This is a genomic window from Jeotgalibacillus sp. JSM ZJ347 (assembly GCF_044383825.1).
Taxonomy (GTDB): Bacteria; Bacillota; Bacilli; order Bacillales; family Jeotgalibacillaceae; genus Jeotgalibacillus.
The window spans coordinates 576715-632711 of sequence record NZ_JBISEN010000001.1; the positions used below are offsets into that span (position 1 = coordinate 576715).

Genomic DNA, 55997 nt, shown 5'->3' on the forward strand with positions numbered 1-55997 from the left:
ACAGACATGATTGGATCTGACCTTAAGATCATCGCAAGTCCAAAGGGAGATGAATAAATGTTTACTGGTTTAATTGAAGAGGTTGGGACAGTTCACAACCTTCAAAGAGGCAGGAATTCAATGATCCTGACGATTGAATCCCATAAAATTCTTGATGACGCTAAGATCGGAGACAGCATTTCGATTAACGGCGTATGTCTGACCGTTACTGACCTGGCATCTCATCAGTTTTCAGTGGATGTCATGCCGGAAACGATGAAATCTACAACATTACACGAATTAAAGAAAGGATCGAAGGTTAACCTTGAACGCGCGATGGCTGCCGGGGGACGATTTGGCGGGCACTTTGTCAGTGGACACGTAGACGGTACAGGAGTCATCCAATCCATGAAAAAGGAAGAAAACGCAATTTATATTTATATTCAGGTACCCGATGAACTGATTAAATACTTTATGATGAAAGGATCTGTTGCAGTAGATGGGACATCATTAACAGTATTTGATGTTAAAAAAGATGCATTTATGATCTCTCTGATCCCACAGACAGCGGATGACACAATTATCGCTTCGAAGTCTCCTGGCAGTAAAGTGAATATTGAATGCGATATGATTGCAAAATACGTTCAGAATTTAATGCAGCCGCAATCGAATGGAATCGATGAATCATATTTAAGAGAAAATGGTTTTATGTAATGACACGGGAGGCATGATGAAATGTTTAATAAAATTGAAGAGGCATTAGAAGATCTCAGAAACGGTAAGCCGGTGATCGTTGTTGATGATGAGGATCGTGAAAACGAAGGCGACTTTATCGGATTATCTGAAAAAGCAACTCCTGAGATGATCAACTTTATGATTACTGAAGGCCGCGGACTGGTCTGTACACCAATTACAGAAGAGCGAGCTGAAGAGCTGCAGCTGAAACCGATGACTGATACAAACACAGACTCACACGGTACTGCTTTTACAGTCAGTGTGGATCATAAAGACACTACAACCGGCATCAGTGCCCCGGAAAGAGCTTTAACAGTAAGGGCTTTAATTGATGATGAGGCAAAAGCAGTTGACTTCAAGCGTCCTGGTCATATCTTTCCACTTGTTGCAAAAAAGGGCGGCGTCCTGAAGAGAGCGGGGCATACTGAAGCAGCTGTTGATCTCGCTGTATTAAGCGGCTCAAAGCCCTCTGGGGTGATATGTGAAATTATTAATGAAGACGGTACAATGGCAAGAGTTCCTGAGTTACAGGAAATCGCTAAAAAGTTTGATCTAAAGCTGATTACCATTGAAGATTTAATCGCATTCAGAAGAAACAAAGAACAGTTAGTAAAAAGAGAAGTTGAAACATTTATGCCCACTGAATTTGGTGAATTTCAGGCAGTTGCTTATACTGAAATTCTGACCGGTCAGGAGCATGTAGCATTAGTAAAAGGCGATATTAAAGCGGGTGAACCAGTCCTTGTCAGAGTTCATTCTGAATGTCTGACTGGTGATGTATTCGGTTCAAACCGCTGTGACTGCGGTCCTCAGCTATATGCAGCGCTGTCACAAATTGAGCGTGAAGGTAACGGGATACTTCTTTATATGCGTCAGGAAGGCCGGGGCATTGGTCTTGTAAATAAGCTGAAGGCATATAAACTTCAGGAAGAAGGGCTGGACACAGTTGAGGCAAACCACAAACTTGGATTTGCAGCTGACCTGAGAGACTATGGAATCGGTGCGCAGATCTTAAAGGATCTTGGTGTAACAAAAATGAGACTGTTAACCAATAACCCAAGAAAGATTGCAGGTGTTAGAGGCTATGGTCTTGAAGTAACAGACCGTGTAGCCATTCAGATGCCGACAAAAGAACAGAATGCAAAATATCTTGAAACAAAAAAATCCAAGCTTGGACACATGCTGAATCTTTAGGAGGAATTAATCATGAAAAAAGTATATGAAGGTCATTTATCGGGATCAGGGTTAAAGGTAGCGATTGTAGTAAGCAGATTTAATGAATTTATCACAGGCAAACTATTAAGTGGTGCAGAGGATGCGCTTAAAAGACACGGCGTGGAAGAGGCTGATGTATCTGTTGCATGGGTACCGGGCGTGTTTGAAATTCCAGTCGTTACACAACGGCTTGCAAAATCCGGAAAATATGATGCAGTCATTACGCTAGGCACCGTCATTCGTGGTGCGACTCCACACTTTGAATATGTAAGTAATGAAGTATCAAAAGGTGTAGCTAAAGTTGCACTTGATGAAGGAATGCCCGTCATTTTCGGTGTTCTGACAACCGATACAATTGAGCAGGCAATTGAGCGTGCAGGAACGAAAGCCGGAAACAAAGGCTGGGAAGCTGCTACTGCTGCAATTGAAATGGCTAGCCTGTTCAAGCGTATGGATGTTTAATTGAAAGTTAACTGAGTAAAAGAATCAATCAGCTGAATGTTAAAGCCCGGGACCTGGTTGTCCCGGGCTATTATTTAAATCTAAAGGATGACATCTGCCTGAATACATCGTATAATATACTCTTGTGGCTCGCCGTGTGACGGTTTGAGCGGGTAGGGAGAGGGCGCTTGCAAAGGCAGGCTATATAATGAAATCAGGAGGATTTTTTGAGTTAGAACAACATGGCACTTCAGTAAAAAAAGAAGTGACCGCAGGTGTAATCGGATTTTTTACGATCGTGTATATCGTTGCTGTAAATGCACTGATATTATCTGAATCCGGCATGCCATTTGAAGGTGCTGTAATCGCAACAATTGCAGTAAGTGCATTAGGGTGTATCCTGATGGCATTCATTGGTAAGGCACCGATTATTTTAGTTCCGGGTATGGGAATCAACGCAATGTTTACCTATACGCTGGTTCAGTCTATGGGATTCACGTGGCAGGAAGCGTTAACGATCGTGACATTCTCAGGACTATTATTTGTCATTGTCGCATTCACAAAATTATCAGGTGTGTTGAGTGAAGCGATCCCTCAATCTTTGAAGGATGCAATTACAGTTGGACTGGGGTTCTTTTTACTTTTGATCGGACTTGAAAAAGGATCATTAGTCATTCAGGGTGAAAATTCAATTCTGGCAATTGGACATTTTAATGAACCGCAGGCACTTGCAACAATCATCACATTATTAGTTGCACTTGTACTTTTTATTAAAAATGTTCCCGGTCATTTTCTCTGGACGATTTTGTTTGGAACCGCTCTTGCATTTATAATGAATATTACCCCTGAAACGGCGGGGAGTTCAGCACTGACTGCAAGTTCTGTTGTCTGGTTCCAGCTTTCATTTGACAGCTGGCTGCAGGTTCCTTTCTGGATTGCTGTATTCTCTATGACAATGGTTTTGGTGTTTGAGAATATTGGTCTTGTACATGGCCACACAGCATTTATTAAAAGACCTGAAAAGTATTCAGGCGCATTAAAAGCGAATGCACTATCAGCATTCAGCTCAGGGATTTTAGGTTCAAGTCCGACTGTATCAACAGTAGAATCGACTGCATCAATGGCAGCCGGCGGGCGCACAGGCTTAACTTCACTGACAGTCGGTGTATTATTTATCGCATCTGCAGCGTTCATCCCGTTTATGGGGTATATACCTGACCATGCAATTGCACCTATTTTAATGATTATCGGAATATTGATGATTCAGCAGATGAGACATATGAATATGGAGGATTTCACGGAATCCATCCCATCGATTATGTTAATTGTCATGATTCCATTCACTTACAGTATTGCTGATGGAATCGCAATCGGCTTCATCCTTTATCCATTATTAAAATTTGTGACAGGAAGATGGAAGGAAGTCAAAGCCCCTTTATTAATTATCTCAATTCTTTTCCTGGTGTATTTTATTCTTCATTTTCTACCGGGAATTTAATCATATAAGAGTGAAAACAGGGATCCATTTGCGGATCCCTGTTTTTAATTAGCAAGCTCTGGTATGAATTTCTTTTGTATTTTAATGTAACGTTTCAGTTCTGCACCAAGTTTTCCACGGACGCCTTTATACGGCGATGCTTTTGCAAGATCTGCAGGTGAAGGAAAAATGCCGATAGGATTCATAACCACATTTACCTGTCCTTCATAGACTTTTTCTTTAAGCCATCTTATTTGAACATTCACACTGATTTGATAGCCGTTTTCTATTTCTGACACTTCGACTACTTCAAAGCGAAATTTTACATCTTCCTGATTCAAGAAATCCCTCCTATGAAAGTTGCATAATTGCACGTTTTCATTATTTGTGGCATTGTATTTAAAAACAAAGTTTATTTTAAGGAGCTGTACCGGATGTTATCAGCAATTCAGTCACATGGATCTAAAAATAATTTTATCATAATTGATGAAAATGATATTCAATTCAAGCCTTCTGATGAAGCAAGAACAGCCTGGACAAAAAAATTGTGCGGGGAAACGAACACAGACGGCATTTTATTTATAACAAAGAGTGATTCTGCTCAGGCTAAAATGAGAGTCTTTAACTCTGATGGATCAGAAGCTTCAATGTGTGGGAACGGCTTAAGATGCGCAGCAAGATATATTGCTGAGCGGGACCAGGTTGAGTCGTTTGAGGTGGAAACGATGAAAGCCGTATTGCACGTTGAGAAAGTTGATGAATTGTATGGTGATATTCCAACTTATTCCGTTGAAATCTCCCCTGTCCTGTTTGATTTAAAATCGTTACCACTTGAACTCGCAGATAAAAAACAGCTCATATTACATCCCGTGCCTGAATGGGAAAGTAATTGTTTGTATACTGCATTGGCTGTACCAAACCCCCATATCATAACGAATGTAACGGTTGATTTAATTAATTCAGATAGTCAGGAAAAACTTGCAGCCTCATTCAACACAGAAAATGAATGGTTCCCTGATGGAGTAAATGTCAGTTATGTTGTAGAGCTGGCTGAAGGAGAGTTTTTTGTAAGAACCTTTGAACGTGGAGTAGGGTTTACAAATGCCTGTGGAACTGCAATGTCATCTTCGAGTCTGGTACAGGTATTAGCAGGTAAATGGCAAACGGGTGAACCGATTAATATTTTTAATGACGGCGGAAGAGTAAAATGTGTCGTCCATGGTAAGGACGGTCAGTATGATCATATAGATTTGATCGGAAATGCGACATTTACTCATCAACTGGCGTTAACGCTTAAAAAAGACGGCGGAGCCGATATCCAGAAGGTAAATGAAACAGGTGAAGAGCAGGCATACGAAAAGATGGCAGAAGCTTCTAAAGAATATTTGAGTAAAATGCTTCCCGATCTGAAACTTCGACAAAACTGATTGTATCAGAATAATGTAATAATTAAGCCTGAAGTGTTGACTTTCTGATCAATCCGTTTTATGATCATATACAATATTAATTTAACGCAATGAAGGAGAGTAGTAGCACCTATTACTTTTTTAGAGAGCTGGTGGTTGCTGTAAACCAGTAAAGTATAAGTGTGAATGGACTCTGGAGCACCTGTCTGAATAATAAAGTAGGAACAGGCGGTTCGTCACTGATAAAAGACGGCGGAGACATTTTGTCCCGCAACGAGTGGGTTTCTTAATGAAATCAATGAAGGTGGTACCACGGGCTTCCCGTCCTTTTTTACAGGACAGGAAGCTTTTTTATATCCAAAAACGATGATCAGGAAGAGTATGCAGAGAGCACAGTTAAGAGAGCCTGCGGCTGGTGGAAGCAGGACTGTAGCGCTGACAGAATGGACCTGTGAGTGAATCCGGTTAATGCCCGTTACAGCATGTTGAGAGGGAGCAACTGCTCCAATAGAGGTGGCACCGCGGTAAAAAACCGTCCTCCGTACAGGATATTCCTGTGCGGAGTTTTTTAATTTTTAAAGAGGTGAGAGAGTTGAGAAAAGACGAGAAGAGATATGTTGTTAAAAAGGTGGTCGGGGATTCGCTGACACCCATTTCAATTTTTCAAAGTATAAAAGGCAGGAAAAAATGTCTGCTGGAAAGCTCATTAAAGCATGAAGAATCAGGAAGATACTCATTTATTGCTGCTGACCCTTTTGCAGAGCTAAAAGGGATTGACGGGGAAGCCGTTGTCTCATCAACCCTTAGTGAATTGAATACGGAAACTTTAAAGCCGATTTCATTTTTAAAGAAAGCCCTTGACTATTACCAGGTGGAAACAGATGAAAGTCCGGTGGCTGGAGGGGCTATTGGTTATATCGGATATGATGAAGCTGCTTCATATGAAAAGATCGGTCTGACTCCGGATGATGAACTGAAAATGCCGGATACGCACTTGATGTTTTACAGTACAATCATCAGCTACGATCATAAAAGGCACGAGGTCACCGTTTTTACATTCGACCCGCAGGAGCAAACGTCTTCAGCAGATCTGGAATCGAAAATTGATCAGCTGGTCAATCAGATGTTTGACTTCAGCGGTGTTCATCCACAGCCTGAGAAAACTGAAGTATTGCGTTATACGTCCAATATGGAAAAAGAAATGTACGAAAAACATGTGGAAGAAGCAAAAGAGTATATCCGTTCAGGTGATATTTTTCAGGTCGTGCTTTCTCAAAGGCTGAGCGCACCATTTAACGGATCGCCATTTTCCTTTTACAGAAACTTAAGAAAAGATAACCCATCACCATATATGTTCTATATAGATTTCGAAGATTACATTGTACTCGGTGCTTCTCCTGAAAGCCTGATTAAAGTCAATGGCAGACAGGTCACAACAAATCCGATTGCAGGAACGAGAAAACGAGGAAAGACAGAAATTCAGGATCAGCAACTTGCCAAAGAGCTGTTAAATGACGAGAAGGAATGTGCTGAACATAAGATGCTTGTAGACCTTGGCAGAAATGATCTGGGCAGAGTATGCGAGACAGGCTCAATTTCGTTATCTAAGTTTATGGTGATTGAAAGATACCAGCATGTGATGCACATTGTCTCGGAAGTTAAAGGCATATTGGAACCTGACATTGACGGTCTCGATGCACTGATTGCAGCGCTGCCTGCCGGGACAGTATCAGGCGCGCCAAAGATTCGCGCGATGCAGCTGATTAATCATTTTGAACCGGTGAAACGGGGCGTGTATGCAGGGGCTGTTGGTTATGCAGGATTCAATGGCGCACTTGATTTTGCGCTTGCAATTAGAACAATGGTGATAAAAGATCAGGTCGCACACGTACAGGCAGGGGCTGGAATTGTATATGATTCTGTTCCTGAAAGCGAGTATGAGGAAACTTTAAATAAAGCGAAATCTTTACTGGAGGTGGGACGATGATTCTGTTAATTGATAACTATGATTCGTTTACCTACAACCTCTATCAATATTTAAGTGAACAAGATGAAGTGAAAGTCATCAGAAATGATGCTTTTACAATAGACGAGTTGAGAAATTCAGCGCCGGATTTAATTGTATTATCCCCTGGTCCCGGTCACCCTGATGAAGCCGGAATGTGTATTGAAACGATTCGGCAATTTGGACCGACTATTCCAATCATCGGGATCTGTCTCGGTCACCAGGCCATTGGTGCTGCATATGGTGCTGAAGTCATCAGAGCAAAGAATATTATGCATGCTAAAGAGTCAGTGATAAAGCAGAGCAGACCGGATATTTTCGGTGAAGGCCCCAAGAATGTAATGAGGTATCATTCACTGGTTATTGATCAGAATAGTCTTCCGGATTGTCTGGAGCCAATTGCTTATTCAACAGATGATTCAGAGATTATGGCTGTACTTCATAAGACACACCCGGTTCTTGGACTGCAATTCCACCCTGAATCGATCGGCACTGATGAAGGAAAGGAAATACTAAAGCAGTGTACTGAGTTTATCAGAGCAAAGGAGAGAGTATAGATGAGAAAGTATATTGAGCTAGCTGAGCAGAGAATTCACTTGACAGAAAGTGAAATGACAGATGCAGGAAGACAGATGTTTAACCCGGAAACGCCGCAGAAGGACATTCAGCGTTTCCTTCTCGCATTGAAAGAAAAAGGAGAGACATCGGATGAGATCAGCGGTCTTGTCGTAGCAGTAAAAGAAATTGCCGGCACGTATGAGACGACTGCAGAAAACATTATTGATAATTGCGGAACAGGCGGAGACGGATCCCAGAGCTTTAATATCAGTACGTGCGCAGCATTTGTGATAGCAGGTGCAGGGGTACCCGTTGCTAAGCACGGCAATAGAAGCATTTCAAGTAAAACCGGCAGCGCAGATGTCCTTGAGCACCTTGGTGTAAGACTGGACTTTAATAAAAATGAAATGAAAGAAATGCTTGAAAAGCATCAAATCACATTTTTATTCGCCCCTCACGTTCACAGCGGCATTAAAAATGTTATGAAAGCGAGAAAAGAACTTGGGGTGCCAACGATTTTTAATCTGATCGGACCGTTAACAAACCCGGTAAACCTTTCATCGCAGCTGATTGGTATTTACCGTCGCGATATGATTCATACGATGGCGCTTGCGATGAAAAAGTCAGGCAGACAAAGAGGCGTCGTGCTAAATGGCGCAGGACATATGGATGAAGCATCATTAGCCGGAACCAACTACCTTGCGCTTCTTAATGGCGATGAGATTAAAGAATTCACGCTCCATCCTGAAGAAATTGGTCTGAAAGTTGTTCCAAACGAAAAGATCAAAGGTGGAGATTCTAAACAAAACGCTAAAATTCTTCTATCTGTTCTTTCAGGAGAAGAATCAGTATACCGTCAGACAGTTGTACTGAACGCAGGTATTGCATTATTTGCTGCCGGACAGGTTTCATCTATTAAAGCAGGCGTTGAAAAAGCCGAAAATAGCATAGATTCCAAGTCAGCTTTAGCAAAGCTTAATCAGCTGATCGATTTCAGTAAAAAGAAAGCGGTGGTCTAATTGACAATTCTTGATAAAATCATTGAAAAGAAAAAAGAGGAACTGGCATCCTACGATAAGGCATATTCGACAGACCAGATCAAGCCGCTCCCATTTAACATTCAAAGAAATAAGCACATGAGTGTCATTGCTGAAATTAAAAGAGCATCTCCTTCAAAAGGTTTAATAAACCCTGATATGGATCCTGTTAAGCAGGCAAAGCTTTATGAACAAAACGGTGCATCAGCGATTTCTGTGCTGACGGATGAATCATTTTTCCAAGGATCCTTTAAAGATCTGAAGGCAGTGGCAAAGGCGGTTAACATTCCTGTTCTATGTAAAGACTTTATGATTCATAAAAAGCAGATTGACAGAGCAGCTAATGCCGGAGCATCTATTATTCTATTAATTGTCGCGGCATTATCAGATGAACAGCTCACAGAACTGAATCAGCATGCAAAAAAACTGGGCCTTTCTGTTTTGACAGAAGTTCATAATGAAGAAGAACTGCAACGTGCTCTTAAGGCGGAGGCAGACATCATTGGCGTTAATAACCGCAACCTGAAGACATTTGAAGTAGATCTTAAAGTCAGTGAGGAACTAGGAAAGATTATTACTGCAAAAGGTTTACCGTTCATAAGTGAAAGCGGCATTTTCCAGGCGTCAGACGCTGAGGCTGCAGCAAGAACGGGGGCATCTGCTGTGCTTGTAGGTGAATCATTAATGAAAGCTGCAGATACAGGACAATTGTTAAGGTCACTGCAGGTCCCATTAACGAGTGATTCATATGCTCGTTAAAATCTGTGGATTAATGAAAAAAGAAGATGTGACAACTGCTGTAGAGAGTGGTGCTGATTATATCGGTTTTGTATTTGCAGACAGTAAAAGAAGAATTTCGTACAGCCATGCTGCAAACATCAGCAGCCACATTCCGGATTATGTGAAGAAAGTTGGCGTTTTTGTCAACCCTTCAATAGATGAAGTGAATGAAGCAGTTGCAGTTGCAAAACTGGATTTCATTCAGCTTCACGGAGACGAATCACCAGAATTCTGCAGCAAGATGCCAAAGCCGGTCATTAAAGCGTTCAGTATCTCAGAACAGACAGATATTGAAAATATGAAGCAGTATCAGGTAGCGCATATCCTTGCAGACGCACCAGGTGCAGACTACCGGGGTGGAAGCGGTCATACATTTGACTGGTCAATGATCAAAAACAGCCCACAAGAAGTCATACTGGCGGGCGGGTTAACACCTGAAAATGTCAGTGAAGCAATTAGAGAAACCGCTCCACTAGGTGTCGATGTATCATCAGGTGTAGAAACAAACGGTCAAAAAGATGATAAAAAAATCACTGCTTTTATAAGACAAGCAAAAGGGAGCTGTTAGCATGACAACTTATACTCAACCTGATTTAAACGGTCAGTTCGGACAATTCGGCGGACGTTTTGTCCCTGAGACGCTGATGCAGTCAGTCATTGACCTTGAAAAAGCATATAAAGAAACGAAAGAAGATCCTGAATTTCAAAAGGAATTAAATCATTATCTCAGCGACTATGTCGGACGTGAAACCCCGCTATATTACGCTGGAAACTTAACGAAAAAAATCGGCGGATCCAAGATATATCTTAAAAGAGAAGATTTGAATCATACAGGCGCACACAAAATTAATAATACGATCGGTCAGGCGCTGCTTGCTGTCAAGATGGGTAAGCGTAAAATTGTTGCAGAAACCGGAGCAGGTCAGCATGGTGTAGCTACTGCAACTGTCTGTGCATTACTCAATTTAGACTGCGTGATTTTCATGGGAGAAGAGGATATCAGAAGACAGGAACTGAATGTTTTCAGAATGGAGCTTCTTGGCGCAAGGGTTGAATCTGTATCCCAAGGGAGCGGCACGCTGAAAGATGCAGTCAATGAAGCGATGAGATACTGGGTCGCAAATGTAGAGGATACTCATTATATTATCGGGTCAGTACTCGGACCTCATCCATTCCCTGAAATGGTACGTGATTTCCAAAGTGTCATTGGAAAAGAAACAAAAAAACAGATGCTTGAAAAAGAAGGACGTCTGCCGGATGAAATTATTGCATGTATCGGTGGAGGCAGTAACGCGATTGGCATGTTTTATCCTTTTATCGATGAATCAGCAGTTAAGCTTACAGGTGTGGAAGCAGCAGGGTCAGGTATCAATACAAATAAACACGCTGCCACACTGACTGCCGGAGAAGTCGGTATTCTACACGGATCCCTTATGTACCTTCTCCAAAATGAAGATGGACAAATTCAGGAAGCGCACTCTATTTCTGCAGGGCTTGATTACCCAGGAGTTGGACCGGAACACAGTTACCTACATGAAATTAAAAGAGTAGATTATCAGTCCATTACTGATAAAGAAGCGCTGGATGCGCTACAGCTCCTGTCGAAAACGGAAGGAATTATTCCGGCACTAGAAAGTGCTCATGCGGTTGCAGAAGCAGTAAAACGGGCAGAAAAGGGAAACCCTGAAGACATTATTGTTATTTGTCTGTCAGGACGTGGAGATAAAGATGTTAATACGGTTAAAGCGGCGCTGGAGGATGAGAAATAATGGGGAAACTAGCAATTAAACAGGCGATAGAACGTGTAAATCAAGAAGGAGCGAAAGCATTTGTTCCTTATATCATGGCTGGAGATCCTTCAATAGATGAATTAAAGCAGCAGCTATTTTTCCTTCAGGAAAGTGGAGCAACTGTCATTGAGCTTGGCATTCCATTCTCTGACCCGGCTGCTGATGGTCCAGTGATTCAGGAAGCAGGAAAGCGCGCACTGAAAAGCGGCGCCTCATTGTCGAAAATTCTGGATGCTTTAACATCCATTAAAGATCAACTGACAGTTCCGATCGTGCTGATGACTTATATTAATCCACTTTATAAATACGGACTATCAAAGGTTTTTTATGAAATTGAAGATGCAGGCGTATCCGGATTAATTATTCCTGATCTGCCTTATGAACAGAACGCATTAGTTCAGCCGTTTATATCTAAAACGGATCTGGCTTTAATCCAGCTTGTCACATTAACGAGTCCTGAAGAGCGAATTAAAACGCTTGCAGAAGTATCTGAAGGTTTTTTATATGCCGTTTCAGTTACTGGCATTACAGGAGAGCGTGCAAATATCAGCGAGAAGCTTGAAAGCTTTATCAGCAGACTGAAGAGTTACAGCTCAGTGCCGGTTCTTGCGGGGTTTGGAATTTCAACACCTGAACAGGTGAAGGAAGTATCATCTTATGGTGATGGTGTCATTGTCGGCAGTAAAATCGTCGATCTGCAGTTTAAAAATCAGCAGTCAGATATTAAAAATCTGATTCATGCTGCAGTAAAATGATGAAAACAGCCGGTTTCCTGTGAGGAAGCCGGTTTTTGTTATAGAATGGAATAGATCAATTTGCTAAAGGTGGCTGACTGATGGGTAGTCGAATATTAGTTATAGAAGACGAAAAAAATCTTGCGAGATTTATTGAACTTGAGTTGAAATATGAAGGGTATGAAGTTGTAGCTGAATATGATGGAAGAGATGGATTGAACCGTGCACTGAGTGAACCTTTTGACCTCATTTTACTTGACTTAATGCTTCCATCACTCAGCGGAATGGAGATCTGCAGAAGAATTCGTCAGACTAAAGAGTTACCAATTATTATGATTACAGCAAAAGATGGCGTGATGGACCGCGTGTCAGGTCTCGACAGTGGTGCAGATGATTATATCGTCAAGCCATTTGCGATTGAAGAACTCCTTGCCAGGATGCGTGCACTGTTGAGAAGAACAGGTAAGGATTCACAGGATACGCTCACTCATAAAGACCTGACTTTAAAAACCAAATCTTATAGAGTTGAAAAAAATGAAACTGAAATTCAACTGACAAAAAAGGAATTTGATTTACTTAAAATGCTGCTTGAAAACAAAGATATTGTTCTGACCCGTGACCGTATCATTGAAAAAGTCTGGGGCTATGATTCAGAGGCTGAGACAAATGTTGTCGACGTATATATCAGACATTTACGAAATAAAATTGATCCGCAAAATCCATCAGCCTATATCGAAACAGTGCGCGGAACGGGGTATGTGATCAGATCATGAATACATTAAAAAATAAATGGCATGCATTGTCAATCAGGTGGAAGTGGATGCTGTCAGCTTCTGCTACGATTTTTCTTGCTTTTACCGCTTTCAGTATGATTCTGATTATTGCAATGAGCCAGTGGATGATGCAGGAGGAGAGAAATACACTGTCTGACGTGTTATCAGATCTCGAAGATTTTTATGAAAACCGAAATCCTCTCGTGACGATCAATGATATTAACGAAGGCAGAGAACTGGCAGAACAGATTTATGAAAGAGGACAGATCATTCATTTTTATAATGAAGACGGTTATGAGATTTATCAGATTCAGCGCTCAGGGGAAAGTTTTTCTGTCCCCTTTAAAAGTGTTGAAGAAACTGACATTGAGAGAACACGGATTAACGGTACTTCAGTTCTTGTAGGCAGAACACCCGTTAATTCAAATGGATTTAACGGGTTTATAGAGATTATTCACCCTCTTAATGCCTATACTGCCCAGCTGAATTATATGATCTTTCTGTCACTGCTGCTATTACTCGCAGCACTATTATTCAGCTCATTTGCCGCTTATTTCTTATCCGGTACATTTATTAAGCCGGTGATTCAGCTCGGGCAGACAATGAAAAAGACGCAGCAGGAAGGTTTTCAGCATCAGCTGCCGGAACCTGAGTACCAGGATGAAGTGGGTGGTTTAATTGATATTTTCAATGAGATGATGGCTGAACTTGAGAGAAATTTCACTAAGCAAAAGCAGTTTACTGAAGATGCTTCCCATGAAATGAGAACGCCGCTGCAAATCATTGAAGGTCACCTGAATCTGATTCAAAGGTGGGGAAAAAAAGATCCTGAAGTATTAGAAGAATCACTGGATATATCCATGCAGGAAATCAATCGGATGAAAAAATTAGTTTCCGACCTGCTTATGCTTTCGAGAGCAGACCGCGAAATGCGCCCGGGAGACTTTCAGCCTGCTGACTGTTCAAAAATAATCGTGGAAACAGTCAGGAAAATTCAATCTATCCATCATAATCGGTCATTAGAGGTGAATGCTGATGATGGACTGGTTCAAATGGATGCTGAACATCTTGAGCAGGTTCTCATTATTTTTATTGAAAATGCAATAAAATATTCTCTGGAGGATCAACGAGTGATCATTACAGGACACAGCCGAGATTCAATATACGAGATTAGAATTGAAGATTTTGGTGAAGGGATACCTGAAGAAAATCTGCCGTATATTTTTGATCGGTTTTATAGAGTTGAAAAATCCAGAAGCCGTGATCTCGGTGGAAATGGACTTGGTCTATCTATTGCCAAAAGACTGCTTGACTTGTATGAATCAAAGATCGAGATTGAAAGTGAGCCCGGGCATACAACCATTATTATCCAAATAACTGTGTTAAATTAGAGATGAAGGCGTATCGATACTGAATTTCTATTCAGTTTTAATCATATAAAATTTTGAAAAAATCGATCGAAACGCTTTATCTCATTCCTTTACAGTGATAAAATTGCTCTGTAAGCGTTTTAGCTCTTTATTATTACTATATTTACATAGCAAATCCCTTACGACAATTAAGGTGGTTTGTCCAATACGTTGGAGGTTTTCAAAATGAGAAAACAGTCGGAGCAGCAGGATCCATCATCATTAACTTTTTCGGGTCCTAATCTGGGCTATATGATGGAGATGTATGATCTATATCAGGAAGATCCATCTCTGGTTGATGAAGAATTACAGCAATTTTTCAAAGAAAATGGCTCTCCGTACAAAGAGAAGTCAAAGCAGACAGAAGTAGCGATTGAAGGGACTGACTACAGCAAAGTGATTGCTGCAGTTCAGCTGGCTGAAGGAATCCGTTCATACGGGCACCTTGCAGCTGATATCAATCCGCTTCATGACAAGAACAAAGATTCTGAACGAATTGAACTGGAAACCTATAATCTGACAAAAGAAGATTTAGAGAAAATTCCAGTGGATGTTCTGATTGAAAACTCAACTGATGAAGTAACAAATGGATATGAAGCCATTGAATATTTGAGAAAAATGTATACGCAGACGATTGCATTTGAATATTCACATGTCCATGACAGAAAAGAAAAGAAATGGCTGAAAAATTACATTGAATCCGGTTCACTAGATGCCAAGATTGAAGATGAAAAGAAAAAGAATGTGTTAAAGAGACTTATACAGGTTGAAGGTTTTGAAAATTTTGTGCATAAAACATTTGTCGGTCAGAAACGCTTCTCAATTGAAGGTCTTGACACAATGGTTCCGCTGTTAGATGAGATTATTCAGTCAACAGTGGAAAAAGGTGCCTCATCGATTAATATCGGCATGGCGCACAGAGGACGTCTGAATGTATTGGCACACGTGCTTGAAAAGCCATATGAAATGATTTTTGCTGAGTTCCAGCATGCGCCTAGTAAAGATTTAATTCCTTCTGAAGGTTCAACAGGTATTACATATGGATGGACCGGAGATGTGAAATATCATCTGGGAGCTGATCGAAACGTCAGTAAAGATAAAGCTAAAACGCGTGTCACACTGGCTAACAACCCAAGTCACCTTGAAGTTGTCAGTCCGATTGTAGCCGGTTATACGAGAGCTGCACAGGAAACGAGAACAAGTGCAGGCATTCCTGAACTTGAAAAAGAGGCATCACTGGCAATTATGATCCACGGTGATGCAGCATTCCCGGGTCAGGGTGTAGTCGCTGAAACACTGAATATGAGCCAGCTGAGAGGCTATCATACAGGTGGATCGATTCATATCATTGCAAACAATATGATCGGGTTCACAACAGAATCTTTTGATTCCCGCTCTACAAAGTATGCTTCAGATACTGCTAAAGGGTTTGAAGTACCAATCCTTCATGTAAATGCAGATGATCCGGAAGCATGTATGGCAGCCGCTATCATGGCGAGCGAATACAGAGCAGAATTCGGAAAAGACTTTGTAATTGATCTGATCGGTTACAGACGTTTTGGCCATAATGAAATGGATGAACCAATGGTCACAAACCCTGATTTATACCAGTATATTAAAAAGCACGATAACGTCCGTAAGTTGTACCAGGATCGACTGGTTTCAAATAAAACGCTTTCAGAAGAAGAGGCTGAAAAACTCATTGAAGAAAACACTTCAAAGCTTCAAAAAGCGTATGACACTGTACCAAAATCTGAAAAAGATCCAGATACAGATATGAATCCACCAGAAGATGTACAATCTTTACTTTATGATATTTCTACTGCCGTTGAATACGACAGACTGAAAAAATTAAATGATGATTTACTTAATTTCCCTGAAGGGTTTAATGTTTTTAAAAAGCTTGAAAAAATTCTTCAGAGAAGAAACGATCCTTTTGAAAAGGATGGCAAGGTTGACTGGGCGCACGCAGAGACGCTGGCTTTCGGCAGTATTATCCAGGACGGTACGCCAATCCGTTTAACTGGGCAGGATTCACAGCGTGGTACTTTTGCACACAGACATCTCGTGCTGCATGATGAGAAAACAGGTGAAGAACATACACCACTTCATCATATTTCAGATGCCAACGCCTCATTCTGCGTATATAACAGTCCACTAACTGAAGCAGCGGTTGTTGGTTTTGAATATGGTTATAACGTATTCTCTAAGGAAACGCTTGTATTATGGGAAGCTCAGTATGGAGACTTCGCTAATATGGCACAGGTGATGTTTGATCAGTTTGTATCATCAAGCCGTGCGAAGTGGGGGCAGAAGTCAGGGCTTGTCATGCTACTTCCACACGGTTACGAAGGTCAGGGACCTGAACACTCGTCCGGAAGAATGGAAAGGTTTCTAACGCTTGCAGCTGAAAATAACTGGACAGTTGCGAACCTGACAAGCTCTGCACAGTATTTCCATATTTTAAGAAGACAGGCTGCAATCCTGAAAAAAGAAGAGGTTCGTCCGCTCGTCATCATGACACCTAAGAGTCTATTAAGACATCCTGTTGTATCACGCAGTGTGGATGAACTGACAGAAGGCGGATTCTCTCCGATCATTGAGCATCCTTCACTCGGTAAAAATGAAGATGCTGTTGAAAGAGTTGTTCTGTCATCAGGTAAAGTTGGTATTGACCTGATTGAAAGAGCTGAAAAAGAAGAAAATAATGACTGGCTACATCTGGTTCGTGTTGAAGAACTCTATCCATTCCCAATGGAACAGCTAAAAGAAGTCTTCAGCCGTTATAAGAACTTAAAAGAAATCATCTGGGTACAGGAAGAGCCAAAAAATATGGGTGCCTGGACGTTTGTAGAGCCTCGCTTAAAAGAGCTTTCACCAGAAGGATCTGAAGTATCTTATATTGGCAGACGACGCCGAAGCAGTCCTGCTGAAGGCGATCCAACAGTACACAAAAAAGAACAGCAGCGCATTTTAGAAAAATCAGTAGTTAAAGGGTAAGAATAGAGGAGGAAGACACAGTGGCAGAAATTAAAGTTCCGGAATTAGCAGAATCAATTACAGAAGGTACCATTGCACAATGGTTAAAGCAGCCAGGTGATGAAGTAGAAAAAGGCGAATATATTGTTGAACTTGAAACAGATAAAGTTAACGTTGAAGTCATCTCAGAAGAAGCTGGCGTAATTAAAGAATTGAAAGCTGATGAAGGCGATACTGTAGAAGTTGGACAGGTAATCGCAATTGTGGAAGCTGGTGAAGGCGGCGGAAGCAGTTCTTCTGAAGAAGAGTCTGAAGAGGAAGCACCTCAGGCTGAAGAAAAAGAAGAGAAATCTGAAAAAACATCTGATGAGCAGCCTGAAAAGCAGGAAGCTTCAGAGAAAAAAGAGCGGACGATTGCTTCACCTGCAGCACGTAAGCTTGCTAGAGAAAAAGGAATTGATCTGTCTGAGATTGCTACACAGGATCCAATGGGTCGCGTGAGAAAGCAGGATGTAGAAGCACACGGATCTGGCAAGCAGGAGAAGAAGCAGGAATCTGCGCCTCAGAAGCAGGAAAAGCCTGCAGCGAAAAAAGATGATGGCAAGCCGGTAACACGAGAAAAAATGTCACGCCGCCGTCAGACGATCGCTAACCGCCTGGTTGAAGTACAACAGACTGCAGCAATGCTGACAACATTCAATGAAATTGATATGACGCATGTGATGGACCTTAGAAAGCGTAAGAAAGATAAGTTCCACGAAACACATGACGTTCGACTTGGCTTCATGTCATTCTTTACAAAAGCAGTTGTAGCAGCACTTAAGAAGTATCCATATGTAAATGCTGAAATTGATGGTGACGAAGTAATCCTGAAGCATTACTATGACGTAGGTGTAGCAGTATCAACTGATGACGGACTTGTGGTTCCGATCGTGAGAGACTGTGATCGTAAAAACTTTGCTGAAATCGAACAGGAAATTGTGAATCTTGCTGAAAAAGCAAAAAACAAGAAGCTTCAGCTGAGCGACCTTCAGGGCGGATCATTTACAATCACAAATGGTGGTGTATTTGGTTCACTTTTATCAACACCGATCCTGAACGGGCCACAGGTTGGAATTTTGGGTATGCACACAATCCAGCTTCGTCCTGTAGCCATTGATGCTGAAAGAAGCGAAAACCGTCCGATGATGTATATCGCGATGTCTTACGACCACCGTATCATTGACGGTAAAGAAGCAGTTGGATTCCTGAAGATGGTCAAAGAACTTCTGGAAAACCCTGAAGACCTTTTACTCGAAGGATAATGAAAAATACGCCTGTTGCATTTCGCACAGGCGTATTTTCATTATATATCCAAAAAGAACACGCAGCCTCTGCTGCGTGTTCTTTATCATTATTTTCGATGTCGTCCGGCATGTATGCCTCTCTTTTGAATTTCTTTTTTTAAAATCACTTGTGTATCGTGTTCTCCATGTTTCTCAGCATCCCTGTAAGCAGATAATAACTGTTCATTACTTAAGATTTTCAATGGATAGAACCTCCTTTGTGATTATGTTAATGGAATATTCTAAACTTTCCATTAACGTCATTATACGATGACCATTTTTGATCTTCAACACCTTCCGGGAGATGTTATCTAATTGTTATATTTGTGTATTCAAACTGGAAAGACAAACTGTAGTGTTTCATAATGAGACTAAAAGGATATGGTCAGATGCAACGATTTCACATTGATGTTATTAAAGGGAAAGGCTCCTATTATCAGCTTGGTCAACAGGCAGGTGCTTTATTTCGTGATTCACCGCTTTATGATACCCATTTAAAAAGAAGAGAAAAATCAAAGAAAGCCTACCGTATGGATGTAAAAAAAGCTGAATCTCATATAAAATGTTTTGCGCCAGGTTTATGGGACGAGCTCCATGGTTTAAGTGAGAATTTAAATTGGGGCTTTGAAGAAGTGGTTCACGAATATTCCGGCTGGCAGCAGGACTGGATCAAATCAGGTTGTTCAGTTCTAATGAAAAACGGCTATTTTGCCAGAAATTATGATTATCATCCTAAAACCTATGAAGGCAGGCTGATGATCTGGCAGCCGGTAAATGGTTATGCATCAATTGGGGTTGCAGGGAGAATGATCGGCCGGATTGATGGCATGAATGAAAAGGGACTGTGCGTCGGCTTTCATTTTGTTAACAGAAAAAATCCCGGTGAAGGATTTACCTGCTCCGTGATTGCGAGGTTTTTACTGGATCGATGTGCAACAACTGCTGAAGCGGTTGAAATGTTAAAAGAGATTCCACACCGCCATGCATTTAACTATACGCTTTATGATGTCGCCGGCAACCGTGCAGTTGTGGAAGCTTCAGCGCTTGGAGTGTCAGTCAGAGAAGATGCCAATGATTTTGCGTGTACAAACCACTTTGAAACACCGGAAAAACTGAGAGAAAACCGTTATCAGCTGACAGAATCCAAAGAGCGCCTTCAGCATATTTTTGAGCAGTCAGCGTCAGCAGGTGGTCCGCTGGAAGCATTTTACCGTTTCAATGACCCTTCATTTGGTATCTTTAAAAAGAATTACGGGAGCTGGTCGGGCACCATTCATACAGCAGTGTATGACCCTGTAAATATGAAAGTATATTTTGGTGCAGGAGAAAATGCCGTACCACTGGAGATTAACTTTAAAGAATGGCTTGCAGGTGAAAGGTATCCGGTGACTAAAATATTCGGAGAAGTTGATACAAAAGAACGATTCAGTCACGTTAACAGTATCTCTTAACAATCCGTCATTTTAGCGATATACTAACTGTAGATAAGATAGAAAGGGGTTTGATCTATGCTTCATCTAGATTGGGAAAACCGGGAAACCATCAAACAGGTTAAGTGTGTACATGACAATGCTGCTAAATATGTTGTAAAAAACGTATTAACAGTTGGCAAGACTTATGATGTTAAAAATGAAACTGAAGAGTTTATTTTTATCATTGATAATACTGGCAAAGTAGGCGGGTTTTATAAAGACTACTTTGAAGAGGTTTAAGGAGAACTGACACATGTTCGATGAGAGAGCTGCGTTAAAAATCCGTCTTGAACAACTGGCAGATTCAGAAATTAGAATTATGCAGGAGTTCAGAATTGAACGCGAAAAAATTATGCAGAGGCTGAGAGAGCTGGATCAATCAGTATCTGAAGCGCCAAGCCAAAACGCTTCAATAAAATCTTCAAAGCCGATTAATGTCGGTAAATCCAAAAAAATGCATACTGCCGCGCTAAAAATTCTTCAAAAGAAACTGGAGCCTGTAAAAGGTACGGATATTCAGGCTTTTGTTGAAGAGGAAACAGGCTATAAAGTAGCAAACATCACGACATTTATGAATACAATCCAGCGTAAATTTTCAGGTGTCAGAAAGCTTGATAGAGGGTTGTATATATACGAAAAAGAGTAAGGGGATCCCCTTACTCTTTTTGTTCCTTCAGTAAAGCTTTAATCTCTTCAAACTCTTTTTGAACCTGAGCTAATTTTACTTCCTCAGGAGAAGGCCTGTTTTCTTTATCAGCTTCTTCAACGTTATTGACTACTGCACCTATAAAAAGAATGAATATCACAAATGTGCGGATTAAGACAAAAGTGACAAAATACCACCAGGATGTCGGGTCTTACCCCAGGAGTTGAATATTGCCTTAAAAGAACGGTACAATAAATCATTGACGCACTAGTAAAGGATGATTGAAATGGAATTATACAATTTACCTGACAAAATAAAAGAGTTAGTTGAAAACACTTCTAAAGGTGAGGCTGATCCGAGAGGAAGAATCGGGTCGGGTGGATACACTGCTGAAGAACCGGCAGTTTTTCATGATGTATTGATCGGATTATCATTGCAGAAAAATATATTGTTAAAAGGACCTACGGGTTCAGGAAAAACAAAGCTTGCTGAAAGTGTGAGTCATACTTTTCAGCAGCCGATGTTCAGCATCAATTGCTCAGTTGATCTTGATGCCGAAGCAATGCTTGGATTTAAAACGATTGAACAGGTTGATGGACAGTCTGTCATCACGTTTGTTGAAGGGCCTGTGATTCAGGCGATGAAAAAGGGGCATATCCTATATATTGATGAAATAAATATGGCTAAACCTGAAACACTGCCAATCTTAAATGGCGTGCTCGATTACCGTCGCACCATTACAAACCCGTTTACCAATGAAGTGATTACTGCTGCTGATGGCTTTAAAGTGGTGGCTGCCATTAACGAAGGATATATTGGCACAGTCCCATTAAATGAAGCGTTGAAAAACAGATTTATCGTGGTAGATGTGCCTTATATTAAAGGTGATACGTTAAAGTCAGTATTACTTGATCAAAGTGCATTGAAAGATGAGCGTATGATTGATCAGTTTGTCACGCTTTCAGCTGATCTGTTCACACAGGTACAAAATGGACAGGTATCAGAAGAAGCGGCTTCAATCAGAGCTTTGCTTGATACATGTGATCTGTCTATCTATATGCCGCCTAAAAGAGCGATCCAGAGGGGCATTATTGACAAACTTGAGGATGACAGGGAAAAAGCAGCAGTTAAAAATATCGCTGACACGATCTTTGAGTGAGGTGATTAGATGCAGCGGTTTATTCAATTTAATGATGAACAGATTAACTCCTACAGGTTAATGCAGTTAATTGACCTTGCGAAGACGCTGACGCAGGAAAAAGAGATGAACGTTGAATACAGCCCGATGAATTACATTGACGTTGCAAATCAGACGCTGTTTGTCAGCCATTTTTGGGATCACAGGTCAGAAACTGAAGAATGGCATGGGCTTATTACAGACGTATTTTTGAGAGCTGAAGGTGCATTTAAGCATTCAGATCCAAAACTTATTCAGAAGTTTATCAAGTACACACACTCGCTCGAGCATCCTTCTTTTGCAAAACAATTATTTATGCTGATTGAAGATGCAAGGCTCGAGGAAATCACTAAAAAGAACAGACCGGGTACGAAAAAAGCGTTTGCTACCAGGCGGTCTGTATATGCAAAATATTTCGAATCACAACTGAATGTTCATCAGGTTAAAGGAGTTACAACAGATGCTTTTTACAACCTGATCTATCTTCTGATTTTTGCCGATGCGCCGATTGATGAATGGCCGCACATACATCCCGACCTTAATCGCGCAAAGCCCTTTATCACACAGCAGATCGAAAAAACCCATGAAACAAAATCTACAGCTGATTCTGTTAAAATTTGCACAGCTCTGTGTGAAGTGGTAGATGAGCTTTTAAGAAAAGATATGCTGAATGAGTACTTTCACCTTCCTGAAAAGACAATTGATCACTGGGCTGAGGGTTTAACGTTTGACGATCTGAAAAGAAAAGATGAACTGATTAATGATGATACAGAGGAAAAAGGACCGAGCGGGGATGAAGAAGTAGAAGATGAAGAGTTCAAAGCCTGGCACAGAGAGTCTGAAGAAAAAGGTGAATCCTTTTTACAATTCGAATTGGAATCAGGTACGAAAACTTCTATCGATACTGAGGCTGCCAGAGAAGGTGATGATCAGGAGCAGGCACTTGCAAGCGTTCAGGGAAGCTCACAAAAATCCCGCCGTCAGGACTTTGATCAGCAGGAAGTCGACCGGAAATCCGAGAATAACGAGGAATTAGGAAGTTCTAAGTATGGGAAAGAAAATGAACACGCCTTTCCTATTTTTGAATTAACCAATCCGGTTAAAGAAGAAGAAAAAGCGCTTTATGTACAATATAAAAAAGAGATATTACTTTATCAGAAAAAGTTAAAAAAAGTGATTGAAAAAACGCTGGATTATAAAAAAACAAGCCCGCGTACTCACCTGGTAAAAGGAAGACTCAGCAAAAATCTAATGCCATATTTTACAGATGAGAAACCAAGGGTGTTTTATAAAAAAGATGAAGAGTCACCTAAGGTAGATGCTGTGTTTGAACTGCTTCTCGATTGCTCGGCTTCAATGTTTGATAAAATGAATGAAACAAAAAAAGGCCTGGTATTGTTTCATGAAGCGTTAAAATCTGTACAGGTACCACATGAGATTACTGGATTTTGGGAAAATGCACCTAAAGCAGGGCAAAAAGGTCAGCCAAATCATTTTAAAACCGTGATTTCTTTTGATGATAGTCTGTACCAGAAGGATGGTGCTGCAATCATGCAGCTCGAACCTGAAGAGGATAACCGTGATGGATATGCCATCAGACATATGACTGAAAGACTTGAGAAGAGAACAGAGAAACAAAAGTTTCTGCTCGTTTTTTCTGATGGAGAGCCGGCTGCTGCAGATTATGAGCAAAATGGCATTGTAGATACACATGATGCAGTACTTGAAGCCAGAAAGCGTGGCATTGAGGTCATGAATGTATTCCTGTCAACTTCAGAAATACCGGAAAGCCAGAAAGAAGTCATTCAGAATATTTACGGGCGCTTCAGTTTATTTGTACAAAATATAGATGAACTCCCGGATGTATTATTTCCTTTATTGAAGAGACTGCTTCATAAAAGTATATAGGGCTGAGTCGGATTTCATCCCCGGGACGGAGTTAAAATCATGCTGTGTATCCGTTTCCTGAACACTTTTTTTGACTACAATAAGAGTATCAAAAAAAGAGGAGATGAACCCAGAATGAATACAACCCATCTGGCACGACTTGAAGAGTACAGCCGTCACAATGAAAAAGTAAACAGAAACCAATGGAAAAATGCGAAACGCAAATCAACTGACTGGTTGAGAAAAATGTAAAACCGCTGTGTATCACTGACACAGCGGTTTTTCTTATGAACGATTATTTTTTAATTGTAATAGCTGCTGCTTGAGTTCAGCTTCCATTGCCTGAATTTCCCCTTCGGCCTGACGACGCTTCTGACGTCCTTCTTCCTGAATGCGCAGTGTTTCCTCCAGGGTAGTAACAAGGTTAGACTGCGTTGTTTTCAGCGTCTCAATATCGACAATCCCTCTTTCATTTTCTTTAGCAGTTTCAATACTGTTTGTTTTCAGCATCTCAGAATTCTTAAGTAATAAGTCATTTGTTGTTTTCGTTACCTGCTTTTGCGCTTCAACAGCCCGCTGCTGTCTGAATAGCGTAAGCGCAATAGCAATCTGATTTTTCCAGAGTGGAATCGCAGTCAGGATCGATGCCTGAATTTTTTCAGCTAATGCCTGATTAATATTTTGAATCATTCTAATCTGCGGCGCACTCTGTATTGTAATTTGTCTGCTTAACTGCAGATCGTGAATACGCTTATCAAGCCTGTCTAAGAATTGCATCATATCATTGACTTCCTGATACGCCATCTGATCACTGCTTTTTTTTGCTTTACTGCGCAGGGCAGGGATCACATGATGTTCAAGGTCATCACGCTTCATTTCAGCTGCTGCAATATAAATATTTAATGCCTGAAAATATTCTTTATTTTCATTGTATAGCTGATCGAGCATATGGATGTCATCTAACAGTGACTTTTTGGAATGATCGAGTCTCACGCTTATTCTGTCTACCTGGGCACCAACCTTTTGATACTTTGAAAGAATTTCATTTACTGACCGGTTTACACGGCTGAACAATTTAGAAATCACGTTTTTCTTCTGATCAGACAGTTCGTCAGGGTCAATCTGTTCAAGACGGTTCATCAATTCCTTTAAGATATCACCAATTGGACCGACATCTTTTCTCTGAACATGATCAAGCATCGCGTGTGAGAAATTAGAAAGCTTCGATTGTGCAGCGGTTCCATACTGAAGGATTGACTGATGATCTGAAGGATCAATTTGTTTTGATAAGGCTTCGGCCTGTTTTCGGTCTTCTTCAGACAAAACATCTGCCATTTTATTAGACGTTACCTGGCTTGTCCCGCTTTCTGCTTTTGTCAGTTCATTTTCACCAAAAGGATTTGCCAGAAGATCATCAAGTTTTGACGATCTTTCTTCTACTTTGACCTGCTGTTTCTCTTCCATCAATACAACCTCCCGTTATTTTTGCTCTAGTGTATTTTTTGCCATATCAAGCTCTATTCTCAGCGTATCAAGATCATTTGATAAAACCTTCATCAGATCCTCTTCAAGAGAACGGTTTAATTCATGCAATGTTTGTCTTGTATCCTCCAGTGATACCAGTATTTCCTTATCTTTCACCGGCTGAGTCACAAGCATGGTATATTTTTCTGTCAGTTCCACAGCGCTATCCAAATGATAAAAGAAAAATCTTTCGGATGTGTAAAAACGCTTTGGATCTTTTTTCACGATGGTAAAGATACGTCTTGAAAACTTAATCATATCATTTAACTGTCTCATTGCTGAGATTGAACGGATTTGCAGTTGTTTTCCCTGCAGGCGTGAAATCTTCTTCTGAGCTTCTTTCAAGTTTGATTGAATATACTCATATTCTCTTTTTGTTAAGCCGTATGACTTCAACAGAGAACGCTTTTGAAACCATTTGATTGTATAAAATGGAATGACTCCTCCGGCAACACCGGCAAGCAGTGAAGGCCAGAATGAAACATTCATTATAAAGATGGCTGTGATCCAGGTGATTGTTCCAATCGGAAGTGATATACCAAGACGGGTTATAAAATTCAATACTTGTTTCATATCCATCTTCTCCTTATCAGGACTTATATTATTTATTACGATTGTAAGCAGTAATAAGTTTCAAATATCCTTTTTTATATTGTCTATCATTCAGGAAAAGGAAGCAAGCAATGCAATTATTGAAATTTTTTTTAGACTTAAAGACTATTTAAAACGAAATAAATTCCAAAGAGAGTAGTATTTTTTATTTGTTGGAGGTATAATATAATCCGAACGTACTATATATGAGCCATTTGGTTTATTTTTTTGGAAGCGAGGGGCAGACAATGAGTCAACACGATGATTACTCACATGAGTTAGCTGATATTTATCGCTTGTTTGGGGATCGCACAAGGTTAATTATGGCGCAGAAGATGGCTGAAGAAGAGTGGACGGTGTCAGAATTTGTTCAATTATTTGGTATCAGCCAGCCTCTTGTCAGCCAGCACATTAAAAAACTTAAAACTGCGAAATTAATTACGGAGCAGAGGCACGGCAAACGAATCCTTTATAAGCTGAATCAGGAAGCTGAACACTATTCTTTAGTGTTAAAAATTATCGATCCTTTAACGCAGGAAGAATCTGAACAGGGAACAGATATTGAAATGGTAAATGTGTAAAAGAGTGAGCAGATCCGTTTCATTTCCAGACAAGGTTCAGTACACTTAAAAGCAGCACATGAAAGAAAGGTGGTGCTGCTTTTGTGGCGGATCGTACAGTTGAAAAGCGATGCAGAACCATGGTGGTTCCTAGAAGGTTGGGAATCTGACATTGTGGATGAGTGGACATTTGATTCAAAACAAAAAGCATTTGATTTTTACAGAGATAAAATGGATGAAAACCTGATGAGGTATAAACATGTTCGTGTAAAGAGGGGCAATCAGGCAGCGTTCTGGAATGAAGATGAATATTTTTTCTGTGATGACTGCGATGAGGACTTACAGGTCTATCACGGCTTTATTTTATTTTCACCGGATGCGCCTTATACAAAAGAGGATATGACAGAAAAAGAAAAGCAGTTTTTTGAAAAAATCTTTGCAACAGAAAAAGAGGCCTGACATGCAGGCCTCTTTTTTATACCATTTTACTTTTTTTCATCCGCTGGTCATCATAGCGCTTCCGGATTGTGATAAATCTATATGCATTCACAATAATCGCTTTGCCGACAGCGTAAGTTGGTACAGCCATGATTAGACCTAATAAACCACCAAAGCTTCCGGCTACTAACAATAAGAATATAATTGTCAGCGGGTGTACCTGAAGTTTTTTCCCCATTACCTGAGGTGAGATCAGGTTACTTTCAATCTGCTGTGCAGCGATCACAACAAGAATGACAAAAAGTGCAGTAAGGGGTGAATCAATGAATCCAACAACTACTGCAGGGATTGTGCCAATAAAAGGACCTACAAAAGGAATGACATTCGTAAGCATTGCAACTAATGCGAGAACAATCGTATACTCAAGACCGATAATCAGGTATCCGATATAAAGAAGCACGCCCACACAAAAGCTGACAATCAGCTGGCCCTGAATATAAGAGCTTAAAGCTACATCCATATCCTGAAGAACTTTTCTGCCTTCAGGACGGAATTCTTCCGGTGTAAAGCGGAGAAACTGTTCAGGAAGCTTCTGACCATCTTTCAGCATATAAAATAAAACAAACGGGATTGTGACAAGCACGATTGCAATATTCGTGATCACACCGATAATTGACATCAGGTTTGACCCGATTGCGTCAAGTGATCCCTGCAATGTACTCGCTACCCGGTCCGTAATATCCTGTATGGAAAAATCCTGCTGTGCCTGAAGATTTTTAAACCAGTCAGACTGAATCATATTCATTGCCACAGAAGATAATTCATTAAATATTGAAGGGATATTATCCACCAGTGAGTTAAACTGTCTGGATAACGGTGGTCCGATTAAAAAGAACAGGCCTACAATTAATCCGATCCCGGCAAGGTAAATCAGCAGAATCGAAATGCCTCGCGGTAAGTATTTAGACGCAAAATTGACAATCGGCCTCAAAAGATAATAAAGTACGCCTGCAATTGCGATCGGCGCAAACAGCGTTGTCACGATAATGACAATCGGGGTAAAGATAAACTCTACTAAGGATAATAAATAAATAATGATTAAAATGGTAATCAAGCCAAAACCAAAACGAAACCATTTTGACTTTGCTAATTCACTCAATACGTTTCCCTCCATCTATATGTATAATTGACATTATCATAACCTACAGAGTTATATTATGCTAACAAAATTATCAAGCGAAAGGATTGATTGTATGAAATTCATTAAAAGAATTCAGTTTGTGTTTCATTTCAGAAAGTCATTGCCGTTTATTAAAGATTTCTTTACTTCATCTGCTGTGCACCCCGGGAAGAAGCTGCTTACCGGGGGATTAATTGCGGCATATGCAGTCATTCCGGCAGATATCATCCCTGATTATCTCTTTTTAGTAGGGATTACTGATGATATAGCTTTTACAACATTTATGCTGCAGCTTGCAGTCAAAATGGCGCCGCCTGAACTGAGGGAGAAGCACCAATTGCACATCAAATAATTTTTAGCAAAATATTGACTAATTAATTTGACATTCACTTTAAACGCTGTATAATGAGGGTAACAAGTCAATAAGCAATGATACCTGCATGACAAGATTCACATATTACAAAGAGTGATCGGAAAGCACGGTACTTTTTGTAATATGTGAATTTTTCTATTTCGGTAAGTTTGCATATTGTCAATTTATTTTTTGGAGGTTTTTCATTATGAAAACTGGTACAGTAAAATGGTTTAACGCAGAAAAAGGTTTTGGCTTCATCGAAGTTGAAGGAGAAAACGACGTATTCGTACACTTCTCAGCTATCACAGGCGAAGGCTTCAAATCACTTGACGAAGGCCAGCAGGTTGAGTTCGAAGTGGTTGAAGGTAACCGTGGACCACAAGCAGCTAACGTTGTAAAACTGTAATTGTTGATATAAAACCGTTCTCTTAACTGAGAGCGGTTTTTTTCGTTTTACACACCTTTTTGCAAGGCTATGTGTGTGACCTATACAGAAAGCGGGACACAAGCATATGCTGACGACAAGGAGGGATTAAGATGAAAGAAAGAGAACCTGTTAAATCTTCAAAGCCGCACCCATTTGATTCATTTTGGGAATTTCAGAAGAAAAAAGCTGAGCGGAATGAAAAAACAAAAGAGGATCAGCATAAGAAACCTTATTGGTGGTAATTTACATGCCGGCTGTCTTATCATTAAGACTAAGCCGGTGTACATATTAACCGGAAGCCATTATAAAGGAGGATTAAGCGATGGAGCAGCAAACACGTAAAGAACAGGAAAACTTCTATTTTCGTCTGAGAAATAAAATGGATGACTTTTTAAAAAGTAAAACCGGTAAAAATCATCAATATGCGAAATACCTGCTTTTTGCACCTGACGTTTTTTATCTGTTGATTCAGGTAGTAAGAGATAAAAGAGTTTCTGGAAAAGATAAAGCGATGGTCGCAGGTGCGATCAGCTATTTTGTTTTACCGTTTGATCTGATTCCTGAAGGTTTGATCGGACCGGGTGGATACATAGACGATCTGGTTGTCGCATCATTTGTGTTACAGACCATCGTAAACAGCCTGTCACCGGAAATTATAAGAGATCACTGGGCTGGTGACGAAGATGGCATTAAAGTCATTAATAAAATTGCGGGACTGTCAGATAAAGTACTTAAAAAAGGTACATTACCTGCTTTGCTTAAAAAATTTCAAAAATAATAATCCTGCCGGGCGTCCGGCAGGATTTTCTATTAAGATGAAACCTGTTCTTTATTCCACTCAAGAAACTCATCATACGTAAGCTGCTTATCAGTGATTTTACCATCTGTAATATCAATAATGCGATTTGCAATTGTCTGAACGAACTGATGGTCATGTGATGTGAAGATCATTGCACCTTTATAATTAATTAAGCCGTTGTTAAGTGCAGTGATTGACTCCAGGTCAAGGTGATTTGTCGGCTCGTCCAACAGAAGCACATTGGCCTTTTTAAGCATCATACGAGACAGCATACAGCGTACTTTTTCTCCACCTGAAAGGACAGCTGGCTTCTTCTTCACTTCTTCACCGGAGAATAGCATACGTCCTAGGAAGCCTCTCAGGAACGTTTCACTTTCATCCTCAGGACTGTATTGTCTTAACCAGTCAACAAGGTCTGATTCCTGACCTTCAAAATATGAAGAGTTATCATGAGGAAAATACGATTGTGTCGTTGTCACGCCCCACTTGAAGCTGCCGCTGTCAGGTTCAATTTCGCCCATCAGAATACGCATCAGTGTTGTTTTAGCAATTTCATCAGTACCAGCAAGTGCGATTTTATCATTTTTATTCATTGTAAAGCTGACGTTATCAAGTACTTTAACGCCATCAATTGTTTTAGAGATGTCTTTAACCTGCAGTACATCATTACCGATTTCACGCTCTAATTCGAATTGCACGAAAGGATATTTACGTGAAGACGGTTTAATATCATCAAGTGTAATTTTTTCAAGCATTTTCTTACGGGATGTTGCCTGTTTTGATTTAGAAGCATTTGCACTGAATCTCGCTACGAAAGCCTGAAGTTCTTTAATTTTTTCTTCCTTCTTACGGTTTTGATCAGAAACAAGTCTTTGTGCAAGCTGACTTGATTCATACCAGAAATCGTAGTTACCTACATAGATCTGAATCTTACTGAAATCAAGGTCTGCAATATGCGTACATACTGTATTCAGGAAGTGACGGTCATGCGAGACAACGATGACAGTGTTCTCGAAATTAATCAGGAAGTCTTCAAGCCACTGGATTGCCTGGATATCAAGGCCGTTAGTCGGCTCATCTAGTAAAAGAACATCCGGCTTGCCAAACAGGGCCTGTGCAAGCAGCACTTTAATTTTTTCAGAGCCTGTCAGTTCAGACATTTTCTTGTTGAAATAGTCTTCTCCCAGTCCAAGTCCCTGAAGTAAGATCGCAGCATCAGATTCAGCTTCCCAGCCGTTCATCTCACCGAACTCACCTTCAAGTTCAGCAGCTTTAATGCCATCTTCATCAGAAAAATCTTCTTTCATATAGATCGCATTTTTTTCCTGCATGACTTCATACAGGCGCGTATGTCCCATAAGCACGACATTCATTACTTCTTCTTCTTCATATTCAAAATGGTTCTGCTTCAGCACAGCAAGACGCTCATCAGTACCCATAGACACATGGCCTGTCTGCGCTTCGAGCTCACCTGAGAGAATTTTCAGGAATGTTGATTTACCGGCACCGTTCGCACCAATTAAACCATAGCAGTTACCCGGGTTAAATTTAATATTTACATCTTCAAACAGCTTGCGGTCTCCAAAGCGAAGACTGACATCTGATACTTGTATCATTTAATAATCCCTCCAAGAAAACATATCAACACATTATATCACTTCTTTGACCTCATTGAAATGTAAAACGAGATACAATTAATTCGAGACTCTTAAATTTGAAAGTTTCTTTAAGTCTGAGATAGAATAAAGCAAATGACATAACTGAAAGGCGGAGATCAATGATGCATCACATTTATCATGAAGGTAAAGAAGGTAAACCGGTATTACTGCTATTACACGGGACAGGAGGCACAGAACATGATCTGCTGCCAATTGCTGATATGATCGACCCTGAAGCAAGCATATTAAGCGTACGCGGTAATGTAAGTGAAAATGGCATGCCAAGATTCTTTAAGCGCCTGAGAGAAGGTGTATTCGATATAGAGGATTTGAAGTTCCGCACAAAAGAACTGAATGAATTTATTGATGAAGCAGCAAATAAATATCAATTTGACCGCAGCAATGTGATTGCAATTGGTTATTCGAACGGGGCTAACATTGCAGGAAGCCTGCTTTTCCATTATAAAGACGCTTTAAAAGCGGCTATTCTGCACCATCCGATGGTTCCATTAAGAGATCACGATTTACCTGATCTAACAGATACAAAAGTATTTATCGGAGCGGGTGAAAATGATCCGATCTGTCCTGCGAGTGAAACGACTGATCTTACAGAGCTGTTAAACGCAGCAGGAGCTAATGTGACAACAAAATGGTATAACAGAGGGCATCAGCTGATTAAAGAAGAAGTAAATGACGCAAAACAATGGTATAGCGCTCTATAGTAGTTGGAAAAGCCTGCAAATCTGCAGGCTTTTCCTGTATAATAAAAGCAAACATATGATCGCACATGGCAAAAAGGGCACTTTTTCAGTATTTAAACAGATTTATCTTTAAAGGAGGAGACATGATATGAGTAAACATAACCCAAAAAAGTTCGCGCTGAATATGAGTGCATCACAGTTCACCAAGTTTTACATACTACATTTACTATCAATCAGGCACTCCGGTATGATCAGTGAGCATTTTAAAGCTGAATTCAGAAAGATAGGCGGAAACTGGGAGCCTGCACCGAGTACATTGCTCGATGCGCTTCATGATATGGCAGAAGAAGGACTGCTTCATCGAAAAGAAGATTATAAGTCTCATGAACGTAAGAGGCAAAAAGTTTACTGGTATACGCTCACAGACCAGGGGAAGGACGCCTTTGAAGTCATGAAAAAACAATTCCTTCCGTTATTTGAAGAACAAAAGCGGATCATACAAAATATCCTGAATACAGTTTTTAAGTAACATCGGCATATTCTGCCGGTGTTTTTTCGTTCTTTCTGTTAAAAAAGTGTCAAGCACGCTATACTTACCTGTAACAGCATCAATTTTTATGATACAGTTAATCAGTTATTGATGATTTCAGGAGGCATATAAAATGAGTGAACAAACATCTATTGGCGGTACCGTTCAGAAACTGACAGTGGGCAGTAAAACGTCATTTGGTTTTTATTTATTAAGAGGCGATGAAGAAATTCCGATAAACGATTCAGAAATTCATGAGGAGATTAACGAAGGAGACACAAGAGAGTTTTTTGTGTATCCCGACAGAAGAGGCAGACTGACAGCATCTACAATCATTCCGGAAATTAAAAAAGGGGTTTACGGATGGGCAAAAGTCATCAAAGTAAATGACCGTGATGGAGCGGCACTTGATATTGGCATTTCAAGAGAAGTAACCGTTCTTCCGGAAGACCTTCCTGCAGTAAAACACGTATGGCCGGAAGCAGGCGACTACTTATACATCACACTTCGCACAGACCTTGCAGGGCAAATGTTTGGAAGGCTTGCAACTGAAGAGGTTGTTCAGGTTCTTTCAGAACGGGCAGATGATGATGTTCATAACAAAGAATTAAAGGGACGTCCATACAGATTGCTGAGAGTCGGTACATTTGTATTAACAGAAGAAGGCTATCGATGCTTTATTCATGAGAGTGAGCGTAAAAGTGAACCGCGCCTCGGTCAGGATATCACAGTGCGTATTATTGGAGTAAAAGACGACGGCACACTAAACGGATCATTACTTCCAAGAAAACAGGATAAAATGGATGAGGACTCAGAAGTGATCTTTAATTACCTTCTCAGTCGCGGCGGCAGCATGCCATTCGGAGATAAAAGTAACCCTGAAGACATAAAAATGATTTTCAATATGAGTAAAGCATCTTTCAAGCGGGCGCTCGGAAGACTTTATAAAGAAAAGAAAATTGTTCAGAAAAACGGTGAAACGCATCTGGTCCAGCATAACGGAGCAAGCCATGAAAATTGATTTATCCAGGCAGGAGTACCGCGAGCTAATTAAAGCCGTCTATCTTACAGACATGATTAAACATTCCATGAAGGAAGCTGAAAAGCATGATCCGGCATTCATTGCAATGGAACAGAAGCTGTATGGCTATTATCAGGCATTTGAAAGCCAAGACCTGATAGAAGAAAATGATGAGGTGCTGATGCCGACGCTTTTAATGGAATCAGAGGAGTCCATGCATCTTAGAACGTATGAAAATTCGATCCTTGAAGACCAGATCGCGGCAGTTCTTGCCAGAAACGAACTGGAAACTCAAATAAAAACCGGTAATATCAGTGAAGACAACGCCATTGAGCGATTAATTCAACTGGAAGAAAAATACCACCAGCTGATTGCTGAAAAAGGATTATCTGCGCTTACTGTAAAATAAAGGGGTGAATGCGCTTGATGAGAGTACAGCCGGCAATGATTGCATTAAATCTCATATTTGCTTTATTTTTTGGCATCTGGAGTATAAGAAGGTTTCTCGATGAAGATTTTGCTCTTGGCGTATTTTTAATTTTAATCAGTGCTGTTAATGGTTTTATTGCAATGAGACGATATAAAATTGCTAAATTACATGAAGAAACAAAATAAAAAGTGCCGGCGCACTTTTTATTTTTCTATCCCGTCTCACTATTAGTAGTAAACTTTTGATGTGAGACCAAATACGTGATTTTAACTCAACTTCCTATAATATATATTATGTAAACTAGAAAATAAAAAATAATGAACTGTCAGATCAGCATGTCCCCCCTTCATGAAAAAAATAACCCGTGGATCACGGGTTATTCATTTCTCGACGGATCTCTTGGATGTGCACGCATATTTTTGCCGTAAAAGATTTCATCCATCTCTATTTTCAGCTTGTCAGTGATTTCAGTTGCTTCATCATCAGTCAGTGAATCTTTTTTATAACCGAATAAATAGTTATTCAAATCAAAATCCTTCAGCTTACATTTCGTGTGAAAAATGTTTTCCGGATAAACGTTCACATCAATCATATCGTAATCTTCTTTAATATCTGTCGGGATAAAGTTTTGTATAGAATTAATATCATGGTCAATAAATAACTTGTGCCCGTCCACATCCCGTGTGAACCCGCGCACTCTGTAATCCATCGTCATAATGTCTGTATCAAATGAATGAATCAGATAGTTCAGTGCTTTAAGCGGTGAAATTTCTCCGCAGGTTGATACATCAATATCAGCTCTGAATGTACTGATTCCTTCATGCGGATGATATTCAGGATATGTGTGTACAGTAATATGACTTTTATCCAGATGAAGTGCTGCTGTAGACGGCAGCGGTCCAGGTGACTCTTCATAATTTTCAGTTGGTACTTCCACAATTGGTCCTTCAGAGACAAGAATCGTCACACTGGCTCCCTGCGGTACATAATCCTGCTTTGCGACGTTAAGGACATGCGCACCAATGATATCAGCCACGTTCGTTAAAATCTTTGTAAGCCTGTCTGCATTATACTGCTCATCAATATAAGCAATGTACGCTTCACGTTCCTGCTTGGATTTCGTATAGCATACATCATACATATTAAAACTCAGTGACTTTGTTAAATTGTTAAATTCATGCAATTGAATTCTTTTTTCTTGTGACAACTTCATAATCAAACTCCTTTAAACATGCGAGTATTTATCTTCATACCCCCGACAATCATATCTGAAACGGTTTATGGTAGTAGTTTACCACTGCTGTCCAGATTTATAAACGTTAAAACTCCCTGCTGTAGAACGGAAGAAACCATTTTACACCTTTTTTATTAAACGGGAGTGCCTTCATATCAAGCACTAGATGACTTAAATAAGCCAGGAAACAAACAACTGTAATTCCTTCTATACTCAAACTGTTTTCAAGTGTATGAGCAATGTAAGAGAATAGGAGCAGACCACAAATTGAATGCGTGAGGCCTCTGTGCGGCAGAAATGAACTGACAGTCGTGAATAACCCAAAGTAAATTATCCAATACTCTGTATAAAACCAGCCGATCCCAACGATCGCAAGTCCGGTTAACATCACCATAAATCTCTGTTTAATTAAAAATCTCGGTGCAATAATCAGCGTGAGAGCTGCTATGATCCCTCCTGCTTTGAAAAAGCCCTGCAGAGAAATGAGACTGTAGATCCCAATCAATACTCCGACCGCAGATAGTGTATACCAAAGCCATTTGCGGTGCAGAGATATTCTGTTAGACAGTCTACCATTAGTATCAAGGTCCGGCGCCAATGCGGCTGTACTCCCAAGAAGCATAGCAAGTCCCGTTGCTGCCGGTTCCATATCATAATAAACAGCTGTACTTAACCCGATCGCTGTGCCAACAAGTGCATGTGATGCACCTTTCATAATCCTTCATCCTTTTCTATATGTATATAAAACCATTATAGCGAACGTATGATCGAACTTCCACAAACCAGCAAATTTCAATATTTTTTTATAATTCAGATTAACAGTGATTACTTAGGGTAAATAATGACTGTATCCAATCTTATACAGAAAGGGGTGACGGCATATGATGAGAATATTATGGTGGATTATTGTTATTCTTGTAGTGGTTTGGTTAGTTGGACTGCTATTAGATATTGCTGGTGGAATTATACATGTACTAATAATTATTGCAGTCATCTTAGTCATCTACAACCTGATAACCGGCAGGAAAAAATTATAGATAAAAACGCAGCCCCCAATCATTTGAGGCGCTGCGTTTTTATTATTTCAGAAATTCTTTAATTGCTTCCTGGTTCACTGCCCAGTCGAGTTCTAGCACTGATCCTGCCCCTTCATAGGTTGGTGTGGAATAAGATCCTTCGATCGGAACTGTTAACCTTTCCACTTCTCCACCACCGCTAAATAAAACGCTCGAAAACAGACGCAGTTTTGCAGTCTCCGGTAATGAAGTTTGTAAATAAGGCTGTACTGCACCAATTGTTTTTGGAGCCCTCGCAATAGAAGTAATGCTCACTGTGTGGTCAATTAACGCTTCAATCACCTGCTGCTGCCTGTTTACCCGTCCAAAATCACCTTCACTGTCAGCTCTGAAGCGGGCGTAGCCAAGTAATTCTTGTCCATTCAGTTGCTGATCGCCTGGTTCTAATGAAACTCCGATTTTTTCAGACATTGCTTTTTCGACATTTATGTCTACACCATCAGGCGCAATCGTATCAACAGCTGTCTCAAATGCTTTAAAATCAACAATCATATAATCATGGATCGGAATATCAAAGTTTTGATCAACTGTCTGCCTGAGCAGTTCAGGACCACCCAGATAAAACGCAGTATTTAATTTATATGGACCATATCCAGGTATTTCAGTGTAGATATCTCTCATTAAAGATACAAGTTTTATAGTGTCACTTTCATGGTCCCACTGTGCAATCATCATCGTATCAGATCTTGACTGTTCTTCCCCTCTACTGTCAACACCGATTAATAGAATGTTTCTTTTCCCATTTTCAGGTGATGACCGTTGAAAATCCTCACCCTGTATTAAATCCGGCGCAGCACCTTTAGAAGATTGATAGCCAATCCAATACTGACTGCCTGCGTACCCGGCAATGACCAGGATAAACAGAATAAATAAAGTAAACAGGAATTTGCCTTTTTTCAGTTTTCTTTTTCTTTTATGTCTTCGTTTTACTCTTGTTTCCATAGTTCCTCCTAAGTGTCTCAACACTTATTAATATTGTGATATTCATATAGACGCCTTGAAAGCATCATTCGTTACACTTTAAACCCTCTTTTTTAAAAAATCAAACCTTATTTCGGGAAAATCTGATCTAGTGATGGTAAAATAAATTATTCAATATTGGAGGTTTTACGATGAAATTAGAAAAAGCGACATTTGCAGGAGGATGCTTCTGGTGCATGGTTAAGCCCTTTGATCAGTTTGATGGAATTGAAAAAGTTGTTTCGGGTTATACCGGTGGACATATTAAAAATCCAACTTATGAAGACGTTAAATCAGGGGAATCGGGACACCGTGAAGCAGTAGAAATCACATTTAATCCTGAAGTGTTTCCTTATGAACAGCTTTTAGAAATTTACTGGCAGCAGGTAGATCCGACTGATGATGAGGGTCAGTTCCAGGACCGCGGGCCATCATATCGTGCGACGATTTTTTATCACAATGAAGAACAGCTGAAAAAAGCTGAACATTCTAAACAGGAACTTGCTGATTCAGGGCGTTTTAAGAAGCCTGTTATTACGCCAATTGAACCGGCTTCAGTATTCTATACAGCTGAAGATTATCATCAGGATTTTTATAAAAAAGAACCTGAAGCATATAAAAAAGACAGAGCACAATCGGGCAGAGATGAATTTATTGAAAAACACTGGTAATAATGAAAAAGGAAGGCCGCGACTGATCGCGACCTTCCTTTTTTAAATCATTTTAATTAATAACGCATCAAATATGAACCAAACGCCTGCAATCATTCCTCCAAGTGCGAAGAATAAGATGATGACATTACGTTTCACATGGTCTTTTCTCATTTGGTATGTGAATAACAGACTGGAGATTAGACAAATGATGATACCTGTAATCAATGACTACACCCCTCTTTTATTTCCCCACACATAAGTGTGCAGCTGAGGCAGTACACGTACCTGATTCAGTTGAGGGTTTTCCATGACCTGATCAATCAGCCATTCATAGCGGGATATCAGATTTGGAATTAATTGCTCGTCTCTCTCTTCATGCACCTGATCATTCCCCACCTGAAGATAAAAAGGGACGCCTGGATAACGCTTGTGAAGGTCTTCAGCATACGCAAGATCCAATTCATCAAAAATGACTACTTTAAGAGAGTAATCATTCTTTCCTTCACGAAGTTTAAGAATAATATCATCAAGAATACCCATGTTCGGCTTCATCTTAGAGCTGGGCGGCTTGGGAGAAAGCGTAAGATCATCTATATCCCAAAACCAGTCCTGCCAGATGCTTCCCTGTGTCTCAAGCGCAACCTGGATTCCTTCTTCATGCAGAAGGTCAATAAGTTCGGCAAGGTTCTTAAGTAACGCAGGATTTCCTCCAGATATCGTCACGTGATTAAATAAATCTTTACCGGTTTCTTTTAACTCATTATAAATCTCTTCAGCTGTCATCCGTTTGATTTCATCTTTTGCACTGCCATCCCATGTAAAAGCAGAATCACACCACGAACAGCTGTAATCACACCCTGCAGTCCTGACAAACATGGTTTTCTGACCAATCACCATACCTTCACCCTGTACGGTTGGTCCGAAAATCTCAAGCACCGGAAACTTCTTTTTAGCCTTTTCCATTTACAAGTTACCTTCTTTCTTCGGACGGTACAGTACATAGCTCGTTGGCGTTTCACGCAGAAACACTTGAAGGCATGTTGGTGTATTTTCAGTCTGCTGCAGGTGCTCCTCTATAATCTCCCAGATAGACCTTGCAACGACTTCTGTTGTAGGAAAACGGTCAGAATCATCTTCAGAGAAAATCTGATCGTCATTTAATAATGTATGATCAAAACGGTCGTGTACAAGCTGCTTTATCTTTTTAAAATTAATCAGAAAACCTGCATGATCAAGATCATCACCTGCAACTGTAATATTTACATAGTACGTATGGCCATGCACAAATCGGCACTTGCCGGCACCGTCTGCAGGGATCGCATGAGCAGCTGAGAAGTGAAAATCTTTGTTTAATTCGTAAGAATAATGATGGTTTGGAGCGGGATAAATCTGCTGCATCATTTGATTTCCTCCTTCTCAGCTAGATATTCGTTCATACCTTTCAGGCGTAACTTACACGATGGACATTCTCCGCAGCCATCACCTTTTATACCGTTATAACAAGTAATCGTCTGGTTTCTTACATAATCAAAACGATTTAGCTGATCTGCAAGTTCCCACGTTTCTTTTTTATCAAGCCACATTAAAGGTGTATGGAACACAAAATCCTTATCCATTGATAAGTTGACTGACACATTCAGTGATTTAACAAAAGCATCCCGGCAATCAGGATAGCCACTGAAATCTGTCTCACAAACACCTGTTACAATATGCTTTGCCTCCACCTGATGAGCAAGTACTGATGCAAATGATAGAAACATCAGGTTTCGTCCCGGAACAAATGTTGAAGGAAGCTCTCCTTCTTTTTCCGTAATTTCTTCATCTCTTGTCAGTGCTGACGGCGCCAGCTGATTCAGCAGACTCATATCAAGTATATGGTGTCTAATGTTCAGATCGCTGGCAATTTCTTTTGCTGCCTCAATCTCAGTAGCATGGCGCTGCCCATATGCAAATGTCACAGCTTCAACAGCATCAAATTTTTCAAGTGCCCAGAACAGGCATGTTGTACTATCCTGTCCGCCACTAAAAACAACGATTGCTTTATTTTTATCCATAAAAAAAGCTCCTCTCCTGTTCATGATTTGGTCATGAAAGAAGTAAGAGTGTTCACGAGTTCACTAAAAAAAGCAGGTATTTCCCTGCATTTGGCCTAGTTTTTTATAGAGGGATGGTCGCGAACCTCTTTACCTATTCATTTATTATTATTATCTTAACACATGTCTGTACCTCTTGGAAGCCGCAAGCGTACTTGCGGCTAATATCATTAGAAATTTTGTGGATTCGGTACGACTTCGATATTTCTGCTCCCTTTGACCATATCGCTGCCACAGATTGGACACTGCTGTTTCTCTTGTCCTTTTACAGAAAAGTTATCACGCATCCAGACATTACATCCGTCAGCTGAACATTCCCATACGTCTGTCTCTTCTTTTTGAATTTCTTCAGTTGGTTTTCTTTGAAACATCACTGATTGTCCCCTTTCAGTTACAAAATCAGGTTTTATCTGCATGAGATAAAAAGGGATCTTGTAATGCTTTATCTTATAGTATATCATTACACATTTCCTATTATACACTATTTTAAAATCTTTTGCTTGATCTGATGGAAAACAAAAAACAGCCGCAAAAACGGCTGCTCTCACATTTATTCAGGAGTTCCTGGACGAGGTGGTTTATCCTCCTGATCTTCCTGCTGTTCATTATAATATTGTACAGATGTCTGTGCACCTTCTGACATCATTTTGTCATCTTCGTGAGAATAATCAGTCGTCTTCTCACCTGTTTTATAATTGTCGTATGATTTTTTTGCATCATCAACCATCTGACTCATTTTAACTTTTGAATCTTCAAATACTGTTTTAGCCTTATCCCTGTTTTCTTTTTTCTTGAAATATGCAGCACCTGCTGCACCAAGACCAAGTAATGCTAATCGTTTAAATCCCATTGTAAAGCCCTCCTCTTTCATTCATATTATCTTTATTTCCTTAATTGTTTTTTTTAAAACATCTATTTTAATTCGGAGTTGCTACTAAGTATGATTCATTAGGTAATAATCAAGGAAAAGGGAAATAAGAACTTGTAGGAGGGATATTATGAGTAAAGATAACAAGCATCAAGACCAGCCTGATCGAATCAATAGTGACCGGAAGAATATCCTTGATCGTCATGAGGATGAAAAACATACTGACCCTGTTCCAGTAGAAGATCAGAAAATTGATCAGAAGAACGAAAAGAAAAAAAGACATACACAGTCTGATTCTTCTTCAGACGGATTGCTGGAAACAGAAAAATGATGGATGTATGAAATCACCTTTTTATGTTAAAATAAGTGTGTAGGATTCCTCTAGCCAATGGCCAAATTCATCATGGAGGTGGCTTAGTTATGAAGCGAAACCGAGATGAGCTGTTAAGGGACTATCAGCCGGAGGAAACAATGCACATAAAAACAGATCAGCTGCTTTCTACCGGCTTACGGGAAGATGAAGTTCAGGAGATTACTGAGTATCAGGAAGACGGCTGGCAGTATGTAGATGAAGAATATTGAAAAGAACCCCCCGGCTAAAAAATTAGCCGAGGGGTTTTGTTGTACTGAATTATTTAACTGGAAACAAATGTGCCACCGTTAATATGAATCGTCTGTCCTGTCATGTATGAACTGTCATTTGATGCAAGCAATACATAAGCAGGTGCCAGCTCTGCAGGCTGTCCAGGTCTTTCCTGAGGGTTTTCCGCTCCAAATTCAGCGACCTGTTCACTATCAAACGTTGACGGAATTAATGGTGTCCAGATCGGTCCAGGTGCAACTGCATTTACTCTGATTTTCCGATCATTTAATGATTTTGCAAGTGACCTAGTAAAGCTCGTGATTGCACCTTTTGTAGATGAATAGTCAATTAGCTGTTCATTTCCGGCATATGCAGTCACTGAACTTGTATTAATAATTGCACTTCCTTCTTTTAAATGATTAAGGGAAGCTTTCACCAGATGGAACATCGAGAATATGTTTGTTTTGAATGTTTTTTCAAGCTGTGCTGCTGAAATATGTTCTATTGAATCCTGCGGGTGCTGTTCAGCTGCGTTATTCACTAAAATATCGAGACCACCGAACTCTTTTACTGTACTTGATACGGCAAGCTTACAAAATTCTTCATTTCCAACATCTCCGCTCAAAATTAAACACTTTGCGCCATATGCCTGTACCTCTTCTTTTGTCTGCTTTGCATCATCATGTTCATCCAGATATACGATCGATAAATTTGCGCCTTCTTTTGCATAGGCAATAGCTGCTGCTTTTCCGATTCCGCTGTCTCCGCCGGTAATAAGCGCCGTTTTCCCTTTAAGTTTTCCGCTCCCTTTGTAATTTTTATCATCATGTATCGGCTCAGGATTCATTGCAGATGTTTCTCCGGGCTGCTTCTCCTGATGCTGACTTGGCTGACCTTTCTTCTGAATGTTTGAAAATTCCATCGTCCCACTCCTTAAATCTTCGTATTCTTTAACCTTTAGTACATGTAATAACCAATTAACGCCAGATGCAAACCAAGTGGTATTTTAGATAGATAAAACCGCCTGCTACACTGACAGGCGGTTTACGTGATGTTCTGTTATTAATGTACCCTGATTAACGGGTTTTAATGTCATGATCTGGAACCCGGCAAACTGATTACCCAGTCGTTCTGCGATTAAACCCGTTTTCGCGTTTTCTGCAAAAACAGAAATGCATGGCCCGGCTCCACTGATTGTGACAGCGAATGCTCCAGCGTAACAGGCAGTTTCTTTTATTGCTTCAAGCTGCGGGAAGAACGCTTTTCTGTATGGTTCATGAAAAGTATCTTTCATCATCACTTTCCCAGCTTTGTTAAAGTCTCCGGTGATAAGTGAGGCTACTAAGACATTCGCAGCTGCACTTGTTAACACTGCACTGCGATGGGTCATTTCTTCTGGCAATACACCTCTTGATTCTTCCGTTTCAAGTTCCTCTTCAGGTGCCATTATCAGAACAGAGAACCCTTCAACAGGTATAGACACGCTTACAAGTTCATCATCTTCAAATCTTGATACAGTTAATCCCCCTGTGAGTGAAGCAGACACATTATCCGGGTGTCCTTCAATCGCAGAAGCTGCTCTGATTTGCTCATCGGTGCTCAGCTGCAGATTCATCAATCTGTCTGCAATGGTGATACCAGCAGCAATCGCTGCTGCGCTGCTGCCGAGACCTTTTGATAATGGAATTTCTGAACTAACAGTTAAAGCAGCTTCAGGGCAAGACTTCCCTGCATCTTTAGCCACTTTTTGAATCGTTTTTAGTATCAGGTTTGTTTCATCCGTGGGCAAATGCTGAAATTCTTTGCCTTTATAAGATACTTTCCAGGCAGAGTGAGACTCTACGTGAATCGACTGGATTACGGGCAGTGCAAGACCGATTGAATCAAAACCCGGGCCCAGGTTTGCAGTGGACGCCGGAGTTTTAACAGTGAATGAAGAGAAACTCACAGTTTCACCTCTCCCTTCAATTCACTTCTTAATGCTTCAATCTCAGCTTTAATCACTAGTGGTTCAAGGTCAGATACATGTATCGCCGTTTCAGGATCTTTTAATCCATTTCCAGTCAGGACAGCCGCTACTGTAGAACCTTTTTCAATTTCACCAGCAGCAAGCCGCTTTTTAATTGCCGCAATCGGTGCACATGATGCAGGTTCTGCAAATACACCTTCACGTTTTGCAATCAGCTGATAAGCTTCCAGAATTTCTTCATCCGTCACTTCTAATATATGACCCTCTGATTCTTTTAAAGCATTTAATGCAAGGTCCCAGCTTGCAGGATGTCCGATTCTGATAGCTGTCGCAACTGTTTCAGGCTGATCAAATACTCTGCCATGTACAATTGGAGCGGCTCCTGATGCCTGCGCTCCAAGCAGCCTAGGAAGACGTCCGCCATGTTTTTGGTGATATTCAGTGAAGCCTTTCCAGTAGGCTGAAATATTCCCGGCATTCCCAACAGGTAAAGCCAGAATATCCGGTACATCGCCAAGCTGATCAATCACTTCAAACGCTGCTGTTTTCTGTCCTTCAAGCCGGTAGGGATTAACAGAGTTCACAAGCGTAATATCCTCTTCCTCACTGATTTTTCTCACAAGGTTCAGTGCTTCATCGAAATTTCCTTCAATTGAAATGATTTCTGCACCATACATACGTGCCTGTGCCAGTTTGCCAAGCGCGATCTTCCCTTCAGGAATGACAACGATTGTACGCAACCCCGCTCTTGCACCGTAAGCTGCTGCCGCTGCTGACGTATTCCCTGTAGATGCACAAATAATCGCTTTACTGCCTTCTTCCTTCGCTTTAGCAACAGCCATGACCATCCCCCGGTCTTTGAATGAGCCTGTAGGGTTTGCACCTTCTGTTTTTACATAAAGAGAGATGCCCCACTCCTTAGAGAGGTTTTCTAAATGAATGAGTGGTGTATTCCCTTCATTTAAGCTCAGTAAAGGCGTCTTGTCTGTAACCGGCAGCCACTCTTTGTATTGTTCAACTAAACCTTTCCAGCGCATTAGCGGTCGCCTCCTTCTACTCTGTACTGACTGATAATTGTTTTAACTACGTCCGAACCATTTAATTCTTCTATGATCTTATGATGATTTTTTCTTGATACAGGATGCGTGATCAGAATCACTTCTGCTTCCCCTTCCTTCTCACCAGGACGCTGGATAATAGAACTTAGACTTGCTTCATACTTTCCGTATATATCCGTCAGGCTTGAAAAGACCCCGATTTTATCTTTGACGAGCAGCCTATGGAAGAACTGAGCATGCTGCTGATCTTCCTTTTTAATCTGGCGGTCATTGACATAGTCGATATGTCTTGCACCAGCAACACCAAGCAGGATATTCCTGCATGCTGCAATCACGTCAGATACAACTGAAGTGGCTGTAGGCATAGATCCCGCTCCAGGACCGTAAAACATCGTTTCTCCGACTGCGTCACCATACACATAGACTGCATTATATTCATTTCTTACTGCAGCAAGCGGATGTGAAGCTTTTAAAAATACAGGCTCTACTGCCACATCTACTCCTTCGTCATCTTTTTCAGCAAATCCAAGCATTTTCACACTGTATCCAAACTGCTCAGCCAGTGCCATATCTTCAGCAGTGATGTTTGTCATGCCTGTTACTTCCACATCATCAAGATAGACTTCCATTGAAAATGCAAGCGTTGCAAGAATCGCCATTTTTCTTGCAGCATCAAACCCCTCTACATCTGAAGTCGGATCGCTTTCAGCAAACCCTAGAGCCTGAGCTTCTTTTAATGCATCTTCATAGCTCCAGCCTTCTTCTTTCATTTTAGTCAGGATGTAATTAGTTGTTCCATTAACGATCCCCATGATTGTTGAGATACGGTCCGAAGCTAAACCGTCTTCAAGCGTTCTGATAATCGGTATACCGCCTGCTACACTTGCTTCATAATAAAGATCAGCGTGATGTTTTTCTGCAAGCTTTAATAAAGAATGGCCATGCAGCGCCATTAAATCTTTATTGGCAGTAATAACCGCTTTACTTGCTTTTAATGCTTTTTCAATTGCTTGATGAGCTTCTTCAATTCCGCCCATAACTTCTACAATCACCTGGATGGAATCATCCTGAATGACGTCGTTAATATCAGTCGTTAATTCACTTCCGTTTATATCAGCATCACGGTTTTTTTCAATATTCCGCACCGCAATTTTTTTAATTTTTACTTCAGCACCGAGTTTCTGGGATAGCTGCTTTTCATTTTCTCTGATCATTGTGGCTACACCACTGCCTACTGTACCGAAACCTAACATTCCTACGTTAATTTGCTTTTCCATCCTACGCACCTGCTTTCACTGCTTTGTTCTTTTTAAAAATACATATGTTTTTGATATACGGACAATTATAGCCCTGAGATTACAGCGTGACAACCCATTAAACCGAAGTTTTTGACGAATTCAGAAAGCAAACGCTTACATCATTCCGGTTCTTTCATTTTACTGTGGTACAGGTCCCGAAACTGTGAGAAACTAATAGTAGATTTTTCTGGGAGTGAAAGTATTGATAAAATTATTTAATTTTGCCGGGACGGCCCTGGCCATCATCATTTTTAATGTGATGCTAATGTTGATCCTGAATGCCGGCTTTATAGAAGTATCTTTCTTTGCTGGTATTGCAAGTATTGTAGCTATTCGCTTTTTTACCGCTCCGGGTAACTATGCAAAAGCAAACCGGCAGCCTGCTGAGTCATCTTTATCTACTGTGCAGTTTGAAGAAAAAAAGAAGTATTTATACCCGAAGCTAATTGAAGGAACCAGCATTGCCTATACAGCATTATCACTTGCAGCGGTTTTTATCACTTATTATGAATATTTAACGTAACAAAAACAGCACATACTGAAATGTGCTGTTTTTGTTTCACTTTTATAGGGTAAAGCAGGTTAGGTAGAGCTACGTATAGGAGGCACTGATATGATCGATCAACCATGGTTTTTAGCTGTAATCGATACCCGACCTAACGAATTTGAGGGCTACCATTACAGCGTTTGTTTTATAAACCAGTCAGATACAGTAATTGATCAGCTTACTTATACGGTTTCAGGGCATATAAACGCCTATCATCATCCGATAACAGCTGAAGAAACCAGGGAACTTGGAGAACTTAAGCCACACTACGTAGTAGAAATTGAGCATGTGCCAAAAAAGGGGTTTATCGGGGATCTGACCTATTCATTTGAACTGGTCTATCAAGGTCAGATAGAAACGCTTACCTTTTTTATCCCGAAACAGCTCACTGGTGCAGCCTTTTCTTTATATGATTTACCTGTTGTACACCAGAGAGGATATTTCTTTCTGGGTGAATCTCAAAATCTGAAGGAGTGACAAAATGAATTTAAATGAGCGATTACAAAATGAAAAGCTGCTGCCTTTAGCAGACAAACCAAACAATGTATCAACCCAAACCGATGATCCGGACAAAAGACTTGAACCACTTCCTTATAGAGGAACAAAAGAAGAATCAAAACAGCGAATAAAATCTATTTTGGAATCAATGGAAAAAGTGGTCATTAAAAATGAAAACGACTCAATGATCTACGCTATCGAAACTTCTTCTTTTTTTAAGTTTAAAGATGATATTGATTTTTTATTTTCAGATGAAGAAAAAGTGATTCATTTCCGGTCTGCTTCAAGGGTGGGTCATTCTGACTTTGGCGTGAATAAAAAGCGGATGAAAACAATCCGTGAATTGTATATGGAGGAGATTTGATGGAACGGTATCAGGCAGTCATTATAGGCGGCGGATCAGCAGGTATGACAGCTGCTTCCGGTATGGCTTCATTAGGGGCAAAGGTAGCATTAATTGAAAAAAGAGATTCCCTTGGCGGAGATTGTCTCCATTTTGGATGCGTGCCATCTAAAGCACTTATTAAAACAGCTAATATGTCTCATGATATGCATGCTGCAGCAGAATTTTTAGGTCTTCAGATCAGCGGTGAACTCAGTTTTGAAAAAGTAAAAGAGAGAATCAACGAGGCAAGAAATACAATACAATCTCATGACAGTAGTGACAGATTTACAGAACTTGGCGCAGATGTGTATTTCGGTGAAGCTTCTTTTGAGTCAGATCATATCATCAACATTGCTGATGGACCATCCATTTATGCTGAAAAAGTGGTCATTGCAACAGGGTCAAAACCTGTAATTCCACCTATTGACGGAATTGACACAGTTCCTTATGTAACAAATGAATCTATATTCGACCTCTCTTCTCTTCCTGAAAGACTCGGGGTAATCGGTGGAGGAACAGTAGGCCTTGAAATGGCACAGGCATTTTCAAGACTTGGATCAGACGTAACAGTGTTTGAAGGTGCGGGTCAACTCTTCTCAAAAGAAGACCGCGATATTACACGATTTATGGAGAATGAAATAAGCAAGGAATTAAATATCAGATTAAACACGAAAGTTGTAAAAGCGGAATATAAGAATGAAACAACTCATTTGACGATTGAGCAAAAAGGACAGCAATCAACTGAAGAATTTGATGTGATTTTAGTAGCTGCCGGAAGAAAGCCCGCGATTGATTCTTTAAATCTGGAACAGGCAGGCATTGAAAAAGTAAAAGGATTTATTCATACTGATTCAACCTTTAGAACGTCAAGACCACATATATTTGCTGTTGGGGATACAATTAATACTCTTCCCTTTACACATGCAGCAGGTGAAGAAGCAAAGACGGTTGTTTCTAATGTATTATTTGGTCTACGTAACACGCTGGATCACAGCAATACGCCGTGGGTCACGTTCACAATGCCTGAAGTGTTCCATCTTGGACTGACTGAACAGGAAGCTGAAGCGAAAAAAATTGATTATAAAGTATTCAGAGCACACCTGAATGAGGTTGACCGCTTTATTACCGCTCATGAAACAAGAGGATTTGTAAAATTTATCACTGATAAAAAAGGTTATATAATTGGCGCTCACGCTGCAGGTACAGATGCAGGAGAATGGATGCAGCTTGCAGTATTTGCAAAGAAAAATAAGATGAAAATCGGTACATTATCCAGAATGGTCTACACTTATCCTGTAAAAGCCGGTGCAGTTCAAAAAGCGGCTGATGTATTCTGGAGAGAAAAACTTTTTGACGGACCACTTCCGACACTTACTAAAAAGTTTTTTGAATTCAAATATAAACTTTCAGGTGGAAAATCCGCATCTGAGGAACAGCCGGAGACATAAAAAAAAGCAGCCAGATGGCTGCTTTTTTATCGGATCTGACCATTTCCGGTCATAACATATTTAATTGTAGTTAGTGCAGGGAGCCCCATTGGCCCACGTGCATGTAGCTTCTGAGTGGAAATGCCAATCTCAGCACCAAAGCCTAATGCACTGCCATCAGTAAATCTTGTTGAAGCATTTTGATAGATCGCTGCAGCATCAACCATTCCTTTAAAACGTATTGCAGTTTCTTCGTTTTCACTCACAATTGCCTCTGAATGCTTTGTGCCATATTTGTCAATATGAGCAATGGCTTCATCTACGTCTGACACGATTTTCATCGCAATATCAAGACTAAGGAATTCGTTAGCCCACTGATCTTCTCCTGCTTTTTCTGCTCCAGGAATCACTTCGCATGCCGCTTCGTCACCATGCACTGTAATATTGTGCTCTTTAAGTGTCTCAATCAGCTCTTCCTTGTGTGCATGAAGGAAGGCTTCATGGATAATCACGGTTTCTGCAGCATTACATACTGCCGGACGGTCAGTTTTTGCATTCACAAGGATTGCAAAAGCTTTTTTTGCGTCTGCATCTTTATCAATATAGATATGGCAATTCCCTACTCCTGTTTCAAGTACTGGTACAGTTGCATTATTCACAACAGCAGAGATCAGTTTGCCACCGCCTCTTGGAATTAAAACATCAATGTGTTCTTTCATTGTAAATAGTTCTTCAGTTGCCTGACGGTCTGTACTATCGATAAACTGAACAGCATCAGATGAAATTTCAGTTTCTTCAAGCGCCAGTTTCATGACGCTGACAATTTGTCTATTTGAATTAATCGCAGAAGATCCGCCTTTTAACACAATTGCATTTCCTGATTTCAGCGCGAGCCCCGTGGCATCTGCAGTAACGTTTGGACGCGCTTCATAGATCATACCGATTACGCCAAGCGGTACACGTATTGTCTGGACATTAAGACCATTTTCAAGTGTCCACTCATCAGTTACCTCACCAGAAGGATCTTCAAGCTGCGCTACCTGACGAAGACCATCAGCAAAGTCCTTTACACGGTCTGTATCAAGTGCAAGACGGTCCATATAAGCAGCATCATAGCCCGCTTCACGTCCATTAGAAAGGTCTTTTTCATTTGCTTCAAGAATCGCTGCAGTGTTTTTTTCAAGGTGATCAGCAATTGTTAATAAGGCTTTATTTTTTGTTTCAGTTGAAAGTAATCCAAGTTCTTTTGAAGCTTTTTGTGCTAATTGCGCCTGTCGTTTTACGTTTACTTTTGTCATTGTAGTCATCAAACCACTCCTTGTGAGATTTTGGTTTCTGTCATAAGCTCTGTCAAATTTATCGTTTATTTAAACACCCAGCGGTATTGCTACATCAAGTTCACATACAAATGATTCACTGTTCATAGCAGCTTCTTCCTTTTGATCATTACGGTCTAATTGGAATTTCTCCAGATCTTTTGAAGAGTAATTTACTACACCAAGTCCAAGCTTGTTATTATCTGTATCAAGAATTCTGACTACACTGCCTTTCTTGAAGTAACCGTTTATCTGATAGATCTGGCTTGGCTGGAGGTTCCCTTTTTCATTCACAATCACATCTTTTGCATCTTTATCAATCAGGATTTCACCCTCAGGACCTGAATTAAAGGCAATCCATTGACGTTTTCGGTCAAGGTTCACATCAATTTTTTCAATATCAAAATAAGTGCCGCGCGCAGTTTCTTTTACCGCTTCAACGATAATATCTTTCACGCCGGCTTTACCGAGAAATGAAGGAATACCGGAAGCCATTGAGATTTTAAAGGCATCAATCTTGGATCTCATACCGCCAGTACCGACAGCTGATCCTGGCTCACCTGCCATATCTTCAATCTGAGGTGTAATCTCTGATACTTCTTTTAACAATTCAGCATCAGGATTCTTCCTAGGGTCATCATTATATAATCCATCAATATCGGATAGAATGACCAGCTGATCAGACTCTACAAGACCTGCCACTTTTGCTGATAGCGTATCATTATCACCAAATCTTAAGCGGTCAGTCGTTACCGTATCATTTTCATTTACAATCGGAACAATTCCACGCTCTAAAAGAACGTTAATTGTATTTCTTACATTGTTATAGCGTGTTTCATCGGAGAAATCGCTGCGCGTAATCAGAATCTGTGAAGCAGCGTATCCATGTGAAGTAAATAACTCAGAGTAAGTTTCAATTAAACGACCCTGACCGATTGCCGCTGCTGCCTGTTTTTCCGGCAGAGATGATGGACGGTTAACAAAACCAAGTGTTCTGTATCCTGCTGCTACTGCACCAGATGATACGAGTACGACTTCGTGTCCATCGTCTTTCAGTTCTGCTACCTGGTCTGTGATCCGCTGAATTTTTCTCCGGCTGATATCACCTGATGAACTTGTTAAAGAACTGCTTCCAATTTTAATTACGACTCTCTTTTGATTATCCGATGTCATGCTATCACTCCTGATTTTAAAATTTCTATATCTGTTCAGTTACTGTACTGTTACTTTTGCCAATTGTTCAGTAATTTCTTTTGACCTGTTCATCGCACCTTCAATTGCTGCTTTAATTGCTGTACCTCCGCCATTTTTGTTCAGCGCATCAAGGCCTGCAGCAGTTGTGCCATTTGGTGATGTTACGTTTTGTCTCAGTTCAGTTGGCGTTTCTTCACGTTCAATCATCATTTTTGCAGCTCCAAGAATCGTTTGTGCACCAATCTCTCTAGCCTGCTGTACGTCCATACCGTTTTCCTGAGCAGTTTTTTCGATATGCTCCATTAAATAGTAAAAGTATGCAGGACCGCTGCCGGCAATTCCCGTAAATAGGTCCATCTGATCTTCTTCAATGACATAAACCTCTCCAATAGAAGATAGTAGGCTCTTAGCAAGCTTGACGTTCTTCATCGTAACGTTTTGCCCCGGTGAAATCGCCGTTGCTGATTCTCTCAGCATACTTGACGTATTTGGCATTACACGGACAACCTGCTGACCATCATTTAGATGTTCTTCCATAAATTCTGTTGAAATCCCCGCTAGCACACTCATAACAACCTGATCCGGTCTGATATAATCTTTAATAGATTGTAATGAGCTTTCAGCGTCTTTCGGTTTCATCGCCAGGAATATCACATCATATGAAGATAACTGCAATTTATCTCTCATGATTCCCTGAATGCCATATTCGTTATGAAGTTCAAGTAAACGGTCAGCGTTGCTTCTATTTGTTGCAGTAACCTGGCGCGGCTCTAGTGTTCCAGTTTTTACGATCCCTGAAATCATTGCCTCTGCCATATTTCCTGCGCCAATAAATGCTACTCTTAAGTCGTTAGCCATAATGCCCATCTCCTTTGTTTTCATCAGTATTTTCAAATGTATTGTTCGCTTTTTTGTTCGCTTTTTTAATCACGAGTATTATCGTAACATGTAGGGAAACACACGCAAGGGAAAACCTGAAAGTAATGAGTTAAATGCAGATACGGAGAGTGAAAGCGCTATCAAAGGGGTGAGATTTCGTCTAATTGCGAATTATGGCTTCTCAGCGTATCAGATCATTGAATATCACGATATTTAAATATAAGAATTTAACCTCTTCCTATGTATATAGGGTTATAACTAATTCAACTAAAAAGAGTCCTGAAAAATAATATATTTTTCAGGACTCACCGCTATTTACTCAGTTTTACATCGAGATTGAATTTATCCAACAGGTCATTTACTAGTTTCCTGTGGTATTCATCGCTTACAACTCCATGAGAACCTCTAATGATCTCAGTTGCATAGTGAAGCGGCGGTGCTGCCTCATTTACCGGATCAATCACAATAAATGTCATGCTCTTTTCATAACGAATACCATCTACTGTTACATCTACCATAGCAGGTCTGTACATCCCGCTGTCTACTCCTTCACGGTGGAACAGATATTCTATTGCTTTCTGATTTACTTTATAGAGTACACCTTCACCAGTGCCCCCTGTTTCAAGAATATTTGCTCTACCACCATCATGAACATTTAAAGAATAATTCATTTCAAGCCTGTCAACTTTTCCGCCGCCAATTTTATTTATAAAGAGGTGATCTACTTTAGCCAGTTTGAACCTTTCATCATCCATACAGGACCCATAAGCAAAATAATACTGAATCGGACGGTCCATTTCCATATGAATCAGCCAGTCATTAAATCTGATTTCTTCAAATAGTTCTTCTTCAGGTACTGCTGTTTGCGTATAAGCCTCCAATTCTCCAAGGTGATCTGTGAAAACTGTTATTTTTACAAGCTCTCCATTTAAAGACATCATTTTCTTTAAATCTTCACTTTTATCAGAAGTGACTTCATACAGCTCACCATAAGATCTTTCATTTACTCCTGGTTTAAGGATTGGATCAAGGTGATTTGCCAAATACAGTTTACCAAGTGTCCACGCCTGTGAAGCTAATAACTGTTCATTTTTCAGCATTTCATCTCTACTTCCATGCTTTCTTAACGTTCCATAGACAAAAAATAATTCGCTCATCTCATAATCCCCTTTTAATTTTTATTTATTCGTACACTTGTTCGTGATACACTTATTTTGGTGATCATTATGAATCTAATTAGATGGAGTTATGCAGGACGCGGAAGAGTAAGGGCATACTTTGATGAGTTTCCGCATTCAGTTGTGCATTTATCCAGAATCCGCAGAAAATACTTTGTCCGGTTTGTTAACTGGAGCAATCTTGATCCCGTTGTCAGCCGCGACGATCTCTGCGCGATAGAAAAATCTGTGAACATGGCACTTGCTGATGAGTTTACGATAAAGAATCAGAAATAAAATTGCAAGTTCCATAAGCCTATCGATTTAAAAAAGGGTGCCCGCGGGCACCCTTTTTTAATTATTCATTTTCAGGCCCTTCATCCCAGCAATCTGTATTTTTGAGATTAGGAATATTTTTAGTATAGAACACAGGATCAAGTCCCTGTCTTTTTTGACGCTTATAATCCTGAAGTACTTTGAATGCAAGAGGTGCCATCAGCGATATAGCGATAAGGTTAAGTAAAGCCATTGTCCCCATCGAGACATCCGCCAGGTTCCATACAACACCAAACTCCTGAACAGCTCCAAAGTAAACCATTCCAACCACAATGAAGCGGTATATATTCACATAAAGCATATTATTTCTGATAAATTCAATATTTGTTTCACCATAGTAATAGTTACCAACAATTGAACTGAAAGCAAACAGGAAGATCGCGACACTTATGAAGGCCGCCGCCCAGTCCCCAACATGATAGGTAAGTGCATCCTGTGTGAGCTGGATCCCATCACTGCCGTTTAAATATTCGTTAGACATAATGATGATCAGTGCAGTCGCTGTACAGATAATAATTGTATCAACAAATACGCCAAGCGCCTGAATAAGTCCCTGTTTTGCAGGATGTGTTACACCGGCTGTCGCAGCTGCATTTGGTGCACTACCCATACCTGCTTCATTTGAGAAAAGACCTCTTTTTACACCATTTAGAATTGCTGCACCAATACCACCTGATACGACTTCAGTAAAACCAAATGCGTTACTGAAAATGATCTGGAACATTGGAAATACAAGGTCAAGATTAGTAAATAACACATATAGTGCAAGGAGCAGATACAGTATCGCCATGATTGGGACCACAATACTTGTTACCGCTGCAACCCGCTTAACCCCACCAAAGATCACAACTGCAGTCAGGACGACTAGCACTAGTCCGACAATTTGACGATCCCATCCAAATGATCCTTCTAATGCGAGTGAGATCGTATTAGACTGAACGGAATTAAATACAAGTCCAAACGTAATAGAAATAATAATTGCAAAAATAATACCAAGCCATCTTGCATTAAGTCCTTTTTCCATATAATATGCAGGTCCGCCCCGGAACCCGTCTTTATTATCATCAACTTTGTATACCTGAGCAAGTGTGGACTCTACGAAAGCTGTGGCTGAACCGACAAGAGCGATGACCCACATCCAGAATACCGCTCCAGGACCACCCAGGGCAATTGCAGTAGCTACCCCAGCAAGGTTCCCAGTACCTACTCTTGATGCTGTAGAAATAGTAAAAGCTTTAAAAGAAGAAATTCCTCTTCTGCCTTTTGAAGAAATCGTTGTTTTTTCAGTCAGGAGTTTCAACATATCACCAAACGAAGTGAATTGCAGGAAACGTCCTCTGATTGTAAAGTATAATCCGCAGCCAATTAATACGACAATCAATATGTAATTCCACAAAAATCCGTTAATTGTTGTGGCTGCTTCATCAATAAATGAAACGATCTGTAAAGTATTCAAATAAGCTCCCCCTTATCATATTAAATTAAGAAATGGAAGAAAGCGGTACCTTCTTCCATTCCCTAGTATACGCATTTCTTAAACCTCTTCTGAAACGATATTTTTCCACACCTGAACGACATTTCCCTTTTCGTTTTCATCGACTATAAATGAACCGTTTGAGTATCTGTCATTGTTGCGCAAAGATGACGCACTGATCACTGTCCGATCACCTTTTTCAGTTGTGAGTACAAATTCATCGGTGCGGCTCGCATTAAACAGCTGCACTAGACGATGTGGGTTTCGTTTCAGTTCCCTTAGCATAATCAAACCTCTCTTAGCCCTTGAACCTTTTTCAAATTCAGACACCGACATTTTTTTTACCGCACCTCTGTGAGTGACAGCAATCAGGCTGTCCTCATCTTCTGCAAGGATTGCAGAGACAACAAAATCATTATCTTTCAGATTGATTCCTTTTACACCTGCTGCACGCTGTCCTACAAGGCTGACTTCTTCTTCAGCAAACCTCAGTCCATACCCAAAGTGAGTAGCTAACATAAGCGTGCGCTTGCCGTCTGTTCTGTATACAGCAATTAATTCATCATCTTTTTTCACATTTAAAGCAACAAGAGTCCGTGCAGTACGCTGAGCGTGATAAAGATTCAACTCTGATTTCTTAACCATTCCTTTTTTGGTTATAAATATGAGTGAATCGTGAGCAAAGCTCCTGACACCTTCAGCATGAATAATCTCTTCATCTCTGTCTGCTGATACAATTGACGAAAAGTGCTGACCGAGGTCTTTCCATCTGATATCGGGCAGCAGGTGAACCGGGAAGTGAATATAGTTCCCCTTATTCGTAAAGAGAAGCAATGAATCAGTTGTATTAATGTTTTGTAATGATAGAAGCCTGTCTGTATCTTTCATCGCAAGATCATTCCCGTTTGACGCTGCATAAGACCGTTGAGAAGTACGTTTAATATATCCATCTTT

General features: G+C 40.4%; 67 protein-coding genes, 1 riboswitch and 2 other annotated features (2 of these 70 only partly in view). Of the genes, 42 read left to right on the plus strand and 25 right to left on the minus strand.

Translation table 11 applies throughout. The features are described 5' to 3' along the window. From ribD to ACH6CZ_RS02995, 5 genes are all read left to right on the plus strand, one after another. A protein-coding gene (ribD, locus tag ACH6CZ_RS02975; RefSeq protein ID WP_374095933.1) for a bifunctional diaminohydroxyphosphoribosylaminopyrimidine deaminase/5-amino-6-(5-phosphoribosylamino)uracil reductase RibD crosses the window boundary here: on the plus strand, positions 1–57 show its 3' portion. Its footprint begins 1044 nt before the window's first position; 57 of the gene's 1101 nt are visible here — the last part of the coding sequence; the start codon falls outside the window, past its left edge; its stop codon occupies positions 55–57. Further along, positions 58–693, plus strand: coding sequence for a riboflavin synthase (gene ribE / locus ACH6CZ_RS02980; protein WP_374095934.1), 636 nt, complete (start codon positions 58–60; stop codon positions 691–693). Positions 694–714: 21 nt separating this feature from the next. Beyond that, the gene (locus ACH6CZ_RS02985; protein WP_374095935.1) at positions 715–1908 is read left to right on the plus strand and encodes a bifunctional 3,4-dihydroxy-2-butanone-4-phosphate synthase/GTP cyclohydrolase II; all 1194 of its coding nucleotides are present in this window, start codon (positions 715–717) and stop codon (positions 1906–1908) included. A 12-nt stretch (positions 1909–1920) separates the two neighbouring features. Continuing rightward, positions 1921–2391, plus strand: a complete 471-nt coding sequence (gene ribH, locus ACH6CZ_RS02990; RefSeq protein ID WP_039809230.1) for a 6,7-dimethyl-8-ribityllumazine synthase — start codon at positions 1921–1923, stop codon at positions 2389–2391. Positions 2392–2578: 187 nt separating this feature from the next. After that, a complete protein-coding gene (locus ACH6CZ_RS02995; RefSeq protein WP_374095936.1) occupies positions 2579–3868 on the plus strand; it encodes an NCS2 family permease in 1290 nt (429 codons plus the stop codon). A gap of 44 nt (positions 3869–3912) precedes the next feature. Here ACH6CZ_RS02995 and ACH6CZ_RS03000 read toward each other — a convergent pair whose 3' ends face one another. Then, positions 3913–4188: a hypothetical protein gene (locus ACH6CZ_RS03000; RefSeq protein WP_374095937.1), complete on the minus strand. Its 276-nt coding sequence runs from the start codon at positions 4186–4188 to the stop codon at positions 3913–3915. Between the two features lie 93 nt (positions 4189–4281). On the opposite strand from ACH6CZ_RS03000, the gene dapF reads away from it, so the two are divergent. The 12 genes from dapF to odhB all read left to right on the plus strand — a co-directional run bounded on the left by dapF (position 4282) and on the right by odhB (position 18622). Then, the gene (gene dapF, locus ACH6CZ_RS03005; protein WP_374095938.1) at positions 4282–5274 is read left to right on the plus strand and encodes a diaminopimelate epimerase; all 993 of its coding nucleotides are present in this window, start codon (positions 4282–4284) and stop codon (positions 5272–5274) included. Between the two features lie 80 nt (positions 5275–5354). Then, positions 5355–5585 (plus strand) — a binding site (T-box leader). Positions 5586–5610: 25 nt separating this feature from the next. Next, positions 5611–5796: a binding site (T-box leader), on the plus strand. Positions 5797–5845: 49 nt separating this feature from the next. Continuing rightward, positions 5846–7240: an anthranilate synthase component I gene (trpE, locus tag ACH6CZ_RS03010; RefSeq protein WP_374095939.1), complete on the plus strand. Its 1395-nt coding sequence runs from the start codon at positions 5846–5848 to the stop codon at positions 7238–7240. Further along, complete coding sequence (locus tag ACH6CZ_RS03015) at positions 7237–7815, plus strand: anthranilate synthase component II (protein ID WP_374095940.1); 579 nt, start codon at positions 7237–7239, stop codon at positions 7813–7815. Before trpE ends, ACH6CZ_RS03015 begins: the two co-directional genes overlap by 4 nt. Next, complete coding sequence (gene trpD, locus ACH6CZ_RS03020) at positions 7816–8835, plus strand: anthranilate phosphoribosyltransferase (protein WP_374095941.1); 1020 nt, start codon at positions 7816–7818, stop codon at positions 8833–8835. Continuing rightward, the gene (gene trpC, locus ACH6CZ_RS03025) at positions 8836–9612 is read left to right on the plus strand and encodes an indole-3-glycerol phosphate synthase TrpC (protein WP_374095942.1); all 777 of its coding nucleotides are present in this window, start codon (positions 8836–8838) and stop codon (positions 9610–9612) included. After that, complete coding sequence (locus tag ACH6CZ_RS03030) at positions 9602–10201, plus strand: phosphoribosylanthranilate isomerase (RefSeq protein ID WP_374095943.1); 600 nt, start codon at positions 9602–9604, stop codon at positions 10199–10201. The genes trpC and ACH6CZ_RS03030 overlap by 11 nt, the downstream gene beginning before the upstream one ends. 1 nt (position 10202) lies before the next feature. Further along, positions 10203–11402: a tryptophan synthase subunit beta gene (gene trpB, locus ACH6CZ_RS03035; RefSeq protein ID WP_374095944.1), complete on the plus strand. Its 1200-nt coding sequence runs from the start codon at positions 10203–10205 to the stop codon at positions 11400–11402. Continuing rightward, a complete protein-coding gene (gene trpA / locus ACH6CZ_RS03040) occupies positions 11402–12178 on the plus strand; it encodes a tryptophan synthase subunit alpha (RefSeq protein ID WP_374095945.1) in 777 nt (258 codons plus the stop codon). The genes trpB and trpA overlap by 1 nt, the downstream gene beginning before the upstream one ends. A gap of 80 nt (positions 12179–12258) precedes the next feature. Then, positions 12259–12930: a response regulator transcription factor gene (locus ACH6CZ_RS03045; protein ID WP_374095946.1), complete on the plus strand. Its 672-nt coding sequence runs from the start codon at positions 12259–12261 to the stop codon at positions 12928–12930. After that, entirely contained in the window at positions 12927–14321 is a 1395-nt protein-coding gene (locus tag ACH6CZ_RS03050) for an ATP-binding protein (protein WP_374095947.1), read from the plus strand. The genes ACH6CZ_RS03045 and ACH6CZ_RS03050 overlap by 4 nt, the downstream gene beginning before the upstream one ends. A gap of 204 nt (positions 14322–14525) precedes the next feature. Continuing rightward, a complete protein-coding gene (locus ACH6CZ_RS03055) occupies positions 14526–17339 on the plus strand; it encodes a 2-oxoglutarate dehydrogenase E1 component (RefSeq protein ID WP_374095948.1) in 2814 nt (937 codons plus the stop codon). Positions 17340–17359: 20 nt separating this feature from the next. Next, on the plus strand, positions 17360–18622 hold the full coding sequence (gene odhB / locus ACH6CZ_RS03060; protein WP_374095949.1) for a 2-oxoglutarate dehydrogenase complex dihydrolipoyllysine-residue succinyltransferase: 1263 nt from the start codon (positions 17360–17362) through the stop codon (positions 18620–18622). Positions 18623–18711: 89 nt separating this feature from the next. On the opposite strand, the gene ACH6CZ_RS03065 is transcribed toward odhB, so the two are convergent. After that, positions 18712–18846: a sporulation histidine kinase inhibitor Sda gene (locus tag ACH6CZ_RS03065; RefSeq protein WP_152614714.1), complete on the minus strand. Its 135-nt coding sequence runs from the start codon at positions 18844–18846 to the stop codon at positions 18712–18714. Between the two features lie 186 nt (positions 18847–19032). Between ACH6CZ_RS03065 and ACH6CZ_RS03070 the strand changes: the two genes are divergently transcribed. The 5 genes from ACH6CZ_RS03070 (at position 19033) to ACH6CZ_RS03090 (ending at position 23846) form a co-directional block, all read left to right on the plus strand. Then, the gene (locus ACH6CZ_RS03070) at positions 19033–20094 is read left to right on the plus strand and encodes a C45 family autoproteolytic acyltransferase/hydrolase (protein ID WP_374095950.1); all 1062 of its coding nucleotides are present in this window, start codon (positions 19033–19035) and stop codon (positions 20092–20094) included. Between the two features lie 57 nt (positions 20095–20151). Beyond that, entirely contained in the window at positions 20152–20355 is a 204-nt protein-coding gene (locus ACH6CZ_RS03075) for a DUF6501 family protein (RefSeq protein ID WP_374095951.1), read from the plus strand. Between the two features lie 13 nt (positions 20356–20368). Next, positions 20369–20761 (plus strand): Rok-like winged helix domain-containing protein, encoded by a 393-nt coding sequence (locus tag ACH6CZ_RS03080; protein ID WP_374095952.1) that lies wholly within the window; start codon positions 20369–20371, stop codon positions 20759–20761. A 286-nt stretch (positions 20762–21047) separates the two neighbouring features. After that, positions 21048–21920 (plus strand): ATP-binding protein, encoded by an 873-nt coding sequence (locus ACH6CZ_RS03085; protein ID WP_374095953.1) that lies wholly within the window; start codon positions 21048–21050, stop codon positions 21918–21920. A 9-nt stretch (positions 21921–21929) separates the two neighbouring features. Beyond that, positions 21930–23846 (plus strand): vWA domain-containing protein, encoded by a 1917-nt coding sequence (locus ACH6CZ_RS03090; RefSeq protein WP_374095954.1) that lies wholly within the window; start codon positions 21930–21932, stop codon positions 23844–23846. Positions 23847–24110: 264 nt separating this feature from the next. On the opposite strand, the gene ACH6CZ_RS03095 is transcribed toward ACH6CZ_RS03090, so the two are convergent. Next, a complete protein-coding gene (locus ACH6CZ_RS03095) occupies positions 24111–25289 on the minus strand; it encodes a toxic anion resistance protein (RefSeq protein WP_374095955.1) in 1179 nt (392 codons plus the stop codon). A 15-nt stretch (positions 25290–25304) separates the two neighbouring features. After that, a complete protein-coding gene (locus ACH6CZ_RS03100; RefSeq protein WP_374095956.1) occupies positions 25305–25922 on the minus strand; it encodes a 5-bromo-4-chloroindolyl phosphate hydrolysis family protein in 618 nt (205 codons plus the stop codon). A 266-nt stretch (positions 25923–26188) separates the two neighbouring features. Here ACH6CZ_RS03100 and ACH6CZ_RS03105 point away from each other — a divergent pair, with 266 nt between their 5' ends. Continuing rightward, positions 26189–26521 carry an ArsR/SmtB family transcription factor gene (locus tag ACH6CZ_RS03105; protein ID WP_374095957.1) on the plus strand — a complete coding sequence of 111 codons (333 nt, stop codon included), beginning with the start codon at positions 26189–26191 and terminating at the stop codon, positions 26519–26521. Positions 26522–26602: 81 nt separating this feature from the next. Further along, the gene (locus tag ACH6CZ_RS03110) at positions 26603–26959 is read left to right on the plus strand and encodes a DUF1033 family protein (protein WP_374095958.1); all 357 of its coding nucleotides are present in this window, start codon (positions 26603–26605) and stop codon (positions 26957–26959) included. Positions 26960–26975: 16 nt separating this feature from the next. Here the strand turns inward: ACH6CZ_RS03110 and ACH6CZ_RS03115 are convergent, their stop codons facing one another. After that, positions 26976–28097, minus strand: coding sequence for an AI-2E family transporter (locus tag ACH6CZ_RS03115; protein WP_374095959.1), 1122 nt, complete (start codon positions 28095–28097; stop codon positions 26976–26978). Between the two features lie 94 nt (positions 28098–28191). Here ACH6CZ_RS03115 and ACH6CZ_RS03120 point away from each other — a divergent pair, with 94 nt between their 5' ends. From ACH6CZ_RS03120 to ACH6CZ_RS03135, 4 genes are all read left to right on the plus strand, one after another. Further along, complete coding sequence (locus tag ACH6CZ_RS03120) at positions 28192–28470, plus strand: YkvA family protein (protein ID WP_374095960.1); 279 nt, start codon at positions 28192–28194, stop codon at positions 28468–28470. A gap of 208 nt (positions 28471–28678) precedes the next feature. Continuing rightward, positions 28679–28879 carry a cold-shock protein gene (locus ACH6CZ_RS03125; protein ID WP_039809180.1) on the plus strand — a complete coding sequence of 67 codons (201 nt, stop codon included), beginning with the start codon at positions 28679–28681 and terminating at the stop codon, positions 28877–28879. Between the two features lie 131 nt (positions 28880–29010). Continuing rightward, positions 29011–29142, plus strand: a complete 132-nt coding sequence (locus ACH6CZ_RS03130; RefSeq protein WP_374095961.1) for a hypothetical protein — start codon at positions 29011–29013, stop codon at positions 29140–29142. 80 nt (positions 29143–29222) lie between these two features. Beyond that, the gene (locus ACH6CZ_RS03135; RefSeq protein ID WP_374095962.1) at positions 29223–29678 is read left to right on the plus strand and encodes a YkvA family protein; all 456 of its coding nucleotides are present in this window, start codon (positions 29223–29225) and stop codon (positions 29676–29678) included. Between the two features lie 32 nt (positions 29679–29710). On the opposite strand, the gene ACH6CZ_RS03140 is transcribed toward ACH6CZ_RS03135, so the two are convergent. After that, positions 29711–31315, minus strand: coding sequence for an ABC-F family ATP-binding cassette domain-containing protein (locus ACH6CZ_RS03140; protein WP_374095963.1), 1605 nt, complete (start codon positions 31313–31315; stop codon positions 29711–29713). A gap of 161 nt (positions 31316–31476) precedes the next feature. On the opposite strand from ACH6CZ_RS03140, the gene ACH6CZ_RS03145 reads away from it, so the two are divergent. The 5 genes from ACH6CZ_RS03145 to ACH6CZ_RS03165 all read left to right on the plus strand — a co-directional run bounded on the left by ACH6CZ_RS03145 (position 31477) and on the right by ACH6CZ_RS03165 (position 34223). Then, complete coding sequence (locus tag ACH6CZ_RS03145) at positions 31477–32079, plus strand: alpha/beta hydrolase (protein WP_374095964.1); 603 nt, start codon at positions 31477–31479, stop codon at positions 32077–32079. A 127-nt stretch (positions 32080–32206) separates the two neighbouring features. Further along, a complete protein-coding gene (locus ACH6CZ_RS03150) occupies positions 32207–32587 on the plus strand; it encodes a PadR family transcriptional regulator (RefSeq protein ID WP_322420885.1) in 381 nt (126 codons plus the stop codon). A gap of 133 nt (positions 32588–32720) precedes the next feature. Next, positions 32721–33608 (plus strand): CvfB family protein, encoded by an 888-nt coding sequence (locus ACH6CZ_RS03155; RefSeq protein ID WP_374095965.1) that lies wholly within the window; start codon positions 32721–32723, stop codon positions 33606–33608. Then, complete coding sequence (locus tag ACH6CZ_RS03160; protein WP_374095966.1) at positions 33598–34017, plus strand: hypothetical protein; 420 nt, start codon at positions 33598–33600, stop codon at positions 34015–34017. The genes ACH6CZ_RS03155 and ACH6CZ_RS03160 overlap by 11 nt, the downstream gene beginning before the upstream one ends. A gap of 14 nt (positions 34018–34031) precedes the next feature. Next, entirely contained in the window at positions 34032–34223 is a 192-nt protein-coding gene (locus ACH6CZ_RS03165; protein WP_374095967.1) for a hypothetical protein, read from the plus strand. 191 nt (positions 34224–34414) lie between these two features. Here ACH6CZ_RS03165 and speD read toward each other — a convergent pair whose 3' ends face one another. Continuing rightward, on the minus strand, positions 34415–35251 hold the full coding sequence (speD, locus tag ACH6CZ_RS03170; RefSeq protein ID WP_374095968.1) for an adenosylmethionine decarboxylase: 837 nt from the start codon (positions 35249–35251) through the stop codon (positions 34415–34417). 106 nt (positions 35252–35357) lie between these two features. Further along, positions 35358–35987: a metal-dependent hydrolase gene (locus tag ACH6CZ_RS03175; RefSeq protein WP_374095969.1), complete on the minus strand. Its 630-nt coding sequence runs from the start codon at positions 35985–35987 to the stop codon at positions 35358–35360. A gap of 169 nt (positions 35988–36156) precedes the next feature. Between ACH6CZ_RS03175 and ACH6CZ_RS03180 the strand changes: the two genes are divergently transcribed. After that, positions 36157–36309, plus strand: coding sequence for a lmo0937 family membrane protein (locus ACH6CZ_RS03180; protein WP_374096507.1), 153 nt, complete (start codon positions 36157–36159; stop codon positions 36307–36309). Between the two features lie 42 nt (positions 36310–36351). On the opposite strand, the gene ACH6CZ_RS03185 is transcribed toward ACH6CZ_RS03180, so the two are convergent. Continuing rightward, positions 36352–37290 (minus strand): LCP family protein, encoded by a 939-nt coding sequence (locus ACH6CZ_RS03185; RefSeq protein ID WP_374095970.1) that lies wholly within the window; start codon positions 37288–37290, stop codon positions 36352–36354. Positions 37291–37460: 170 nt separating this feature from the next. On the opposite strand from ACH6CZ_RS03185, the gene msrA reads away from it, so the two are divergent. Next, the gene (gene msrA / locus ACH6CZ_RS03190) at positions 37461–37979 is read left to right on the plus strand and encodes a peptide-methionine (S)-S-oxide reductase MsrA (RefSeq protein ID WP_374095971.1); all 519 of its coding nucleotides are present in this window, start codon (positions 37461–37463) and stop codon (positions 37977–37979) included. Between the two features lie 42 nt (positions 37980–38021). Here msrA and ACH6CZ_RS03195 read toward each other — a convergent pair whose 3' ends face one another. From ACH6CZ_RS03195 to ACH6CZ_RS03220, 6 genes are all read right to left on the minus strand, one after another. After that, the gene (locus tag ACH6CZ_RS03195) at positions 38022–38186 is read right to left on the minus strand and encodes a hypothetical protein (protein ID WP_374095972.1); all 165 of its coding nucleotides are present in this window, start codon (positions 38184–38186) and stop codon (positions 38022–38024) included. Between the two features lie 3 nt (positions 38187–38189). Further along, entirely contained in the window at positions 38190–38924 is a 735-nt protein-coding gene (queE, locus tag ACH6CZ_RS03200) for a 7-carboxy-7-deazaguanine synthase QueE (RefSeq protein ID WP_374095973.1), read from the minus strand. Beyond that, positions 38925–39362 carry a 6-carboxytetrahydropterin synthase QueD gene (queD, locus tag ACH6CZ_RS03205; RefSeq protein ID WP_374095974.1) on the minus strand — a complete coding sequence of 146 codons (438 nt, stop codon included), beginning with the start codon at positions 39360–39362 and terminating at the stop codon, positions 38925–38927. After that, positions 39359–40015, minus strand: coding sequence for a 7-cyano-7-deazaguanine synthase QueC (gene queC / locus ACH6CZ_RS03210; RefSeq protein WP_374095975.1), 657 nt, complete (start codon positions 40013–40015; stop codon positions 39359–39361). The genes queD and queC overlap by 4 nt, the downstream gene beginning before the upstream one ends. Before the next feature lie 89 nt (positions 40016–40104). Next, positions 40105–40149, minus strand: a riboswitch (PreQ1 riboswitch). A 75-nt stretch (positions 40150–40224) separates the two neighbouring features. Further along, positions 40225–40425: a cold-inducible protein YdjO-related protein gene (locus tag ACH6CZ_RS03215; protein WP_374095976.1), complete on the minus strand. Its 201-nt coding sequence runs from the start codon at positions 40423–40425 to the stop codon at positions 40225–40227. 179 nt (positions 40426–40604) lie between these two features. Next, a complete protein-coding gene (locus tag ACH6CZ_RS03220) occupies positions 40605–40904 on the minus strand; it encodes a hypothetical protein (protein WP_374095977.1) in 300 nt (99 codons plus the stop codon). Between the two features lie 148 nt (positions 40905–41052). Here ACH6CZ_RS03220 and ACH6CZ_RS03225 point away from each other — a divergent pair, with 148 nt between their 5' ends. After that, complete coding sequence (locus tag ACH6CZ_RS03225) at positions 41053–41253, plus strand: hypothetical protein (RefSeq protein ID WP_374095978.1); 201 nt, start codon at positions 41053–41055, stop codon at positions 41251–41253. Between the two features lie 89 nt (positions 41254–41342). Continuing rightward, on the plus strand, positions 41343–41504 hold the full coding sequence (locus ACH6CZ_RS03230) for a hypothetical protein (protein WP_374095979.1): 162 nt from the start codon (positions 41343–41345) through the stop codon (positions 41502–41504). A 53-nt stretch (positions 41505–41557) separates the two neighbouring features. Here ACH6CZ_RS03230 and ACH6CZ_RS03235 read toward each other — a convergent pair whose 3' ends face one another. The 4 genes from ACH6CZ_RS03235 to ACH6CZ_RS03250 all read right to left on the minus strand — a co-directional run bounded on the left by ACH6CZ_RS03235 (position 41558) and on the right by ACH6CZ_RS03250 (position 45809). Beyond that, on the minus strand, positions 41558–42427 hold the full coding sequence (locus ACH6CZ_RS03235; RefSeq protein WP_374095980.1) for an SDR family oxidoreductase: 870 nt from the start codon (positions 42425–42427) through the stop codon (positions 41558–41560). 105 nt (positions 42428–42532) lie between these two features. Then, positions 42533–43453 carry a homoserine kinase gene (thrB, locus tag ACH6CZ_RS03240; protein ID WP_374095981.1) on the minus strand — a complete coding sequence of 307 codons (921 nt, stop codon included), beginning with the start codon at positions 43451–43453 and terminating at the stop codon, positions 42533–42535. Next, entirely contained in the window at positions 43450–44511 is a 1062-nt protein-coding gene (gene thrC, locus ACH6CZ_RS03245) for a threonine synthase (protein WP_374095982.1), read from the minus strand. The genes thrB and thrC overlap by 4 nt, the downstream gene beginning before the upstream one ends. Next, the gene (locus ACH6CZ_RS03250) at positions 44511–45809 is read right to left on the minus strand and encodes a homoserine dehydrogenase (RefSeq protein WP_374095983.1); all 1299 of its coding nucleotides are present in this window, start codon (positions 45807–45809) and stop codon (positions 44511–44513) included. Before ACH6CZ_RS03250 ends, thrC begins: the two co-directional genes overlap by 1 nt. Before the next feature lie 223 nt (positions 45810–46032). On the opposite strand from ACH6CZ_RS03250, the gene ACH6CZ_RS03255 reads away from it, so the two are divergent. The 4 genes from ACH6CZ_RS03255 to ACH6CZ_RS03270 all read left to right on the plus strand — a co-directional run bounded on the left by ACH6CZ_RS03255 (position 46033) and on the right by ACH6CZ_RS03270 (position 48708). Further along, the gene (locus ACH6CZ_RS03255; protein ID WP_374095984.1) at positions 46033–46353 is read left to right on the plus strand and encodes a hypothetical protein; all 321 of its coding nucleotides are present in this window, start codon (positions 46033–46035) and stop codon (positions 46351–46353) included. 90 nt (positions 46354–46443) lie between these two features. Further along, entirely contained in the window at positions 46444–46854 is a 411-nt protein-coding gene (locus tag ACH6CZ_RS03260) for a hypothetical protein (RefSeq protein WP_374095985.1), read from the plus strand. 4 nt (positions 46855–46858) lie between these two features. Beyond that, positions 46859–47239 (plus strand): DUF1499 domain-containing protein, encoded by a 381-nt coding sequence (locus ACH6CZ_RS03265; protein ID WP_374095986.1) that lies wholly within the window; start codon positions 46859–46861, stop codon positions 47237–47239. Continuing rightward, positions 47239–48708 (plus strand): dihydrolipoyl dehydrogenase family protein, encoded by a 1470-nt coding sequence (locus ACH6CZ_RS03270; protein ID WP_374095987.1) that lies wholly within the window; start codon positions 47239–47241, stop codon positions 48706–48708. Before ACH6CZ_RS03265 ends, ACH6CZ_RS03270 begins: the two co-directional genes overlap by 1 nt. A gap of 26 nt (positions 48709–48734) precedes the next feature. Here the strand turns inward: ACH6CZ_RS03270 and ACH6CZ_RS03275 are convergent, their stop codons facing one another. From ACH6CZ_RS03275 to ACH6CZ_RS03290, 4 genes are all read right to left on the minus strand, one after another. Then, positions 48735–49994 (minus strand): glutamate-5-semialdehyde dehydrogenase, encoded by a 1260-nt coding sequence (locus ACH6CZ_RS03275; RefSeq protein WP_374095988.1) that lies wholly within the window; start codon positions 49992–49994, stop codon positions 48735–48737. Between the two features lie 60 nt (positions 49995–50054). Further along, positions 50055–51176: a glutamate 5-kinase gene (proB, locus tag ACH6CZ_RS03280; RefSeq protein ID WP_374095989.1), complete on the minus strand. Its 1122-nt coding sequence runs from the start codon at positions 51174–51176 to the stop codon at positions 50055–50057. A gap of 39 nt (positions 51177–51215) precedes the next feature. Further along, positions 51216–52055 carry a pyrroline-5-carboxylate reductase gene (gene proC, locus ACH6CZ_RS03285; RefSeq protein WP_374095990.1) on the minus strand — a complete coding sequence of 280 codons (840 nt, stop codon included), beginning with the start codon at positions 52053–52055 and terminating at the stop codon, positions 51216–51218. Positions 52056–52387: 332 nt separating this feature from the next. Beyond that, positions 52388–53233, minus strand: coding sequence for a gamma-glutamylcyclotransferase (locus tag ACH6CZ_RS03290; RefSeq protein WP_374095991.1), 846 nt, complete (start codon positions 53231–53233; stop codon positions 52388–52390). Between the two features lie 69 nt (positions 53234–53302). Here ACH6CZ_RS03290 and ACH6CZ_RS03295 point away from each other — a divergent pair, with 69 nt between their 5' ends. Further along, positions 53303–53530 carry a hypothetical protein gene (locus tag ACH6CZ_RS03295; RefSeq protein WP_374095992.1) on the plus strand — a complete coding sequence of 76 codons (228 nt, stop codon included), beginning with the start codon at positions 53303–53305 and terminating at the stop codon, positions 53528–53530. A 61-nt stretch (positions 53531–53591) separates the two neighbouring features. On the opposite strand, the gene ACH6CZ_RS03300 is transcribed toward ACH6CZ_RS03295, so the two are convergent. Together ACH6CZ_RS03300 and parC are read right to left on the minus strand one after the other, a co-directional pair. After that, positions 53592–55025: an alanine/glycine:cation symporter family protein gene (locus ACH6CZ_RS03300; protein WP_374095993.1), complete on the minus strand. Its 1434-nt coding sequence runs from the start codon at positions 55023–55025 to the stop codon at positions 53592–53594. A gap of 78 nt (positions 55026–55103) precedes the next feature. Continuing rightward, on the minus strand, positions 55104–55997 hold the 3' end of the coding sequence (gene parC, locus ACH6CZ_RS03305; RefSeq protein WP_374095994.1) for a DNA topoisomerase IV subunit A. Its footprint extends 1530 nt past the window's final position; the window shows 894 of its 2424 coding nt (coding positions 1531–2424); its start codon lies beyond the right edge, outside the window; it ends in the stop codon at positions 55104–55106.

Bases quoted from the DNA above. Each gene is read 5' to 3' on its own strand.
- ribE (WP_374095934.1), top strand. From the start codon at position 58: ATGTTTACTGGTTTAATTGAAGAGGTTGGGACAGTTCACAACCTTCAA.
- ACH6CZ_RS02985 (WP_374095935.1), top strand. From the start codon at position 715: ATGTTTAATAAAATTGAAGAGGCATTAGAAGATCTCAGAAACGGTAAG.
- ribH (WP_039809230.1), top strand. From the start codon at position 1,921: ATGAAAAAAGTATATGAAGGTCATTTATCGGGATCAGGGTTAAAGGTA.
- ACH6CZ_RS02995 (WP_374095936.1), top strand. From the start codon at position 2,579: ATGAAATCAGGAGGATTTTTTGAGTTAGAACAACATGGCACTTCAGTA.
- dapF (WP_374095938.1), top strand. From the start codon at position 4,282: ATGTTATCAGCAATTCAGTCACATGGATCTAAAAATAATTTTATCATA.
- ACH6CZ_RS03015 (WP_374095940.1), top strand. From the start codon at position 7,237: ATGATTCTGTTAATTGATAACTATGATTCGTTTACCTACAACCTCTAT.
- trpD (WP_374095941.1), top strand. From the start codon at position 7,816: ATGAGAAAGTATATTGAGCTAGCTGAGCAGAGAATTCACTTGACAGAA.
- ACH6CZ_RS03030 (WP_374095943.1), top strand. From the start codon at position 9,602: ATGCTCGTTAAAATCTGTGGATTAATGAAAAAAGAAGATGTGACAACT.
- trpB (WP_374095944.1), top strand. From the start codon at position 10,203: ATGACAACTTATACTCAACCTGATTTAAACGGTCAGTTCGGACAATTC.
- trpA (WP_374095945.1), top strand. From the start codon at position 11,402: ATGGGGAAACTAGCAATTAAACAGGCGATAGAACGTGTAAATCAAGAA.
- ACH6CZ_RS03045 (WP_374095946.1), top strand. From the start codon at position 12,259: ATGGGTAGTCGAATATTAGTTATAGAAGACGAAAAAAATCTTGCGAGA.
- ACH6CZ_RS03050 (WP_374095947.1), top strand. From the start codon at position 12,927: ATGAATACATTAAAAAATAAATGGCATGCATTGTCAATCAGGTGGAAG.
- ACH6CZ_RS03055 (WP_374095948.1), top strand. From the start codon at position 14,526: ATGAGAAAACAGTCGGAGCAGCAGGATCCATCATCATTAACTTTTTCG.
- ACH6CZ_RS03070 (WP_374095950.1), top strand. From the start codon at position 19,033: ATGCAACGATTTCACATTGATGTTATTAAAGGGAAAGGCTCCTATTAT.
- ACH6CZ_RS03075 (WP_374095951.1), top strand. From the start codon at position 20,152: ATGCTTCATCTAGATTGGGAAAACCGGGAAACCATCAAACAGGTTAAG.
- ACH6CZ_RS03080 (WP_374095952.1), top strand. From the start codon at position 20,369: ATGTTCGATGAGAGAGCTGCGTTAAAAATCCGTCTTGAACAACTGGCA.
- ACH6CZ_RS03085 (WP_374095953.1), top strand. From the start codon at position 21,048: ATGGAATTATACAATTTACCTGACAAAATAAAAGAGTTAGTTGAAAAC.
- ACH6CZ_RS03090 (WP_374095954.1), top strand. From the start codon at position 21,930: ATGCAGCGGTTTATTCAATTTAATGATGAACAGATTAACTCCTACAGG.
- ACH6CZ_RS03095 (WP_374095955.1), bottom strand. From the start codon at position 25,289: ATGGAAGAGAAACAGCAGGTCAAAGTAGAAGAAAGATCGTCAAAACTT.
- ACH6CZ_RS03100 (WP_374095956.1), bottom strand. From the start codon at position 25,922: ATGAAACAAGTATTGAATTTTATAACCCGTCTTGGTATATCACTTCCG.
- ACH6CZ_RS03105 (WP_374095957.1), top strand. From the start codon at position 26,189: ATGAGTCAACACGATGATTACTCACATGAGTTAGCTGATATTTATCGC.
- ACH6CZ_RS03120 (WP_374095960.1), top strand. From the start codon at position 28,192: ATGAAATTCATTAAAAGAATTCAGTTTGTGTTTCATTTCAGAAAGTCA.
- ACH6CZ_RS03125 (WP_039809180.1), top strand. From the start codon at position 28,679: ATGAAAACTGGTACAGTAAAATGGTTTAACGCAGAAAAAGGTTTTGGC.
- ACH6CZ_RS03130 (WP_374095961.1), top strand. From the start codon at position 29,011: ATGAAAGAAAGAGAACCTGTTAAATCTTCAAAGCCGCACCCATTTGAT.
- ACH6CZ_RS03135 (WP_374095962.1), top strand. From the start codon at position 29,223: ATGGAGCAGCAAACACGTAAAGAACAGGAAAACTTCTATTTTCGTCTG.
- ACH6CZ_RS03140 (WP_374095963.1), bottom strand. From the start codon at position 31,315: ATGATACAAGTATCAGATGTCAGTCTTCGCTTTGGAGACCGCAAGCTG.
- ACH6CZ_RS03145 (WP_374095964.1), top strand. From the start codon at position 31,477: ATGATGCATCACATTTATCATGAAGGTAAAGAAGGTAAACCGGTATTA.
- ACH6CZ_RS03150 (WP_322420885.1), top strand. From the start codon at position 32,207: ATGAGTAAACATAACCCAAAAAAGTTCGCGCTGAATATGAGTGCATCA.
- ACH6CZ_RS03155 (WP_374095965.1), top strand. From the start codon at position 32,721: ATGAGTGAACAAACATCTATTGGCGGTACCGTTCAGAAACTGACAGTG.
- ACH6CZ_RS03160 (WP_374095966.1), top strand. From the start codon at position 33,598: ATGAAAATTGATTTATCCAGGCAGGAGTACCGCGAGCTAATTAAAGCC.
- speD (WP_374095968.1), bottom strand. From the start codon at position 35,251: ATGAAGTTGTCACAAGAAAAAAGAATTCAATTGCATGAATTTAACAAT.
- ACH6CZ_RS03175 (WP_374095969.1), bottom strand. From the start codon at position 35,987: ATGAAAGGTGCATCACATGCACTTGTTGGCACAGCGATCGGGTTAAGT.
- ACH6CZ_RS03180 (WP_374096507.1), top strand. From the start codon at position 36,157: ATGAGAATATTATGGTGGATTATTGTTATTCTTGTAGTGGTTTGGTTA.
- ACH6CZ_RS03185 (WP_374095970.1), bottom strand. From the start codon at position 37,290: ATGGAAACAAGAGTAAAACGAAGACATAAAAGAAAAAGAAAACTGAAA.
- msrA (WP_374095971.1), top strand. From the start codon at position 37,461: ATGAAATTAGAAAAAGCGACATTTGCAGGAGGATGCTTCTGGTGCATG.
- queE (WP_374095973.1), bottom strand. From the start codon at position 38,924: ATGGAAAAGGCTAAAAAGAAGTTTCCGGTGCTTGAGATTTTCGGACCA.
- queD (WP_374095974.1), bottom strand. From the start codon at position 39,362: ATGATGCAGCAGATTTATCCCGCTCCAAACCATCATTATTCTTACGAA.
- queC (WP_374095975.1), bottom strand. From the start codon at position 40,015: ATGGATAAAAATAAAGCAATCGTTGTTTTTAGTGGCGGACAGGATAGT.
- ACH6CZ_RS03215 (WP_374095976.1), bottom strand. From the start codon at position 40,425: ATGTTTCAAAGAAAACCAACTGAAGAAATTCAAAAAGAAGAGACAGAC.
- ACH6CZ_RS03220 (WP_374095977.1), bottom strand. From the start codon at position 40,904: ATGGGATTTAAACGATTAGCATTACTTGGTCTTGGTGCAGCAGGTGCT.
- ACH6CZ_RS03225 (WP_374095978.1), top strand. From the start codon at position 41,053: ATGAGTAAAGATAACAAGCATCAAGACCAGCCTGATCGAATCAATAGT.
- ACH6CZ_RS03230 (WP_374095979.1), top strand. From the start codon at position 41,343: ATGAAGCGAAACCGAGATGAGCTGTTAAGGGACTATCAGCCGGAGGAA.
- ACH6CZ_RS03235 (WP_374095980.1), bottom strand. From the start codon at position 42,427: ATGGAATTTTCAAACATTCAGAAGAAAGGTCAGCCAAGTCAGCATCAG.
- thrC (WP_374095982.1), bottom strand. From the start codon at position 44,511: ATGCGCTGGAAAGGTTTAGTTGAACAATACAAAGAGTGGCTGCCGGTT.
- ACH6CZ_RS03250 (WP_374095983.1), bottom strand. From the start codon at position 45,809: ATGGAAAAGCAAATTAACGTAGGAATGTTAGGTTTCGGTACAGTAGGC.
- ACH6CZ_RS03260 (WP_374095985.1), top strand. From the start codon at position 46,444: ATGATCGATCAACCATGGTTTTTAGCTGTAATCGATACCCGACCTAAC.
- ACH6CZ_RS03265 (WP_374095986.1), top strand. From the start codon at position 46,859: ATGAATTTAAATGAGCGATTACAAAATGAAAAGCTGCTGCCTTTAGCA.
- ACH6CZ_RS03270 (WP_374095987.1), top strand. From the start codon at position 47,239: ATGGAACGGTATCAGGCAGTCATTATAGGCGGCGGATCAGCAGGTATG.
- ACH6CZ_RS03275 (WP_374095988.1), bottom strand. From the start codon at position 49,994: ATGACTACAATGACAAAAGTAAACGTAAAACGACAGGCGCAATTAGCA.
- proB (WP_374095989.1), bottom strand. From the start codon at position 51,176: ATGACATCGGATAATCAAAAGAGAGTCGTAATTAAAATTGGAAGCAGT.
- proC (WP_374095990.1), bottom strand. From the start codon at position 52,055: ATGGCTAACGACTTAAGAGTAGCATTTATTGGCGCAGGAAATATGGCA.
- ACH6CZ_RS03290 (WP_374095991.1), bottom strand. From the start codon at position 53,233: ATGAGCGAATTATTTTTTGTCTATGGAACGTTAAGAAAGCATGGAAGT.
- ACH6CZ_RS03295 (WP_374095992.1), top strand. From the start codon at position 53,303: ATGAATCTAATTAGATGGAGTTATGCAGGACGCGGAAGAGTAAGGGCA.